Origin of the sequence: Bacillus sp. F56, from assembly GCF_001748205.1 — a bacterium.
Lineage (GTDB): Bacteria > Bacillota > Bacilli > Bacillales > Bacillaceae > Bacillus > Bacillus stercoris.
Genome location: NZ_BDFC01000005.1, coordinates 628,954 through 686,624, shown reverse-complemented (window position 1 = coordinate 686,624; position 57,671 = coordinate 628,954). Strand labels below are relative to the sequence as shown.

Genomic DNA, 57,671 nt, shown 5'->3' with positions numbered 1-57,671 from the left:
CTGTCGGAATTCGAGAAAACAGAAGATTTGGAGTACGCTGAAGGATCAGGGATATAGAAAGGGCGGAAGCGGAAATGAAAAAAAGGCTCATTGTATTAGTTGCCGTTATTTTTCTGCTCGCAGGCTGCGGAGCAAACGGAGCCAATGGTGATCACAAACAATTGAAGGAAATTCGTATTGGTATTCAGCAAAGTTTAAGCCCGCTTTTGATCGCGAAGGAGAAAGGCTGGTTCGAAGATGCATTTGAAAAAGAAGGCATCAAAGTGAAATGGGTGGAGTTTCAAAGCGGTCCGCCCCAATTTGAAGGCCTTGCGGCGAACAAACTTGATTTTTCTCAGGTCGGCAATTCTCCTGTGATTGCTGGACAGGCGGCAGGCATTGACTTTAAAGAAATCGGTTTGTCTCAGGACGGATTGAAAGCAAACGGCATCCTTGTGAATCAAGGCAGCGGCATTCAGGAAGTCAAGGACTTAAAGGGGAAGAAAATTGCAGTCGCTAAAGGCAGCAGCGGGTTTGATTTTTTGTATAAAGCGCTTGATCAAGTCGGGTTGTCAGCTAATGATGTGACAATTATTCAGCTTCAGCCTGATGAAGCGGCTTCGGCGTTTGAAAACGGATCTGTTGATGCCTGGTCCATTTGGGAGCCGTACTTGTCATTAGAAACTATGAAACACGGAGCAAAAATCCTTGTGAATGGAGAAAGCACAGATTTATATTCACCGGGCTTTACTTTAGTAAGAACCAAGTTTTCAGAAGAGCATCCAGACGAAGTGGTCCGTTTTCTGAAGGTGTTTAATAAGGCTGTTGTATGGCAAAAGGAACATTTGGATGAAGCAGCAGAACTGTATGCAGACATTAAAGATCTCGATAAAAAGGTCGTCGAAAATGTGCTGAAGAATACTGAGCCCCTGAATGAGGTCATTAGTGACGATATTGTGAAAGCACAGCAGGAAACAGCAGATTTTCAATTTCGAACGCAGGCAATAGATAAGAAGATTGATGTGAAGGATGTTGTGGATAACACTTTTATCAAAAAAGCATTAAATGAACATTCCTCAGGAGGTGATCAATGATGAAAGCAGAGGCTGCGGGCTCGCTGCCCAAAACGAATGCGGAAGCAGTGCGAAAAAAGCCCGGAAGGAAGAAGTATGGCTGGACGAAGGGGCTTTTACTGCCAGCTGTCATCATTGCCACCTGGCAGATTATCGGCGCGCTGGGGCTTGTGTCCGCTACAGTGCTGCCTACGCCTGTGACGATTGTCCTGACCTTTAAGGAGCTTATTTTGTCCGGTGAGCTGTTCGGCCATCTGCAAATCAGCATTTATCGGGCGGCGCTTGGTTTTTTGCTTGGCGCGGGACTTGGATTGATAATCGGGATTTTGGCCGGATTCTCAAAACGAACGGAGCTGTATCTTGATCCATCGTTGCAAATGCTTAGAACGGTACCTCATTTGGCCGTCACGCCGCTGTTTATTTTATGGTTCGGATTTGACGAAGTATCTAAAATTTTGCTGATTGCGCTCGGTGCCTTCTTTCCCGTCTATATCAATACGTTTAACGGTATCCGCGGAGTTGATGCGAAGCTGTTTGAAGTCGCTCGGGTCCTTGAATTTAAATGGCATCAGCAGATAACCAAAGTGATATTGCCGGCAGCCCTGCCCAATATATTGCTAGGCATTCGCTTATCGCTCGGCATTGCATGGCTCGGGCTCGTTGTAGCAGAGCTGATGGGCTCAAGCTCGGGAGTCGGCTATATGATTATGGATGCGAGACAATTTTCACAAACGAACAAAGTCTTTGCAGGGATTATCATTTTTGCAGTGGTTGGAAAGCTGACGGATTCCTTCGTCAGGCTGCTTGAACGAAAGCTGTTAAAGTGGAGAAACAGCTACGAAGGATAGAGTATCTAAGGGGGATGAATATGGAAATTCTTTGGTTTATACCGACTCATGGAGACGCGAGATATTTAGGATCTCAAAGTGATGGACGGACTGCGGATCATCTTTACTTTAAACAAATCGCGCAGGCGGCAGACAGGCTGGGATATACAGGGGTTCTTCTGCCGACGGGAAGATCGTGCGAGGACCCGTGGCTTACAGCGTCGGCGCTGGCAGGAGAAACAAAGGACTTGAAATTTTTAGTCGCGGTAAGACCTGGTTTAATGCAGCCTTCTTTAGCAGCCAGAATGACATCCACCTTAGACCGCATTTCAGACGGCCGGCTGCTGATCAACGTTGTGGCAGGGGGCGATCCGTATGAGCTGGCAGGTGATGGCCTGTTTATCAGTCATGATGAGCGCTATGAAGCAACAGACGAATTTTTAACCGTTTGGCGAAAACTTTTGCAGGGAGAAACGGTTTCCTATGAAGGAAAGCATATAAAAGTGGAAAACAGCAATCTGCTTTTCCCGCCGCAGCAAGCGCCGCATCCGCCTATCTATTTCGGTGGATCGTCGCAGGCAGGGATTGAAGCTGCCGCAAAGCATACAGACGTGTACTTGACATGGGGGGAGCCGCCTGAACAAGTAAAAGAAAAGATTGAGAGAGTCAAAAAGCAGGCGGAAAAAGAAGGGAGATCTGTCCGGTTTGGCATTAGGCTGCATGTCATTGCCCGTGAAACTGAACAAGAGGCGTGGGAAGCGGCTGAGCGCTTGATCAGCCATTTGGATGATGACACCATTGCCAAAGCGCAGGCTGCTTTAAGCCGTTACGACTCTTCAGGCCAGCAGCGGATGGCCGTTCTTCATCAAGGCGATCGGACGAAGCTTGAAATCAGCCCGAATCTGTGGGCGGGGATCGGCCTGGTCAGAGGAGGGGCAGGAACAGCCCTTGTCGGTGATCCGCAGACTATTGCCGACCGGATAGCGGAGTACCAGGCACTCGGCATAGAATCATTTATATTCTCCGGCTATCCGCATCTAGAAGAAGCGTATTATTTTGCAGAGCTTGTATTTCCACTTTTGCCGTTTGAAAACGATCGGACGAGAAAGCTTCAGAACAAAAGGGGAGAAGCAGTAGGAAACACTTATTTTGTCAAAGAGAAAAATGCATGAGTTTAATTAAAATACAGCCCCCGAATATGGTATGATTTTCAAAAAGGGGGCTGTTTTTCTGAAAACATTGAGAAGCGCAGCAGTCATTTGCCTGATAGCTATGCTGTCGGCATGCGGACATTCAAAACAGATGGAAATCAAAGCAGCGGACATGTCAGATCTTGAAAAAAACAGAATGGATGTTGCAGCTTCACAGGCATTCACTGCTGAAGCCGTCAATATCGGTGAAGGTATTTCCTCAGCTGACATGTACATCGAACATTACCAAAAGGGAAAGCTTGTTGAGACGGTTGGACCAGTTCGTGCAGATTATTCAGAGGAAAAACCTGATACCATACAATTTGTTTATTTTGTGAATGAAGAGGGGGAAGGAAAGGATAAACACACCACCATTCATTTTGGCATTGTGGACAAACAGGGAAATATAGCAGCTGATTCATCGGTGAAACGTGACGATAGCGCAACACAGGAAATGACTCAGAATATTTCATCGCCGGAACCGATTTCTTTCGAGAAGCCTGTTTTGATCGGCAGCAGTATTAGAGGGACTGACGAGACAATGCATACCTCTGAACATAAAAAAGAGCTCATTAAGCATCAAGATGCGTTACTGTATTATGTGAAATTGCATCATTAGAAACGGGCGGCTTCAGGCCGTCTGTTTTACAAAGCGGTATGCTTGATTTTTTAAAGGGAGCATGATACATTTTAAATCGTAATAATTTCGATTTGACAAGGGGGCTATGTGACTTGGCTAAAAAATCAAAAGTGGCAAAAGAGTTAAAACGACAACAGCTTGTTGAACAATACGCTGATATTAGACGCCAGTTGAAGGAAAAAGGAGATTACGAGGCACTCAGCAAGCTGCCAAGAGATTCAGCGCCGGGAAGGCTCCACAATCGCTGCATGGTAACGGGGCGCCCGAGAGGATATATGAGAAAGTTTAAAATGTCCAGAATCGCTTTTAGGGAGCTGGCCTATAAAGGCCAGATTCCCGGTGTGAAAAAAGCAAGCTGGTAAGAAAAAACTCCGGCCGATTACAGTGCGCCGGAGTTTTTTTCGTTTTTCTTGAAAGAGATGACGTAGGAAAGGTGCTGGATGATCATGATGACAAACACAATAATAATAGGGAAAAACGGCATGCGCGATTGAAAAAGCGGATAAAAAATGAGAAGCACCGCAGCGGCAGGCAGCGAGAAGTAGACAGCGATATATGAAGCGCGGCATGCTTTTGCCGTCATCATCTGCTCTCTTTCATCCTGCTCTTCAAATTCATCAGGCAGAAGAAGCTGCTTTCTGGCAGGGCGGCTTTTTTTCTGTAAGTACAAATAAACCGCAGTCGCCGCAATAAACAGAACAAAGGGGGTGAGGTTTAATTCAAACACCGTCCCGCCGCTCTTTGTGCGGAAAAAAGATGCTATGCCTTCCGAGGCTTCAAAGTATGAAATCAGCGTCCAGCATGCAAGGCCAAATAACACCAGTTGAAAAGCTGCTTTTGTTTTCATGCTCATCTTAGTTTTCCTCCTCTAACCAAAAGACATCCTCCATTTTCATGGAGAAGGCTTTGCAAATTTTCAATGCTAACAGCAGTGAGGGAACATAATCGCCTTTTTCAATGGCTGCCACAGTCTGTCTTGTGACGCCGACCGTTTCTCCGAGTTTTTCCTGAGAATAGCCGAAGCGTGCCCTCAGCTCTTTTACTTTATTTTTCATCATGACGTCTGTCCCCTTCACTTTCTTGTTTCATTATATTGTATAGTATACTTAACATTATGTAAATGATACTTAACAACTTTACAAAAAGATAACTTTTTTCGACAAAATTTTTATATTCCCTTGACGAAAAATAAATAAACCTGTAATATAAGAACAGTCAAAGCGGTACTGTTACTGACATTCACAAATGCGGGTGTAGTTTAGTGGTAAAACCTCAGCCTTCCAAGCTGATGTCGTGAGTTCGATTCTCATCACCCGCTCCATACATACGTATTAACGCAGTGTTTCGTTTCTCAGATAAACGAAGTATTGCGTTTTTTTATGTAAAAAAGAACACGTTATTCGTGTTCTTTTACGTAAGCCAATGTACTGTATGGGTGCCGCCGTGAATTTGTTCAAACATTTTCGTTAATGATGATAAGAGTTTAACAGCGCTGCTTTTCTCAATGGATGGCGGAAAAAAAATGATTTGCAGCATATTTTTGGTCTCGTTTGAAACGGGATGTTGATTGAAGCTGTTTTTAAAATCGCCAAAAATGCCGTTTTCATCAGAGAAAAGCAGGATGTTTTCTTTTTCTCCCAATGAGATCCGGACAGACTCATGAAGCTTTCCGGCATCATAAATCATAATGGGCAGAGAATATTTTAAAGCGAAAAAATCGATTGTGTCATGGGCCGAGTCCTTACTTTCCATGAATTGTTCTTTGGATATGGGGATCAGCATGTCCTCCATTGGGGTTGTTTCTCCCTCAAATGAAGGGTTAAGCTGTTTAAAGAGTTCCCGCCATTCCTTGACGAAGGGTTCATCGGGTATACCGCCGTCTGCATAGTCGAAAAACAGGGACTCCTGGAATAGGCGGAGTCTGCCTTTCAGCATTTGCGGTGAGGAGCCGACTTCGATATTCTCATAAATGACAGCTGCTGCATGTAAGCCAGCCGCACGTTCAGTAATAACAGAATCAAGTTTGATATTCACTAGCATTCACTCCAGTTACGTGATATCAACCTATTATAAACGCTGTATCGTTTTATCACAAAGAAAGGAGGCTGTGCAAAACATGAACGTTTATCAGCTCAAAGAAGAATTAATTGAATACGCGAAAAGCATTGGCGTGGACAAGATTGGTTTTACGACCGCTGATACTTTTGACAGTTTAAAAGACCGTTTGATTCTTCAAGAATCACTCGGCTATCTCTCCGGCTTTGAAGAGCCGGATATTGAGAAAAGGGTGACGCCAAAGCTTCTGTTGCCGAAAGCGAAATCAATAGTGGCGATTGCTCTCGCATATCCTTCCAGAATGAAGGATGCGCCAAGAAGCACGAGAACTGAGCGCAGGGGCATTTTTTGCAGAGCCTCCTGGGGCAAAGACTATCATGATGTGCTGAGGGAAAAGCTCGATCTGCTGGAGGAATTTCTAAAAAGCAAGCATGAGGATATCAGAACGAAGTCAATGGTTGATACAGGTGAATTGTCTGATCGCGCCGTTGCAGAACGTGCCGGCATCGGATTCAGCGCGAAAAACTGTATGATCACAACGCCAGAGTATGGCTCTTATGTGTATTTGGCGGAAATGATCACAAATATCCCTTTCGAGCCTGATGTGCCGATTGAAGATATGTGCGGCTCCTGCACGAAATGTTTGGACGCCTGTCCGACGGGAGCACTGGTTAATCCGGGGCAGCTTAATGCGCAGCGCTGCATCTCTTTTCTGACCCAGACAAAAGGATTTTTGCCTGATGAATTCCGGACAAAGATCGGAAACCGCCTGTATGGGTGCGATACGTGCCAAACGGTATGTCCTCTCAATAAAGGGAAGGACTTTCATCTTCATCCGGAAATGGAGCCTGATCCTGAGATTGCCAAACCGTTATTGAAGCCGCTCTTGACCATCAGCAATCGGGAATTTAAGGAGAAATTCGGACATGTCTCAGGTTCTTGGCGCGGGAAAAAACCGATTCAGCGAAACGCCATTCTCGCGCTTGCGCATTTTAAGGATACCTCCGCACTGCCTGAATTGGCGGATCTGATGCACAAGGACCCGCGTCCTGTCATCAGGGGGACAGCCGCATGGGCAATCGGTAAAATCGGAGACACCGTATACATGGAAGAGCTTGAAAAAGCGCTGGAAAAAGAGAAGGATGAAGAGGCAAAGCTGGAAATTGAAAAAGGAATTGAGTTGCTAAAAGCTTCAGGCATGACTAAACAAGGCCTGTCCTGACATACGTATAGAGCAGAAGGAAAAAACACTTGAGATCATCCAAGTGTTTTTTCTCTATAAAAAAGTATGGCGGGTGGGGTGAGCTTGAAGCACATTTTAGAACAATTAGCGGAGGAGCGGCTGGGCTTTCTGGTTAACGGGCATGATATGAGACAGGAGTCTCAAGTCGGAGATCTTAAAGTCATGGAGCGTAAGAAAAAGCTTCTGGAAAAACGTAAAGTTGACATCATAAAAGCGAAAGCAAAGGCCGTAATTAATCATGTGCGGGTTGAGGATGACGGAACGACCTGCCTTTCGTATACCATCCATTACGAATACGTGTGTAAGGAACAGGACGACAGCTTGTATATAGAAGAGCACATAGAGGAGCGAAGGGCTTTCCTTTATGATCACATTTTGATTAGTGATCAGGAAATTGCGAAAAAGCCGGCTGGATTTCATGAAGGGACCAGCATTATTGACTATTCTGAAGAGGAAAGAGAAGCGTTTGGCAGGGCTTTTCAATACGATCGTCTCGGCGCTGTGCAATATGCCGAGAAATTTTGGAACAAGCGCAATCCTGCTTATAAAAATTTCAGCGATAACTGTACCAATTTTATTTCTCAGTGTCTTCATGCGGGAGGCGCGCCAATGCGCGGCCATCCGAACAGAGGATCAGGCTGGTGGATGAAACAAAGCTCATGGAGCTACAGCTGGACGGTGGCTCATTCGATGAAAATGTATTTGTCGAATTCAAAAGCTGGACTGCGTGCGGTGCGGGTGAAATCAGCGGAAGAGCTGATGCCGGGCGATGTGATTTGCTATGACTTCGAAGGAGACGGCCGGTTTAATCATACAACGATTGTCGTGGCAAAGGACAAAGGCAATATGCCGCTTGTTAACGCCCAGACCTATGACAGCCGGATGAGGTATTGGTCATATGAGGATTCAACGGCATACACGCCGTCAATACGATATGCTTTTTTTCATATCGTTGATGATACGACAAAAGAGTAATTAATGTTATAATGATGGGCGGATAAGAAAAACAGAGGTGAACATTGTGGCATTACATGTCGTTTTATATCAACCAGAAATTCCCGCTAACACAGGGAATATTGCGCGTACTTGTGCAGCAACCAATACTACGCTCCACCTGATTCGTCCGCTCGGCTTTTCAACGGATGATAAAATGCTGAAGCGTGCCGGACTCGATTATTGGGAGTTTGTTAATGTTGTGTATCATGATTCGTTAGAGGAATTGTTTGAAGCATATGAAAAAGGCCAATTTTTCTTTATTACGAAATTTGGCCAGCAGCCTCATACATCATTTGATTACACTGATCTTGACGAGGATTATTTCTTTGTGTTCGGAAGAGAAACAAGCGGTTTGCCAAAGGATTTAATTCAAAATAATATGGACCGCTGCCTGCGTCTTCCAATGACAGAGCACGTCAGATCGTTAAACCTGTCCAACACTGCCGCGATTCTCGTTTATGAAGCGCTGCGCCAGCAAAATTACCGTGACTTGAAGTAGTAGTAAATCCGCTCATGATGATGGGCGGATTTTTTTTGGCTGCAAGAAATGCTTAAGAAACAGCTAATTATCAATTCTATTGTGACTACTGTTTAACTGTTTCACTATATTTTCACAGGAGAGATGTCAAGATAACCCCAAAAAGTGTTTTCTAGAAACGTTCGGATAAGTCAAAATATTGTCACATTAATTCCGTTGAAAAAATTGTAATAAATGTATAATATATTTAAATGTATAATATATTTATGTGATTTATTTTTAAGGGGGTAGTGGAAATGCTTGAGGAAGTGTTAACTACAGACCTGCACCTTAGAGAAGCTAAAAAGAAAATTGAATCTTTATGGGCAAACGGGATTGATTTTTCTAAACAAGAGGTAGAGGAAGCGAAAAAAAACAACCGTTTATTACTTTTGGACATGGATTTTACAAGTGAATGCCAATTGCATTGTTACTACTGTGACAGAACACCAGACCGTTTTCAGCAGGAGGGGCGCACAAAATTAACAACTGAAGATCGAAAAAATCTGATTCTGCAAGCAAAAGCTCTTGGAGCACGGACTGTCGAATTCCCTGGATCTGGTGAGCCAATGATAGATGAAGGATTCTGGGAGGTAATGGAATTTGTGTATGAGAACGGTATGACGCCGGTTATCTTTACTAGCGGATGGCATCTTGATGATGCCTCTATAGACAGATTATATAACTTAGGTGCAACTATTTTTCTAAAATACAACTCGACAAGCCATGAAGTTAACGACAAAATTGTGAAAGTTAAAGGATATGGAGCATATGTAGAAACAATACTAAATAAACTTGTAAAAAAAGGATTTACCGAAAGTATACCTACAAGACTTGCTATAGATATTGTAATTGCGCCTCAAAACGAAGATATAGATGATTTAAGCCATATTTATCGATGGTGCAGAAGAAATAATGTTCATCATTATATTTCTACTTTAATACCAGAAGGGCTAGCAGATCGAAAATCCAAGCTTTATGAAAAAAACAGAGCAAAAAAATTTATTGAACATTTTTATCAGATTGATAGGGAGGAGTTTGGGTTAGATTATACTCCTTCGCTGCCAATGGCAGGCGGATATAAATGCAGACAAGTGAATGTGGGATTGTTTGTGAATTTGTATGGAGAAGTTTACGATTGTAATGGCTTAGGTCGTTTTTTAGGACACATAAGAGTGAATACACTTGAAGAAATTTGGAATGCGAAATATGCAAAGCATGTTCGAGAGGAAGAGCAAGAGGGGCACTGTGAAGTTCGCAGCAGGGTTTGGGATGAAACTGAGCTGAAAGGTTTTGACCGTAAATTAGAAGAATATAAAGAGTGGGAAATAAAAAACAATGCTGTGGATGAAGTGCTCTTAAAGGGGCTATATCATAGGGAAAATAAAAACGAACTTGTGAACAGTTCACAAGATAAGTAAATTATAGTGGGAGAAGTTTCTTACAGCTTCTCTCTCCATAGTATATTTTGGTGGTGAAGCTGTGAAATCTAACCGAGCTGCTTGGATTTTAATATGCAGTCAAAGTATATCTATAGCAGGAGACAGTTTACTACTAATTGTTTTGCCTTTATTAGTTTTTGATTTGACTGGATCTGCTTTTGAAGTAAGCGTGGTGTTTATTCTAACGGAATTGCCAAACTTCTTTGGTTTTTTCTCAGGGGTGTTACGTCGATATTTCAGTCCTAAACAATTGGTTATACTTTATGATGCAGGTCGTTTTTTTATCTTGCTATTTCTTACCTTCATGGAGATATATGGATATAATTCCACGTATCTTATCTATTGTATGTTTTTCTTAATCAATATCTTTTCTGCGTTTTTTAGGCCTACAAGAATAGAGTTAATCACTCAATTAGTTGACAAAAGTCAATTGAAGAAATTTAATTCACTTGATCAGACCTTTGAAGCCACAGCGATGGCGATTGGGTTAGGTTTAGGGGGATATGCGTACCACTACCTTTCTCTTGAGTGGATCTTTTTTTGCAACGCTTTGACTTTCTTTGTATCAGGTTTTGTAATGTTAATGATCAAATCAATAAAGTCTACTAAGGATGTATCAGAAAATAATAGTAAGTTCACTCTGTCGTATTTTTGGAAGATGAGTATTCAAGTATCCAAGCAAAAACAAACTTCCTTTTTAGTATTTGGAGAAGCATTAGCAGGAGGCGCTGTTGGGATATTTATTGCTATATTTGTAGTTTATGCTAAGCAATATCTCCAAGTCGATAGTATTACAATCGGTCATATGGAGATGATTCAGTCTATATTTGCAATATGTACAGGCATGTTAATTGCATTGAACTTTATACGTATTTCTGAACGATCGTTAGGAGTATGTGGTTATCTAGGAATGGGAATATGTATGATAGTCATCGGAATAACAACTTCCATTCCTTTAGTGTATCTCTTAATGGCAATATTAGGTTTATTCAACATGATGTATAGCATTGCGGTGCGAACTCTATTGCAAACAAGTGTTCAAAAAGAGGAAGTGATTCATGTGTTTGCTCTAGAATCAATCTTATCAAGATCTGCTTCTATTGTTGGAGCATTGGTCGCTGGAAGCTTAATTAGTCTTTTCTCAATTACTGCAAACTGGGTTATTTTCTATTCGGGTCTAATTCTACTAATTGTCTCTTTATGGGGGTATAGGAACTTATTCTCAAAACAAAATGTATATCATATTGATGGGAACAGAGGTGAAAAAAATGTCTAAACATATCTTATTTATTGAAGCCAGTACGACCGGAGCAGGGGCAAAAGCAAATGATTACGCAAAAAGCCAAGGGTATACAGTAAGTTTGGCTGTTAGAAATCCCAATCAATATTCAGATGATATTTTGAACACAGCTGATAATATTATTGTCTGCAATACTAATAATTATGAAGAACTGATAAACAATGTTCTTTCCCTGAATCAAGAAAAGCAAATTGATGGAATTACCACTACTGCAGATTTCTATGTTCCTCAAGCAGCTCTTGCAGCTGAGACTTTAAAATTGCCCGGAATATCGTTTCAAGCAGCATTAAATGTTCGAAATAAATATAAAATGAGAAAAAAATTAAGTGAATGTTATCCCCACCTGAACCCTGCTTTTCAATTGGTTAAAACAAAACATGAGGCATTGAAAATAGCTAATGAATGGGGATATCCCATTATAGCCAAACCCCAGGATTTAAATGATTCTTTACATGTAAAACTAATTGGCTCAGAAAAAGAACTGCTAAATTATATGGAACATTCGACTTCTTGGATGGTGAATGAATCGGGACAGCCAATTGCGGCAGGAGTATTGTTAGAGGGATACATTACTGGAGGGGAGTACAGTGTCGAAACAATGCAGCATAAAGGAGGGGAGATTCAGTTAATAGGTATTACTAAAAATGTACTTGAAGGAGTGGAAAGAGGGCACTTTGCAGAAGTTGCTGCTTCTTTTCCATCAGATGATGAAGAAACGAAGCCTCTTTTGGATGAAGTGAAAAAAGCTCTGCAATGTCTTGAAATTGACTGTGGAGTTATCCATACGGAGTGTCGCATTGAAAATGGTAATGTGAAAATAATAGAGATAAATCCGAGGCTGATAGGTGATAAAGTAGGGAGTCATGTTATTGAATTGGCTTATGGTATCAGTCCTTTAAAATATGTTGTGGAGATAGCCCTTGGCAGTAATGTTGAATGGCGTCCAAACTTTAAAAAAGCAGGGGCTCTTTATGGATTGTGGGTGAAAGAGAGAGGGGTTTTTGGCGGCATTGAAAATCCTGAAGAAATTCTAAGAAGGAAAGGAGTCGCATTTCTTGAAATAACGGGTGAAATTGGAAGTGTTTATTCGCCTCCAACATCGAATGGAGATATCGTAGGCCATATTATCACACAAGCGAATTCTCCTGAAGAAGCATTAAAGCAGGCTTATGACGCTGCGCAGGTTGCCAAACTAATTGTTAATCACGAATAGGGGACAATACTGATGCGCCATTTTATTTTGATTACTAACGAAATCGAATACTATGCACTTTACCTTAAATCTCTTATCGAACAAAATGAATCAGAATTTTTTCCTGTGCTCACAACTCACCCTGATACAATGGGCTCCTTATTAACGATGCACGGATTCTCTTGGGATATTTATAGAGGTAAAGTTGGTCATGCATACATGGATCTATCCTTAGAACTTTATCAATATATCAAAACGAAGAAGTTCAAAGAGCTTGAATCACTTATATATAAGCTATTCAAACAATTAAAGAAATACCAACTGCCAAAGTCATATGTAGTGGGAGTAGGGAGCGGATCAGTTTTAGCTGGATTAAGGGCCCTGGCTTACGGAAGACAGTTTTTTGCTGTAGATTGTATTCATGATATATCTAATACTTCATTCCCTGAAGGTGCAGAGAGTTTTTATATTGTTTCAGAAGAAGTGGATGATAATGATATTGCTGTGTTACATGATAATTTTGAAAAGTTTCAAGGGAAAAAAAGTATTTTTCTTGATTTAGAAACAGTAAGTTTTGGTTTTTTACATGCAAGAAACTTAGAGATCATGACATTCTTGGATGCTAAACAAAGATATTATCATGCTGAAGCTGAGATATCTCCTCAAGCTCTGTTATGTGACGCTTTTTTAAATGAGCCGCTGACTGTTCCGAAGGATCTTATTGTACCGCCATATAAAGAGTTATCAAAAGAGTTTGTGGAACGCCGTAATCAAGTAGGGATACTAGCGATTACTTCCCATGGAATGAGTGATCTGGTTCATCTTAATAATGACTATATATGTGGCAAAAGTTATTTTTTAAATCATGAGCATCACTTGATAAAAGGACCACTTCCTTCCTGTATGGAAGAAGACGAAGCTTGTTTTTTTAAAAGAGACGGAATCGCATTATCGGCGTACTCCATAAAGGCTCGTCATATATTTATGAATTCGTGCGGCTCACTTAGATTTAAAAATGGTGATTTTGACTCAATTTTTAATATAGCGTATTCGATTTTGGAGGGAAAAGCCGAAAGCTTTATCGGGGCAGTAAGATGGAAAGATGGACACGGAGTAGAGAATCTCTTGTACTTGCGGTTAATAAAAGCAGGATTTTCGCTTGGAGAAATAATCTACCTGTTGAATAAATCTTTATTTTTCAACCAATATGAACCATCCGAAGGGGTTTTTCAATTAATTGGAGATCCTGAAACACGGCCTTATTCAAAACCAGATATTTCACCAATCGAAGAACTAAATTTTGGAAGTAATATGGTGGAGATAAGATCAGGCTTTGGTGTTTTTCAATCTACTTCAGAGGAAGTTATTGAGGCTTATAAAAAGTCTTTGCTTATTGTTAAGGTGAGTGTAAAGAACTTTTTTGTTTCTGTTGTTCTTTCAGATAACTCCAAGATTCTTTATATTTTTATTTATGGATATGAAGAACAGAAAGTTGAAGCCAAGGTTCAAATTATTAATTTCAATGATATTTTTGAATTTATCTCGAGAGCTTATAGGCGAATTGAACAAAATTTATCTCCTTCTCTAGGCCTTGCTAAACTATATCCGAATAAAGTATTGCAAGGACGAAAAAAAAATTTAGATAATCGGCTATTAAATATTTCACGCCTATTTAAAGTTTCGTTTACGGATAACTCTAGTATTCACAAACTATACAAGTCTTGTCATAAGTTTTTAAAAGAAGTTGATCAAATAGACTTTGAAATAGCCGAAGAAATGAAGAACGCACTTGTAAATCATTCTTTTAGATTTTCAGAACATTATCAAAAAAGTTTTCTTCTCCGCCCTGCAGAAACAACCGGTATGTGTTATATATGCGGAGAAGTGTTAGTTGATCGATATTTAGAACATATCATAAAACCATCACTTTATCGGATTGAACGAATATGTACAAACTGTGGCGGAATAGAAGACAAGCCCAGTTCTTTATTAACTTTGCACATTTTATTGAAAGATAAGGTATGCAAAAAAAGTATTGTGAAAGTGAAAATCAAGATTGTCAATGACTCTGAATATGGATACAAGGGATATACATTATTGGCTGTACGTAGAAGTGCAAAATATAATTTCAAAATAGATCATTCTATTCAAAAAATTGATATAAAAGCACGTCAGCATATAGAAAGAGAATTTACAATGGAAATTGGAGACGTTTCTATTCATCAATACAACCTGCAGGCGGCGTTCATCTCAAATACTGATATATTTTTAGCAGCCCGATCTTTTTGGATTCAACATCAGACACTAAATAGGAGTGAATAATAAAATGGAGATTCATAAAACTCGTGTTGTCAACGATCAGACTGTAAAATGGATTTCAGATCATTGGAATTTAGAGAATAAGAAAGGCAATGCTGAGTTTCAATTTTTGAGTATTCCTTTTGATTACGCTGTCAGCCATAGACCAGGTACGAGAATTGGGCCTCAGATGATTATGGATACTTTAAATAGTTACAGTTTATATTGTTCAGATAAACGAGTGTCAATTGAAAATACAAGATTTGTCGATTTAGGTTTTGTAGATATTGTTCATGACATTAAACAATCTTATCAGAATATTGAGCGGGCTGTAAGTGGCATATCAGAAATTGTGACACCGATTTTTTTGGGTGGTGATCATTCGATTACAGATCCGATTATTAGAGGAATGAAAACCAGACTGATAGATCAGAGATTTGGTGTCATTATGTTTGACACTCATTTTGATTTTCGGGAACCGGTTATAGGGAAAGAACATTCAGGACATTGGCTCAAAACCCTTGAAAATTCAATAGATTATGAATCATTAGTGTTGATCGGAATTGGAGCCCCTATTTATTCAGATTATTATATGCGTGAATTAGAAGAAAGAGGTGCTTTGATTAAAACCGTATACGATTTGCGGAGAGAAGGAAGAAGAGCGGTAATAGAGCAGGCTGTCAATCATGTTCTCAAGAAATCTGACGCGATTTATTTTACGATTGATATAGATGTTTTTGATCAAGCTTACGCTCCTGGATGCAGTGTACCTAATCCTAATGGTCTCTTTCCTTATGAGGTCATAGATAGTGTATTTGAGATTTGTTCATCTGTACCAACAGTAGGTATGGATATTGTGGAAGTAAGTCCTTGGCTTGAGGGATCTCAACAATTCACCTCACATATAGCTGCAAACATCATTATAAACTATATAGCTGGGTGTGTGAAAAAAAGTTTTTAAAAAGTTAATTGGTGTCTAATTTCGTATGCACAAAATTCTTAAACTCAGTTGTTTTGGTTAATAGGGATAAACTAGTTACAATTATGAGTGTTATACTGCTGCAGAATTTAATTTCTATGAAGCTTGTTAACTGAGATGCCATAACAGATAAAATGCTTTTAGGGAATTTTCGAAAATTGTATGATGATTATCACAGAGAAGCAGGATAGCGAAAACATTAGATGCAACAACAACTTCTAAACTCAGGAGTGGGGTGGTGTTTAATATAAGCGTTAAAAGTGAAGGAGATGGACGGCTAAAGATCGTCCGCTGTGAGATTTAGGTGAAATTTAGTACTAACTACTTGTCATCAGGCCGCTATATCAATACAAAAAAATGTTATCAGGATGCACTTCCAGCTTGTAGAAAAAATATTTTTCTACAAGCTTTTTTGTTATATAAATTTTGATACATCAATTCACCATCTTCATATTGCGGCATGCTGCTTTGGGGAGAATTTGCTTGTTCACATTCAGTTATCCCCTCAACCCGCAATATCGAAGCCGTTGCAGTTGTTTTGAATCCGCAAAGTTTTTGTGCTTTTTTATTATTATATAGGGATTTTCCTAAATCGGCAGACAAGTGATTTTGTCTGACCTTTTCTTTACGGTCTTCCCATACATGTTGAGTAATGATGTTCTCGTTTTTTTTGAGTCTATGCAGTTCTTAAGCGGGCGGGCATGAGGAACATATTTGGGGATTGATTTATTATGAACGATAGCCCTTTGCGATCAGTTGTTTTTAGTGCGTAAGTGTTAGCTAGTTTGACAAATGTATTGTCTTTTTTCACTGTTCATCTAAGGGCTATGACGCCAAAAATATAGCTTTATAGATATCCACTTTCTGGATCAGTTGTACTGTGGTGGATCTCTTTTTCTTGAGTCTTTATGCTCGATGGCAGTGGCTTTAGGCGAGTGAATCGGTAAATAGGGGGCGCGTTCCTGCCACTATGGCATGATCGAAGGCCTGAAAAGCGGTCAAGTGGGGGGCTACTTTTGTTTTTACTGTAGCCAGTTTTAACTTATTCAAATGACAAAAGGAGTTTAAGTGCTAAATAATTTGTCGAAGCAGATGATTCTCTTCGACAAGTGGGGCGAGGGGAACAAATTTGGCTGCGTTTTGATAAGTATTGCTTGTATGGGTCATGAGAAATACAGTCCTTTTGCAGTCTATCTTTATTTTAATACAGAATGGATTATAAGGTAAAGGCTGTCTAGGCTTTCTGGACAGCCTGAGGATGCTCTTATGAGGAGCACCCTTTTTTATTCTTTTCCAGGCTTGCTATCGTATCCTGCAGTAAAAATTGATACTAAAAAAGTGACAATGACCCCCATCATGATGATTGTTTTCACCGTCTCTCCCCCTCCTCAATTTTTCCGTGCTGTCCGAGTCTGGATGATTCTGTATTTTCTTTATTATGAACGGTCGCAGTCGGCCTTGTCAACGATGTATAAGTATCTTTATTTTTAAGAAACCAAAGCATGTATCACGAGTTGGCGGCATAGATTGTAACAAAGTACCTTATTTGCATAGTGTATCAAACATGATAGAGGAGGTCCTTATGGATATATTAAAGAAAATTGAACAGTACAGAGAGGAAGAGCAGCGGCTGAAATGGGAAGGAACTTTCGCCGATTATTTGGAGATTATTAAAGAAAATCCGATGGTCGCGCAATCTGCTCATTCTCGAGTTTTTAATATGATAAAAGACAGCGGGATAGAGGAGATTGACGGACGCAAGAAGTACAGTTTTTTTGACCGTGAGCTGTTTGGGCTTGAAGAATCTCTGGAGCGTCTTGTGGAAGAGTATTTTCATCCGGCTGCCAAACGTCTAGATGTCAGAAAGCGGATTCTATTGTTGATGGGACCTGTGAGCGGCGGTAAATCCACGTTGGTCACGATGCTTAAAAAAGGTCTCGAAGCATACACGCTGACAGATAATGGCGCTGTATATGCGATTAAAGGCTGCCCGATGCACGAGGACCCTCTACATTTAATCCCCCACCATTTACGTGATGACTTTTACAGAGAATACGGTATTAGAATAGAGGGGAGTCTTTCTCCTTTAAATGTCATGAGGCTGGAGGAAGAGTACGGAGGAAGAATTGAGGATGTGAAGGTGGAGCGCATCTTCTTTTCAGAAGATAAGCGTACGGGAATTGGAACATTCAGTCCATCTGACCCAAAATCTCAGGATATTGCCGATTTGACCGGGAGTATTGATTTCTCAACAATCGCCGAGTACGGTTCGGAATCAGATCCGCGCGCTTACCGGTTTGACGGAGAGCTGAATAAAGCGAACCGCGGGATGATGGAGTTTCAGGAGATGCTGAAATGTGATGAGAAATTTCTCTGGCATTTGCTTTCATTGACACAGGAAGGGAATTTTAAAGCGGGGCGGTTTGCGTTAATTTCTGCTGATGAGCTGATCGTGGCGCACACGAATGAAACGGAGTATCGCTCATTCATTTCTAATAAGAAGAATGAAGCCCTGCACTCGAGAATCATCGTGATGCCGGTTCCTTATAATTTAAAAGTGTCTGAGGAAGAGAGAATTTATGAAAAAATGATCGCAGAGAGCGATGTGTCGGATGTTCATATTGCCCCTCATACTTTGAAGGTCGCCGCGATGTTCTCAATCCTTACCCGGTTAAAAGAGCCAAAGCGGTCGGATATTGATCTGGTCAAGAAAATGAGACTGTATGATGGAGAAAGTGTGGAAGGATATAATTCCGTCGACGTTGAGGATATGAAAAAAGAATATAATGATGAAGGAATGAGCGGCATTGATCCGCGGTACGTGATCAACCGGATTTCTTCAACGATTATCAGAAAAAATATGGAGTCAATTAATTCTCTCGATGTCCTTCGTTCCTTAAAAGAAGGCCTTGATCAGCATCCATCAATTTCAAGCGAGGACAGGGAGCGGTATTTGAATTTTATTTCTGCCGCCCGCAAGGAATATGACGACATTGCGAAAAAGGAAGTCCAAAAAGCGTTTGTGTATTCGTATGAAGAATCAGCAAAAACACTTATGGACAATTACCTCGATAACGTAGAGGCCTATTGCAATAAAAATAAGCTTCGTGATCCTTTGACAGGAGAAGAAATGAACCCTGACGAAAAGCTAATGAGATCCATCGAGGAGCAGATCGGCATTTCGGAAAACGCCAAAAAAGCGTTCCGCGAAGAAATTTTAATCCGCATCTCGGCCTATGCGAGAAAAGGCAAGCGGTTTGATTACAATTCCCATGAAAGACTGCGTGAAGCAATTCAGAAAAAGCTGTTTGCTGATCTGAAGGATGTCGTTAAAATTACGACTTCAACAAAAACGCCGGATGAGCAGCAGCTGAAAAAGGTAAATGAAGTCGTGGCCCGTTTAATTGATGAGCACGGCTACAACTCGACGAGCGCCAATGAGCTGCTGAAATATGTCGGCAGCCTGCTGAACCGATAAGCAACGTGACCCGTCCGAATAGGGCGGGTTATTTTGTCCCATTTTCTAAATAGTTTGTCAATTAAACGTGCTTTTGTGCATATGATGAATATAAATCTTTTCGAAAGACTTGTTTCATAATCTGGCACAAGCCGGAATACGTATGTATCACGACCACAAATGGTTAAGGAGGGGAATTCATGTCCCAAAATGACAGCGGCCATTTTTTGATTTCTGAGGAAAACTGGTCCCTCCATCGCAAAGGCTTCGATGACCAGCAGCGTCACCAGAAAAAGGTGCAGGAAGCGATCAAAAACAATCTTCCGGACCTCGTAACTGAGGAAAGCATTATTATGTCTAATGGAAAAGATGTAGTGAAAATCCCAATCCGTTCACTTGATGAGTATAAAATCCGTTACAACTATGATAAGAATAAACATGTAGGGCAAGGAGACGGCGACAGCCAGGTTGGTGATGTTGTGGCCCGGGATGGATCAGACAAAAAACAAGGACCAGGAAAAGGGCAGGGTGCCGGTGATCAGGCAGGCGAGGATTATTATGAAGCGGAAGTTTCATTAATGGATTTAGAAGAAGCGCTTTTTAAAGAATTAGAGCTTCCGAATCTCCAGCAAAAAGAGCGGGACAATATCATTCATACAGATATTGAGTTTAATGATATTCGTAAAACAGGGTTAACCGGTAACATTGATAAGAAAAGAACAATGATGTCAGCCTTTAAACGAAACGCAATGTCAGGAAAGCCGTCGTTCTATCCAATTTATCCGGAGGACCTAAAGTATAAGACGTGGAATGACATCACAAAGCCTGAATCAAAAGCTGTCGTTTTAGCAATGATGGATACAAGCGGCAGTATGGGGGTTTGGGAAAAATACATGGCCAGAAGCTTCTTTTTCTGGATGACCCGTTTTTTGCGGACGAAATACGAGACTGTGGAAATTGAATTTATTGCCCATCATACAGAAGCAAGAGTTGTCTCGGAGGAGGATTTTTTCTCAAAGGGAGAAAGCGGCGGAACCATTTGTTCTTCCGTATATCGGAAGTCGCTTGAGCTTATTGATGAAAAGTACAATCCCGCTCGCTATAACATTTACCCGTTTCATTTTTCTGACGGTGACAACCTGACATCTGACAACGCGCGCTGTGTGAAATTGGTTAATGATATTATGAAGAAGGCCAATCTATTCTGCTACGGCGAGGTCAATCAGTACAACAGGCATTCAACGTTAATGTCTGCATATAAAAATGTGAAAGATGAGAAATTTAAGTACTATATTTTAAAACAGAAATCTGATGTTTTTCAGGCGCTGAAGAGCTTTTTCAGAAATGAAGAGTCTGGTGTAAGCCATCAATTTTCGTAATGAAAAGCCCATTTCAGGGCTTTTTTTTATTTAATAAAAGTAAGAAAACGCTTGCGAAAAAAATACGTGGGAAAAAGAAATTTTTCCTTTGACAAATCTTCTTTCATTTATTAATATTTTATCTTGTGAACTATTATTGAGGAATGAGGTGAAAAGGAGTTGACTGAATCAGAACGTGCTTTGCTCACTTTTGAACAGCTCTTCGATACGTCTCGGGCGATTTATAAAAAACAGAAGAAGATATTGGAGATTGTGCTTGAGCCTTTTGATATTACAGTCCTTCAATATTTGCTGATGTTTAAAATTCATCAAAGCGGAAGCACCCCGCTAAGCAAGCTGGCAATGTCGCTTGATCTTAAGCCTGCTTCTGTGACGCGGATGACAGATATTCTGTATAAGCGCCAATTGATGAATCGATATGACAGTCCGGATGACCGCCGTATCGTCATGATTCAGTTAACCGAAGAGGGGGAAGAACTGATAGAAAAAGCCGCTGTGCAATATGCAAAAATGGGTGCGGGCTTGTACCAAAAGCTTGATACCTCCCAGCTGCAGTATTTGCGCAAACTTGCCGGAAGCTTAACGAAGCTTGCTGAAGGCTGTTCAGAAAAAAGCGGTAATTAAAAACTTCTCACATATTTTCACCAGCTTTCCGCAAAATGATAGAGGATGAAACGAAAGGAGAAAACAAAATGAACAGAGGACGTTTAATTCTGACCAACATTATCGGTTTGATTGTTGTTCTTGCAATTATAGCTGGAGGTGCTTACTACTATTATCAAAGCACTAACTACGTAAAAACAGATGAAGCAAAAGTAGCCGGCGATATGGCTGCTATTACTGCTCCAGCAGCAGGTAAAGTATCTGACTGGGATCTGGACGAAGGAAAAACAGTGAAAAAAGGCGACACAGTTGCAAAAATCAAAGGTGAACAAACTGTTGACGTAAAATCCATTATGGATGGAACAATTGTGAAAAACGAAGTGAAAAACGGACAAACCGTACAAGCTGGTACAACAATTGCACAAACGATTGACATGGACAACCTATACATCACAGCAAATATTAAAGAAACAGATATTGCGGATATTGAAGTAGGAAATAGTGTAGACGTAGTAGTTGACGGAGACCCTGATACAACATTTGACGGTACTGTAGAAGAAATTGGATATGCGACTAACTCAACTTTTGATATGCTTCCTTCTACAAATTCAAGCGGAAACTACACAAAAGTAACACAAAAAATTCCAGTGAAAATTTCAATCAAAAACCCATCTGATAAGGTGCTTCCTGGTATGAATGCATCTGTTAAAATTTCTGAGTAAAACAGATCAGTCATCAAACCATGAAAGGAGGTTGTCTTAGATGGCTACAGGCAAAGAAAAAAATGCAAAAAGCCCTATGTCATTGCTGATTGTGCTAATGGCGGGTTTATTTTTGGCAATTCTCAACCAAACATTGCTTAACGTTGCAATGCCGCATTTAATGACTGAATTTGGCGTAAGTGCAACGACGATTCAGTGGCTGACAACAGGTTACATGCTTGTTAACGGCGTATTGATTCCGTTATCTGCCTTCCTGATTACACGGTTTGGCCAACGGAGTCTCTTTCTCGTCGCGATGTTCTGTTTTACGCTCGGTACGTTAGTCTGCGGTATCGCACCTAACTTCTCTACAATGCTGATCGGCCGTTTGATTCAGGCCGTGGGCGGAGGTATCTTGCAGCCGCTCGTTATGACAACCATTCTGTTAATTTTCCCGCCTGAAAGCAGGGGGAAAGGAATGGGGATTTTCGGGCTTGCGATGATGTTTGCTCCAGCGGTCGGCCCGACTCTTTCCGGGTGGATTATTGAGCATTATACATGGCGCATTATGTTTTACGGACTTGTGCCAGTCGGCGCAATTGTTATCATTGTGGCTTTCTTCATCTTTAAAAATATGGTGGAGCCGCAAAAAATCAAACTCGATACTCTGGGAGCCATTCTCTCGATTGTCGGATTCGCCTCCTTATTATACGGAGTCAGTGAAGCCGGATCTGACGGCTGGACCGACCCGATTGTACTGTCTACAGTTATTATCGGCGTCATTGCAATTGTTGCTTTTGTTGTTCAGCAATTGCGCCATGATGATCCAATGCTTGATTTCAGAGTGTTTAAATATGACATTTTCTCACTTTCGAGTGTCATTAATATCATTATTACAGTGGCACTTTACACAGGTATGTTTCTTTTACCGATCTATCTGCAAAACCTGGTCGGCTTTACGGCACTTCAATCCGGTCTGCTTCTGCTTCCGGGTGCGATTGTCATGCTGATTATGTCACCGATCTCAGGTATTTTGTTCGATAAATTCGGACCGAGACCGCTTGCGATTATCGGGCTTCTTGTGACAGTGGTAACAACTTATCAATACACGCAATTGACAATTGATACACCATATACGCACATCATGCTGATCTATTCAATTCGTGCATTTGGTATGTCTCTCTTAATGATGCCAGTCATGACTGCCGGGATGAACCAGCTTCCTGCCCGTCTGAACAGCCACGGAACGGCGATGAGCAACACGCTTCGCCAAATCAGCGGATCAATCGGTACAAGTTTAATTACGACGATTTATACAAACCGGACGACATTCCATTATTCACAAATTGCAGATAAAACGAGCACGGCGGACCCGAACTTCCTCCATGCGTTCCAAAATGCAGTTTCGAATTTAATGGTGAATATGAATGTGTCTTATGATACAGCGAAAACGTATGTGTACTCACATATTTATAAACACGCGTCACTCGATTCCAATGTCATGGGGATAAATGATGCCTTTATGTGGGCAACCTTATTCTGTGTAGCAGGTTTGATTTTAAGTATCTTCCTGCGTGACGTCAGAAAAGATAAATTGCGTAAGAAGAAAAAAGAGGAGCTTTCATTACTTCCTGCTCCTAAAGAAGCTAAGGAATCTTAATCTGTACAGGGAGGTTTCCTGAATGAAAATTTATGTAGTGTATGATAGTGAAGGCGAACATACTAAAGTGCTTGCAGAAGCGATTGCTGAAGGCGCGAGAGAAAACGACGCGGCTGAAGTATTCATCGACCATGTAGATCAGGCAGATATCCGCAAGCTTAAAGATATGGATGCGATTATTTGGGGATGCCCTGGGCATTTCGGAACAATCAGCTCCGGTCTTAAAGCTTGGATCGACAGACTTGGTTACTTGTGGGCTGAAGGCGAACTGATCAACAAAGTCGGTGCTGTTTTCTGCACAACGGCAACAACACACGGCGGCTTGGAAATGACAATGCACAATTTAATCACGCCGATGTTCCACCAAGGCATGATCGTTGTCGGACTGCCTGGCAACGTGCCTGAAAACGCACTTTATGGCTCTTATTACGGAGCAGGCGTCACTTGTCCGGTTGATAGTGATGAGTTAATGTCTGAGGAAGGTATTCAGCTTGGACGCGCGTTGGGAAGACGTGTCAGCCAAGTCACAGGAAACCTAACAGCAGGACAGTAAGGAGAGGTTGAAATGGCCATTATTATAGCAATTATTGCTGCTGTCATTGTCATTGCGGCCCTTATTACATTTAATGTCCGCAGCGCCTCACCTGGACCTGAGAAGCAAGAAGCAACTGATAGAATCGCACCTCCAGAAGAGGAAAAAAACGAAGCGCAATACCCTGCTGAAGCAAGGGCTGCCGAGCATACGCCATCTGTTGTCGAAAATGATTCTCAAAAAGAGAAACGTAACACAATGGGTGATGATATTTACAGGCAGGCGCTGCAAAAGTTTAAGCATTCTGACGAAGATCAGGCAGAAGAAGAGGTCACTGAGGAAAGTGACAAAATGCAGGACCGCAGCTATCGTGATGCGCTGCTCTCTATGAAAAACAAGAAAAAATAATGAAAAAGGCAAATCCGTTTACTCATGGCGGGTTTGCCTTTTTTGCTGTTTACATCAATTATGTTTTTTATCAAATAAATCCATGGAATATGTTGTATTTCATTTTGAACTAGTGTACTATGTTACTCATACACCGAGGATTCTTCCGGGAGGTAAAGACATGAATTCTTTTTTAGGTTTATTAAAGAAAGATATCAAGCTTTCAAGAATGTGGCTGCTAGTATGGATATGCGGAATCATTTTCTTATTGGGAACAGGCCATATTATAGCTTCTCGCACGAAAGAACCTCTAGTCGTTTTTGGGTTTTTTGTTGCAGTTGCTTTTTTTCTGCTTTTCTTATCTCCTGTTTTTGTGTTTTATCACCTTCGCAAGGAAGGGAAATCACAGCTTTGGCTGTACAATCCAAATGGCGGCTTATGGCTGTTTTCTTCTAAATTGGCAGCATCTTTGCTCTATCAATTTGTGATTCAGTTGGCATTAACAGCCTATGGAATATGGATGTATCATATGCTCTCTGTAAAAAATCTGCTGGAGCATCAAGTTGATATAACGAGTACAGTGGCTTTGCTGAATATGTATGGGCTTATTTCTTCGTTAGATATGTCAGTAACAGTCATCGTGTTTTGGACTGTTTTTCACGCTCTCAGGAATTGGCGCGGAATGCGATGGGCTGCGATGGTTCTGTTGGTCGCAGTGTGGTTATTCTACGATGAATACATCATAAGCCCTTTGGTTGAATCTCAAAAGCATTTCTGGCCGGTAACAGTCTATTGCAATTTTGATTTCCACTTCCATAACGTTTGGAAATTGGAATTAAAACCTATCCATCTGTCTGTGCTAGGGTTTCCTATTACCTTAGTCATCACGTTCTTGCTGCTCATCATGGCTTCAAAACTGCTTGATCGTAAAGTAGAGGTGTAAATATGGATAATCAATTTCAATCCTCGAAACCGATTTATCTGCAGATCGCTGATCAGATCTTTTATAGGCTGGTCAGGAAGGAGCTGCTCCCAGGAGACAAGCTTCCTTCAGTAAGAGAAATGGCGATTCAAACTAAGGTAAATCCCAATACAATTCAAAGAACTTACAGTGAAATGGAAAGGCTGGGTATTGTGGAGACAAGAAGAGGTCAAGGGACGTTTATTGCGGAAAAAGCAGAAATCGTAGACGAGCTGAAAGACAAGTTGACACGAGAAGTGCTGGAAGGATTTGTCAAGCAAATGAAAGAGCTGGGGCTCACGAAAGAGGAAATGTTAGAAGGGATTAAAACATTCACAGAGGGAGGCTAAAATGGAAATCAAGCTAGAACACGTATCAAAAAAATATGGCCGCCATACGGCCGTCAATGATGTGTCATTTACCCTATCATCTGGACGGATTTATGGCCTGATCGGACCGAACGGCAGCGGCAAGTCAACGACCCTGAAAATGATGGCTGGCCTTTTGTTTCCGACTTCAGGGTTTGTGAAAGCAGATGGAAAACAGGCTACGAGAGATATGGTGCGTCAAACGGCTTATCTTACTGAGCTTGATATGTTTTATCCGGATTTCACTGTCAAAGATATGGTGAATTTTTATCAGTCGCAGTTTCCTGATTTTCAAACAGAACAAGCTTATAGACTATTGAATGAGATGCAGCTGGATCCGGAAAAAAAGATCAAAAAGCTATCAAAAGGAAATCGGGGCAGGCTGAAAATCGTTCTTGCTTTAGCGAGACAGGCAGACGTCATCTTGCTTGATGAACCTTTTTCGGGGCTTGATCCGATGGTGAGGGACTCCATCGTAAACAGCCTTGTGTCGTACATTGATTTTGAGCAGCAGATCGTCGTGATCGCGACACATGAAATTGATGAAATTGAGACGTTGTTAGACGAAGTCATCATACTCGCAAATGGAGAAAAAGTGGCGCAGCGTGAAGTAGAAGATATTCGTGAACAGGAAGGTATGTCTGTTTTGCAATGGTTTAAATCAAAAATGGAAGTTTGCTAGAAAGAGGAGGAATATGATGAAAACAGTGTTGGAATTGAGAAATGTGACAAAAAACATCAGAGGCCGAACGATCATTGATGATCTCAGTTTTACGATTCGTGAAGGTGAAGTATTCGGTTTTTTGGGACCAAACGGAGCTGGGAAAACGACAACCATCCGGATGATGGTAGGCTTAATGAAGCTGTCGAAAGGTGATGTCCTCATTTGCGGTCAATCCATTACGAAAGAATATGCCAAGGCGATTAAGCATATTGGGGCGATCGTAGAGAATCCAGAGCTGTATAAATTTTTGAGCGGATATAAAAATCTCCAGCAATACGCAAGGATGGTCAAGGGTGTTACGAAGGAAAAAATTGATGAAGTTGTTGAGCTGGTTGGTTTAACAGACAGAATCCACGACAAGGTGAAAACATATTCTCTAGGAATGAGACAGCGTCTTGGCTTGGCACAATGCCTTCTGCATGATCCGAAAGTGCTGATCTTGGATGAACCGACAAATGGCCTTGATCCGGCGGGAATCAGGGAAATCAGAGATCATTTAAAGAAGCTGACCCGAGAAAGAGGAATGGCTGTCATCGTTTCAAGCCACCTGCTGTCAGAGATGGAACTGATGTGTGATCGCATTGCGATTCTGCAAAAAGGAAAGCTGATCGATATTCAAAATGTAAAAGATGAAAACATTGATGAGAACGATACATATTTCTTCCAGGTTGAGCAGCCGAATGAAGCAGCTTCCGTGCTAAAACAGTACGATTTAGTGAGTAAGACAAATGGTGTAGAACTCAAACTGGCTAAAGACGAAGTCCCTGCGGTTATTGAATTGCTGGTGATGCAGCAAATCCGCATTTACGAGGTCAAGATTATAACAAAATCATTAGAGGACCGTTTCTTAGAAATGACAGGTGAAACAAAAGAGGAGGTTCAGCATGCTTAATTTGATTTATAATGAGTGGATCAAAATTTTCAGCCGTGCCGGAACATGGGTGATGATCGGAATTCTGGGGCTAACAATGGTTGGATTTGCATTTTTGGCGAATCATTTTTCTGCCGGTGAAGCAAATTCTCATTGGAAACAAGAACTTCAAGCACAAAACGCCGAATTAAAGAAAGAAATCAAAGACGATCCTTCACTGAAAGATGGATATAAAGAAATAATCACACTCAACAACTATCGCATTGAACATAACATCCCAAATGACACGGGCTATACTGTATGGTCTTATGTAACGGATTCAGCAGGTTTTACCATCCTTACCGGACTGTTTACCATTATTATCGCAGCCGGAATTGTCGCGAACGAATTTAATTGGGGAACGATTAAGCTGTTAATGATTCGGCCGCTCAGCCGTTTTCAGATTTTGATGTCCAAGTATATTACAGTTCTCCTGTTTGGGTTCCTATTGCTGTTGATTTTATTTATCGGTTCTACTTTGTTAGGGTTGATTTTCTTCGGGACGGGTGGTGAAACCGCCGCGAATATTCATTTAATCTATAAGGATGGCCATGTCAGTGAGCAAAACATGATGAGTCATTTGGCCACAACGTATCTTTCTGAATCCGTCTCGGCCTTAATGGTGGCGACGATGGCGTTTATGCTGTCTGCAGTATTCAGAAACAGCTCTCTTGCAGTAGGGTTTTCCATCTTTTTATTGGTTGCCGGTACGACAGCCACTGCATTTATTGCAGCGAAATTTGACTGGGCAAAGTATATATTGTTTGCTAATGTCGATTTAACTCAGTATGTGGATGGCACACCGTTAATAGAAGGGATGACTATGACGTTTTCTATCGTCATGCTTGCGATCTACTTTATCATTTTCCTGCTGCTTGCTTTTGGAATCTTCATAAAACGGGATATTGCAAACTAATGAAAAAGCTGTTTTGCTTATGCAAAACAGCTTTTTTGTCAAAATAAAAACTGCAGGTGCGAACCTGCAGTTTTTCATATCAATTTACGCTTACGCTTCTTTAGTAACGTTAGCAGCTTGTGGTCCGCGGTTTCCTTCAACGATTTCAAAAGAAACAGCTTGGCCTTCTTCTAAAGTTTTGAAGCCTTCGCCTTGAATAGCAGAGAAATGAACGAATACATCGTCTTGACCTTCTACTTCGATGAATCCGAAACCTTTTTCAGAGTTGAACCATTTTACTTTACCTTCTAACATGAAATTTCCTCCTAAAGCGATCATAACGCTTAAATTCACTATTCTTGCTCTTAACAAACTTTCAAGACGAAAACTCTTACAAAACTTTCTTCTTAAAGATAGTTCGAACAAAAATAATTACCTTTACTCTACCAGTAATCTTCAGAAAAAACAACTGCTTATTGAAACTTTTTTGGGAAAATACCATATTTATTTTTCAATTTGATATTTATTTACGGAAATTCATCTGCTTTCTCGATATGTGATCATACGTTTGCCTTCGTATGCCTTCATTTTGGGAAGATAATGTCATAGGAATTGACAACCTGATTGGATATGAGTAAGGTAAAAGTTAATCAATATTACAAATGACAACGTTTATCAACTAAGAGAGCGTATGATTTTTTTGTCTGATATTGCTTGCATGCTCTAATACATAGATAGGAGTATGGTCACAATGAAAAAGTGGCTTATATGCAGTTTCGTCCTTGTTCTTCTCGTTTCATTTACTGCATGTTCACCGTCTGCAGAACATGAATCGATAAAAATCGGGATTGCTGAGTCTGACGGGGCAATATGGAACTATATTGCCCAAAAGGCTGAAGAGGCAGGGCTTGATATTCAGCTGATCCCTTTTTCTGATTATGCGGAGTCTGATATCGCACTTGCTAACAAAGAAATTGATGCCAACGCCTTTCAAACCATTTCATATTTTCAATCGTTCACTCAAAAACATAAACTTAAGCTTGCACCGCTCGGTACGACATACATAACGCCTATGGGCATTTATTCAAAACAATATGACAGGATCCAAGATATACCGAGGGGAGCTGTTGTTTCTGTTCCCGATAAAGCGTTCGATTTTGGCAGGGCGCTTACTGTGCTTCAGGAGGCGGGATTGCTAACGTTGAAAAACGGATTTAACGGAACAGGTTCAGTTGATATGATTAAAGATAATCCGAGACATCTGAAATTGAAAGCTGTCCGGCAACAGGATGCAGTGAGCGGTGGGGACGTGTTTGTCATGAAACCATCTGAAGCAAAAAAAGCGGGCCTGAACCCGAAAAAGCATACCATAAAGAGCGGCGGTCTCATGTCTGGGGAAGAGATGAATTTGATTGTTGTCAGAGCGGAGGATCAAGATCGGGAAGCGCTGCAAACCATTCTTGAGCTTTATCAAGCTGATGATACAGCGGCATTTATAGAAAAAGAATATCAGGGAGATCTTGTCCCGGCTTTTCTGCCTTTGAAACGTCTTTCAGATTGGAAGAATGAATTCGAACATTGAATTCATTCTTTTTTTTCTGAAAAACACACTTTGTTCCGTCCCGTCTCTTTCGCTTTGTAAAGCATTTGATCGGCAAGAATGGGCAAGGATCTTGGCCGTTCCGTATTATTGGGGTAATGAGCGGCCCCCAGTGATATCGTAACTGAAAGCTTTTCGCCGTTTTTTAATATAATCGGTTCATGACTGACAGCGCTCCTGATCCGTTCTGCGATCTGAGCTGCTTTATCTAGAGAACAGTTCGGCAGAAGCACGGCAAATTCTTCACCACCGATCCGAGCGGCTGGATCACTATTTCGGATGCTCTGCTTCAGACGTAAGCCCAGCTCTTTGAGCACCTGATCTCCTTCATGATGGCCATATTGGTCATTGATGGTTTTAAAATGATCGATATCCATATAAATCAGTGCAAATTGAAAATGCGGGGTATCGGCCGCCTGTCGATACAGAGCTTTTGTGATTTCTTCAAACTTTCTTCGGTTATACACGCCTGTTAAAAAGTCAAAGTGCGCTTGAAACTTATATTGTTTATAAAGAAGATGTGCATTTGTTTCATGATCAATAATATATAAACTGAGCATACCGCCCGCTATTGAGATGATCCAAAAATATAAATGAAGTTCATATGAATGTAAGTCTATAAGAAAATAAAAGGCAAAGGAGATCAAGCTATTTGTGATTATTATAAGATAGAAAGCATGTTTTAGTTGAACTTTTTTTCTTCTAGAAACAATGAGTGACGGGATGGCAGCGATACAAATGATAATAACCGAGTAAAGTGCAGATGTGTTCATTGTGATCAGCATGCGGCCAGCAGCGATCATAGCCAGGGCCGTTGCCGTTGAAACCCAGCCTCCATAAAGAGCGGCAATCATAATAGGGATATTTCGAAGATCAATAATTGAATGCTGATAGGTAAATCCAAACACCATCAGAATAACCCCGAGCAAACCGCAGGCCAGTCCTTTAACAGCTTGAAAGGATATGCTGTCTTTTTTATGTACTAACCTTTCTTTAAACAGGTGGGTGAAGAGATAATTAAATGTGATTAAAATCGTCAAGTTTACAAACAGTTCTTTCAGCAAATATTATCACCCTTATATAAGGTACTAAAGATGGAAGGGAAAGAAAAGAAAAAAAAGGCATTATATAAGGTTTTTTTGCTTGAATTGATAAGTTAAAATAATTCGCACTTGACCCATCGGAATTAGTGTAATATAGTAAATGAGAAAATTTGAAGGGAGAGTTTACCTGCTTTGGAGACTTTACTAGTTGTATTACATGTATTTATTTTATTTTTACTTATCTTAGGGCTCTTTGTTATGCAGAAAAAACATGTTTCCTTCTCTAAACGTGTATTTACTGCGCTGGGACTGGGGATTGTATTTGGATTTGCGCTTCAGCTGATTTACGGCCCGACTTCAAATATAGTTATTCAAACAGCCGACTGGTTTAATATTGCCGGGGGCGGATATGTCAAATTGCTTCAAATGGTTGTCATGCCTCTTGTCTTTATTTCGATTCTCGGTGCATTTACAAAGCTGAAACTGACAAAAAATCTCGGGAAAATCAGCGGTTTGATTATCGGGATTTTAGTAGCAACAACAGCTGTTGCAGCAGCTGTCGGTATCGTGTCCGCACTTTCATTTGATTTGCAGGCGATTCAGGTTGACCAAGGAAGTACAGAGCTTTCACGGGGGCAGGAGCTTCAGCAGAAATCAGAGGATATGACAGCGAAAACGCTGCCGCAGCAGATTGTTGAACTGCTGCCTGGAAACCCGTTTTTAGATTTTACGGGAGCTAGACCGACTTCAACGATCGCTGTCGTTATTTTTGCCGCTTTCCTTGGAGTGGCATTCCTCGGCGTAAAAAACAAACAGCCGGAACAGGCAGAAACATTTAAAAAACTGGTTGATGCCGTTTATGCCATTGTCATGCGTGTTGTCACGCTCATTTTGAGACTGACGCCTTATGGGGTGCTGGCTATCATGACAAAAACGATTGCAACGAGTGATCTTGACAGCATTCTAAAACTGGGCATGTTCGTGATTGCTTCATATGCCGCTTTAATCACTATGTTTATCATTCATTTGCTGCTGCTGACGTTCAGCGGCTTGAATCCTGTGATTTATTTGAAAAAAGCGCTGCCTGTACTTGTATTTGCATTTACGTCAAGGTCAAGCGCAGGTGCTTTGCCGCTGAATATTAAAACACAGAGAAGCATGGGTGTGCCTGAAGGGATCGCAAACTTTGCCGGTTCGTTCGGCCTTTCGATCGGCCAAAATGGATGTGCGGGCATTTATCCTGCAATGCTGGCGATGATGATTGCCCCGACTGTCGGTCAAAATCCATTCGACCCGGTGTTTATTATCACTGTTATCGCAGTCGTTGCCATCAGCTCCTTCGGTGTTGCCGGAGTCGGCGGCGGAGCGACTTTCGCAGCGCTTCTTGTATTATCATCATTAAACATGCCTGTAGCGCTCGCCGGTTTATTAATCTCAATTGAACCGTTAATTGATATGGGGCGTACTGCTTTGAATGTCAGCGGAAGTATGACATCCGGCCTTATTACAAGTAAGGTCACGAAGGAAATTGATCGAGGTACATTTCATGATCAATCCAGAGTGATTGAAGCTGAAGAAGCGTAACATATGAAAAACGTGTAATCGTCAGGAAGTACACATTAATAAAACCCATGAACCTTGTAATATAAAGGTTTCATGGGTTTCTTTTTTTGTTTTTTTGGGAAGATCAAGCCGGCATTACTGACAATGGATTGATCTAATTGAAATGAAAATTGTTTTTTTAACGAGTATTCATGGTATATTGAAAACGCTAACTTATCTGAGGCACACATAAAAGATTCCTTCTTAGAAGGTGAGTTGGCTAATAATCTAATTCAATCGTGCCTTAACATAAAAAGGCGATTAAAGACATCCTTTGTTATAATTATTAGGGAACGTTGGATAAAAGTTATAGATGTAAAGTGATTTTTGAATATCATTTTACACCTGTCAATAAGCGAAATACATGTGTAGCAACGCAAGTATATATATGCTTTGATTTCTAAATTTCGCAAACGAATAAAAGAAAAGCGCCCGCCTGTGGTAGATGCATTCCCCAATTCCTTCATTGAATTAAAAAAGTTCATAATGAACCTCTTCGCATTATTTTTCTATTAACATTGAATACTTTCGATACACTTTATAAAAACTGGCAGCAAAGAAAACAACCATAAGGGCGGGAAGCGACCTCAAAAGAACAAATGGAGTTTCAAATAAAAATGCTTTCCAAAACCATTCACCTTTCATACTCCAAAGACCTTCAGTTAAATATAAACCTGAATCCTTATAGATCATATAAGAAAAAAACAAACACATGAAACCTAAACCAGAAGAATAATTCATCAATCTTTTATAATAATTACTCTTTGATTGGCGATCCGAGAAGATTTCATTTTGACCATCATCTTCTTTTTGCCAATATCGAATTCCACTAAGCCAGGGGCCATTTATATAAATCCAACCGAAGTCTTCATATATCCCTTTGTAATCTTTGAACTTTTTCTTTGGTAAAATATCTTGGTAATCCAGTCGGATCACATATCTCTTGTCGGTTTTTTCAAAAGTGTATATTCCTAATCCACTAATATTTGTACACCGATAGCCTTTTTGTAATTGCTCGTTCAGCCATTGTTCCTCTTTTTCAATATCAAAAAACATCTTAAATTTCTTCATTCGATTCACTTCCTTCATATAAGGATAAAATATGCAATAACCTGTTTTGTTCCATTTTTAAAATGGCGCTTCCTTCTTCAGTTATCATGTAAACTTTTCTCCGGCCTGACTCTCCAACAGGTTCAATCCAACCATGCTTATTCAAGTTTTCAATCGCACCGTATAATGTACCCGCTGCTAAAATAACAGTACCGTTACTTATCTTTTCTATCTTCTGCATTACGGCATAGCCATGGAGCGGCTCACGCAGAGCTAATAAAATATAATGCATGGTTTCAGACAACGGTAATAATTTGTGTTTCATATCCGCACCCTCTATTCAGTTTGACTATATAGTTCAACTTAATAATAATGTAATACAGTTCAACTGAATAGTCAACAGCATTTTCCAACGCTCGAGTAAATTCTAAATGTTGAGTGTTGAAGCAAGAAACAAAATGAATAGTGTTCTGTCCATTTCAGCCTTTTGATGAGGGAGCTAATAATGAATCGATAAAGATTGCTTTGGATAGAGCGGCAGCATAAACAAAAAATCCTTCAAACGTTCTTATTGAACGAAAGAAGGATTTTTTTAGCTCGCCAATTGTACTCCAAAATAGGCGAAAAAATATAGAAAACAAGAAGTTTAAAAGAAAAAAACACCTAGAGGCCAATGTTGAGCCAGGTTACACGTTTTTTAACGGCCGGGTTCTAAGTCCTCCAGCATTTCCATCATCGTGTTGTCGTCCATGACATTCATTGCGCTTTGCTCAAAATGAATGGGTTCAGCATAATGAGGCTGTCTTTTTTTCGGGGCTGTTTCAGTTTGCCGCGATTGTGTCTGTGTATGCTGATGCTGTGTTTGCTGTTGTCCGGCATTCTGGTGCTGACGGCCGTTTTGCCGCTGGCTTTGATGTTGTGAACGGTCATGGTTATCACCGCTACCGCCGCCTAATGCTTGTTTGACCATGTTTCCTACATTAGAAGCATCAAATGTGTTATTTTCTGAATGTCGTCTGTTCATTTGTCCTGTGATAAACCCGCTGATTCTTTGGCGGATCTGAGGTGATAATGCAGCAATAAGCATAGTTGATCCGATGATCAATGCTGCGGGGCTGATTCCTCTTCGCTGGTTGAACAACATGATCCCTCCTTTGCAATGTACTCATATTTTCCCCCTCATTAGACAAATTAACCGTTATATTTCCCGGGAAAGCATTTCCTTCAGATTTTCATGCATAATTAAAGCCAGTTAGAAAAACCTATAAGTAAAGTGATAAAGGAGGAATTCACATGCTTGGAAAAAAACAAGTCCTTGCGTCTGTGCTTCTTATCCCTTTGCTTATGACTGGCTGCAGTATGGCCGACCAAGGTGAGGGCAGACGTGACAATAATGATGTAAGAAATGTAAATTATCGAAATCCGGCCAATGACGATATGCGCAATGTGAACAACCGGGATAACGTTGACAACAATGTTACTGATAATGTCAATAACAATAACAATCGTGTAAATGACGATAATAACAACGACCGGAAACTCGAGGTTGCTGATGAAGCAGCTGATAAAGTAACAGATCTAAAAGAAGTAAAGCATGCCGATGTCATTGTTGCTGGAAATCAAGCTTACGTTGCAGTCGTTTTAACCAATGGAAATAAAGGTGCAGTAGAAAACAATCTGAAGAAAAAAATAGCCAAAAAGGTAAGATCTACTGACAAAAACATTGATAATGTTTACGTTTCAGCTAACCCTGATTTTGTAGAGCGTATGCAAGGATATGGAAAGCGTATTCAAAATGGTGATCCAATCGCCGGGTTATTTGATGAATTTACACAAACTGTACAGCGCGTATTCCCTAACGCTGAATAAATGAAAAAAGCCGCACAAATTGTGCGGCTTTTTCTATGCGTTGATGACACACTGTGAACTCAGGCTGCATAGAGTAAAAATAAAAGGTACAAGACGGACCGGCTCAGGGAGGGAGACGTTTGCGGGGTGGCATAGGAAAGCGTGCGGCATCCGCTCTATTCCTGTGCGGAGTCCTTGTGATGCTGGCTGTAAGCTCAGCCATCGTATCAAGCACGATGTATATCCTGTCTTTTCCAGGGCAGGCATCTGGAATCACAAAAGAACAAGTGACGAAGCACATGAAGAAAGAGTCATTTAAACAGGCCGATATTTATTACACTTCTAAGGAAAAGTCCTTACTGCCATTGACGAAAGAAACGCTTGAATATGCGGTCAGTATTAATCAATTTATGATTGGATATTCGAATCAAAAGCCTATTGATATTATTTTTTTTTCTAATGAAAAACAGATGGAGGATTACTCCGGTTTATTGGATGTCGTTGGTTTTTATTCTGAGCGGGAGCAGCTGATCGGATTGTTGCCTGAAGAGAAAAAGAAACTTTTAGAAGGGGACGAGGTAGCGGTTTATTTGTACCAGAGATTGTTGATTCATGAATACACACATCATGCGTTTCACCAGAAACTGAAGGAGCTTGAGGCGGACCCCGATGAGTTTCCGTTATGGTTTCATGAAGGGTTAAGCGAGTGGATTGCGAACTATGAATTGCTTATCGATCCGATCACGTTTTCTGTTGTCCCTTTTGACCGTTTGCAGTCAGACCGAGACTGGCAGGAAGCCAGAGCCGAATATGAAACTGATGTCTATTTGCAAAGCTTTTATATGATCGATGAGCTGACGGGTAAATACGGGAAAGACATTATATCTGAACTGATAAAGGAAACGGCAAAAAAAGGGGACTTTAAAAAAGGGTTTAAATCAGCAACAAAGGAAAGTCTTGATCAATTTGAAAAAGACTTTAAGAAAAAATTTGAAAAAAGTGAGGCATTGGATAGTAACTATCCAATGCCTTTGTATTAATGAAGCCCTTGCTGGCCCATACCGCCTTGTGTCGGAGGCATTTGTCCTTGTGCAGGGACGAATGAATTTCTCAGCTGTTCCATGTCCTGCGCATCAAGCTGAGGAACTTGGTAATAGCCGTGTTTGTTTTGATATAGGAAAATTTCAAATGCCATTTCAACATACTCCTGAATTTGCGCAGACAGTACGCGTCTTACGGCCGGATTTGTCATTTCCAGAGAAGCCATCGTCAGCATAGAAGCTTGTGCTTTAACCGCGCAAAGCATTTGTCTGCTGATGATGCTGTCATCAATATCATTCATGGATTGAACAGGCTTTTTAGGCTGTGACGGCTGCATGCCATAAACAGTCTGGTTGTCTTCCTTCATCATATAAGTTGCTGTTTTTTGTGAAGGTTCGCTTCCTGTTTTGAAACATTCTGCAGTTATATTGTATTGAGAAGAAATGAATTGATATTGACGATCAAGGATATTTAATAATTCTTGATCCTTACAGAATTGTCTCAGCATCATAAACTGATCAAGTACAGTAAGTGTTCCGGACAGCACCTCGTGCATATCAAACATTTCATGTCCGCCGTGGTTTTTATGCGGTTTTCCAGGAATGCCTTTGTTCATTTGGGATTGCTGCTGCTGATTTAACTGATCCAAACCGATTCCTCCTTGTTTTTCAGATCAGCTGTATTTTGTGCCAGTCCGCCGCGTATTATGCAGAAGCCTGAAAGGAATTATATGCTGGCTGTCGAAATGGTAAGCAGACAAAGTCATTGTCATTATGTGTATATTAAGGGAGGAAATATGATGAGGCGAATGATGCATATGGTATTGATCATGGCATTGATATTCTTAAATGTCATGTACACGTGCGAAGCGGTAACTGCAGCTGAACCGCAGCAGGCTATATCAGTTGAGAAGGCAAAACAGCAAAAAGAAGGACAGGCGCTTGTCGAAGGATATGCAGTCGGCCAGGCTGTTTCCCCGCAGCATTACAAGCTGACAAGCCCATTTTCAAATGATTATAATGTCGCGCTGGCAGACCGCAAAAATGAGATATCGCCCGATCATATCCTTCCTGTGCAAATCCCTTCAGCTTTCAGAAACCAGTTTGGGCTGCAAACCAATCCGCTTCTTCTTGGAAAAAAGATAACGGTTCAGGGCAAGCTTGAAAATTACTTTAACACGACGGGACTTAAAAACGTTCAGTCGATGAACCTAACCGATGACACGAAAACTCCGCCGGCTGAACACCCAATGACCATAAATGAAGCGCGGGGAAGGCTGAATGAAGAAGTAACGATAAAAGGGATCGTCACAGCTGATCAAAACGCAATCGGAGGCGGGAAGCTGTCGACCTTTTTGCAAGATGAAACCGGAGGCATTAACATGTATTCGCCTTCCCCTGAACAATTTCCTGAATTAAAAGAGGGCATGGATGTCACGGTGACAGGTAGAATCACGACTTACCAGGGACTGAAAGAAATCGTTCCAATCTTATCAGGCATCAAAATCAATCAGTCAAACCAGCCTCTCCCCGCCCCTAAACAATTAACAATCAATGAACTCATTAATGGCAGCCTGGGTGATCAGTATGAAGGCCGCCTTGTGACACTAACTGCATTTGTCTCCTCAATTCCAAGTTCTCCTTCAGGCGGCGGTTACAATGTAACGATGATTGATAACGATCATCATGCAATGACGCTCCGGGTTATGAATGAAACAGGGGTGATAGACGAACTTAATGAGGGCAAGTGGTATGAATTTACTGGGGTGTTAAGCAGATACCAATCCTTTCAGCTGCTTCCGCGAAAATCGTCTGACCTGAAGCTGCTTGAAGAGCAGCCCGCACCTCCGTCTGCTGAGGGAGAATATGAAGGGATTGTTGACCGGGTTGTTGACGGCGATACCATTCATCTCAAATCTCCGGTTCTTGGAACGACAAAAATTCGGTTTGTAAATGTAGATACACCTGAAACATATCACACACCAAAAAATGACGCAGACGAAAATCAATTAAGATTTGGCAAAAAGGCATCTGACTATCTAAAAACGGTTCTGTCCCCAGGGGATAAAATCACTGTTAAGGTCGGAAGTGAAGCCAAGGACAGCTATGGCAGGCTGCTCGGACAAGTCATAACTGAATCAGGTTCAAACGTGAACTTAGAACTTGTGAAAAAAGGCTATGCGCCGACATATTTTATTTGGCCGGTTGACAATGAAGAGGATTATCAGCAGTTTCAGTCCGCAGTAGCTGCTGCGAAAAAAGAACAAAAAGGAATTTGGAATGAAAACGATCCGCTCATGGAAATGCCGTTTGAATTCAGAGCCAGAGAGCAAGGGAAAGGCTTGACAAGATATGTAGGGGATTCGTCAAATCAAACATATGTGCAGCCGGCTGACTGGAAGAGGGTAGCGGTGGAACACAGAATTTTCTTCGCATCAGCAAATGAAGCGGAGAAAGCAGGATATAAAAAGAGGCAAACGGCACCTGAAAAAAATGTGCCGCTAAGAATTCTCAGCATGAATGATTTGCATGGCAAGATCGATCAGCAATATGAGCTTGATCTTGATGGGAACGGAACTGCAGACGGCACATTTGGACGCATGGACTATGCCGCCGCATATTTAAAAGAAAAAAAGGCTGAAAAGAAAAACACGCTAATGGTGCACGCGGGAGATATGATCGGAGGCAGCTCTCCAGTTTCATCTCTTCTTCAGGATGAGCCCACTGTAGAATTAATGGAGGACATCGGATTTGATGTCGGAACTGTGGGAAACCACGAATTCGATGAAGGCACCGATGAACTGCTGAGAATTTTAAATGGCGGTGATCACCCGAAAGGCACAAGCGGATATGATGGACAGAACTTTCCCCTTGTATGTGCCAATTGTAAAGTGAAATCAACTGGAGAGCCCTTTTTGCCGGCTTACGACATCATAAATGTGGAGGGCGTACCCGTGGCTTTTATCGGAGTTGTCACACAGTCGGCAGCTGGTATGGTTATGCCTGAAGGAATAAAAAATATCGAGTTTACAGATGAAGCGACAGCGGTGAATGAGGCGGCCAAAGAGCTGAAGAAAAAAGGCGTAAAGGCCATCGCAGTTCTCGCACATATGTCAGCTGAACAAAACGGCAACGCCATTACCGGAGAGTCTGCTGATCTTGCAAACAAAACAGATTCTGAAATTGACGTGATTTTTGCCGCGCATAATCATAAGGTTGTTAACGGCGAAGTGAATGGAAAACTGATTGTTCAAGCGTATGAATATGGAAAAGCGATAGGTGTCGTTGATGTAGAGATCGATAAAACGACAAAAGACATTGTCAAAAAGTCAGCGGAAATCGTATATGTGGATCAAAGTAAAATCGAACCGGATGCCAGCGCTTCAGCCATTTTAAAGAAATACGAAACTATTGCTGAACCGATTATCAGCGAAGTAGTCGGCGAAGCAGCTGTTGATATGGAAGGAGGGTATTCAAATGACGGCGATACACCACTTGGAAACCTGATTGCGGATGGAATGAGAACTGCCATGAAAACGGATTTCGCTCTTATGAATGGCGGAGGCATACGTGAAACGCTGAAAAAGGGCCCGATTACGTGGGGAGACCTTTACAATATTCAGCCGTTTGGAAATGTGTTAACGAAGCTTGAGATTAAAGGAAAAGATTTAAGAGAGATTATCAATGCGCAAATCTCGCCGGTTTTTGGGCCTGACTACAGCATCAGCGGGTTTACGTACACGTGGGATAAAGAAACTGGAAAAGCAGTCGATATGAAAATGGCAGATGGCACCGAGATCCAGCCTGATGCCACATATACATTAACCGTCAACAACTTTATGGCGACGGCGACAGGCACCAAATACCAGCCGATCGGATTGCTCGGGAAAAATCCGGTGACAGGGCCAGAGGATTTGGAAGCGACAGTTGAGTACGTGAAGAGTTTTGATGAGCCAATTGCGTATACAAAAGAGGGAAGGATTAAGCTCGCTGCAGCCAGTGATATTGAAGACCCTGTAACAGAAGACCCGGTTACGGAAGAGCCTGGAGATGACCCGGGGACGGAGCACCCAATGAAAGAGGTCCCAGAGCCTGATGTGGATTTGCCTGATATAAAAGAGACTTCGGGCACAGCACCGGTTCATCAGCTGCCGCCTTCAGCCATTTTGAGATTCGATGAAATCCCTATCAACAACACAAAAAACGCCGCCAATAGCATCAGCACATTGCCTTTACGAAACGAGGGCGGGGAAAGCGGGTCAGAGCATCCGCTTCCGGATACATCAGCAAACTACTATAACTTTATGGTGATCGGTGCGGCGGTGACATTATCCGGAACTTATTTATATGTCAGAAGAAAAAGGAGCGCCTCCAGAACGTGAAAAAAGTTATTCCACTACTTATCATTGCGGCCGGCCTAGTGATCGCAGGCTATGGAGGCTTTAAATTGATCGATACGAATATGAAAACGGAACAGACATTAAAAGAAGCAAAACTGGCGGCGGAAAAACCGCAGGAATCTTCGAGAACGAAAAATAGCGCAAAGCAGGCAAAGAACAAAGCATCATTTAAGCCAGAAACCGGCCAAGCGAGCGGCATTTTGGAAATACCGAAAATCAATGCAGAGCTTCCGATTGTGGAGGGCACTGATGCTGATGATTTAGAAAAAGGTGTCGGGCATTATAAGGATAGCTATTATCCTGATGAAAACGGACAAATTGTGCTGTCAGGGCATCGAGATACCGTGTTTCGCCGGACGGGAGAGCTGGAAAAGGGAGATCGGCTCCGCATTCTCCTGTCTTATGGAGAATTCACATTTGAAATTGTAAAAACAAAAATTGTTGATAAGGATGACACATCTATTATCACGCTCCAGCATGAAAGGGAAGAGCTGATTCTGACGACCTGTTATCCGTTTTCATACGTGGGAAATGCCCCGAAGCGCTATATTATATATGGAAAGCGAGTCATTTGAAAAGCCGCAGGAAATACCTGCGGCTTTTCTTCATGAAAAATATGTAGAGCACAGGATTTCTATATCAGCCGGGAAAGGCGCTTCGGCAACAATCAGCTCGCCGGTTATCGGGTGAACGGCCTGTACCTTTTTGGCATGCAGCGCCTGCCTGTTTAACAGCTTGTTCCCGCCTCCGTAAAGCGAGTCTCCTATCAGTGGATGGCCGATGCTCGCCATATGAACACGAATTTGGTGTGTTCTTCCTGTTTCTAGCTCTAATTCAACGAGCGACAGACCCTCTTTCACATTGCTGGCCATTACCTTGAAATGAGTAACGGCTGTTTGCCCGCCTGATGAAACCCGGCGCCTTGTCGGGTGTGATCGGTCTCTGCCGATCGGTGAATCAATTGTTCCTTTTTTCGTCCGTAGCTTTCCTTCAGCGATGGCGGTATACGTACGCTTCAGCATCTTTTTCTCTAGCTGCTGGTCTAAGATGGCGTGTGCCAGACGATGCTTGGCAAAGACGATAGCGCCAGATGTATCCTGATCCAGACGGTGGACGTGGCGCACCTTACATGTTTCGCCATTTATCTGATAATGATACGCGATCAAATTAGCCAGTGTGCCTGTTTGCCCATCCTCATTCGGGTGCGTCGCTATGCCAGCTGGTTTATTGACGATGAGCATGTGATTGTCCTCAAATAAAATATCAAGCTCGCCATACTCCGGAATGACCGAAGATTCTTCACTTTCCTGAAGATCAATGAACACGCGGTCTCCCTTTTTTACAATCATATTGTTTAAGACGGATTCGTGGTTGACCTTTATCTGATGATGGGTCATCCAGTCTTGTATCACAGGTTTAGAAGCTTTGAGCCCTGTTTTGAGTATGGAAAACAGCCATTGGCTGTCCTGTTTTTCATTGATGAGGACCTCAAGCCCTCTGCCTTTTTGTTTCATGTCAAATGGCTCCTTTTCGAAGCGGAAGGCTGCTGTTTCTCATAGGAAACACTTACCTTAGCTTTCGCGTTTTTTTCTGTGCTATTCTTGAGTAAGACTTAGGATATTCGATGGCAAGAAAGGTGATTGACGTGAGAATTGTGAACGCAGCAACTGCAGAACAGGAGAGCTTTATCAAGGAGCTGTCTATGGAGCTGATCCATGATGTATTTCCTCTTTATTTCTCCGAACTGGACATTCAGCGCTTTAAAAAGAAAGGCGTTCTATCTTTAAATAACCATTATTACCAAGGAACATTAAAAGAAGCATTTCAAATTATGGCTTGTCTGCAAATGATACATATTATCCTGACAAAGCCTTCGCCGCACTCTGATGTGAGTGATCAGGCGATTTTTGAAAAAAACAGCAAGATGCTGAATGATTTTGGGATTTATTTTCCGTTTGCTTTTTCTGACTTTCAAAAGAAGGCAAACAAAGCCTTTTTCGGTCACAGAAGGCTGATATAATCAGGTGGCAAGAGCTTTTCTATTTTCAGAAAAGCTCTTTTTTGTATCAGAGAAATCATATCATAAAACCTTTCCTCTAACTCCCTTTTTAAACGGCTCGTGTCTGAACATACTAATGATTGAAAGGGGTGCTGACAATGAGTTCAGTTAAAGATACAATGACAACGCAGGTGGCAACCGTTTCTCCGAATCAAACGATTCAGGAAGCGGCTTCTCTAATGAAACAGCATAACGTCGGGGCGATTCCCGTTGCAGAGCAAGGTGTTTTAAAAGGAATGCTGACTGACCGTGACATTGCATTAAGAACTACAGCTCAGGGCCGTGATGGCCAGACACCCGTTTCAGAAGTGATGTCAACAGAACTCGTATCAGGAAACCCTAATATGAGTCTGGAAGACGCGTCGCAGCTGATGGCCCAGCACCAAATCCGCCGCCTTCCTATTGTAGATCAAAACAATCTAGTCGGGATCGTTGCGCTTGGAGACCTGGCAGTCAATCAGATGTCGAACGAGTCTGCGGGAGCAGCGCTGACAAACATTTCTCACCAAAACATTCATTAAATAGAAAGAGCTTGCAGTGTGCAGGCTCTTTCTTCACATAAACCTTACTTTTTGAAAGCAGACTTGTTTCGGGGTATAGTAAATGTATACATATGTCTCAATTCGGACTAAAGGAGTTGTACCGAGTGATTAAAGCGTTAATTTTTGATTTTGACGGACTTATTCTAGATACAGAAACACACGAATATGAGGTCCTTCAGGAAATATTTGAAGAGCACGGCTCAGTGCTACCGCTATCTGTCTGGGGGAAGGTCATCGGAACTGCAGCGGGATTCCGGCCTTTTGAATATTTAGAAGAGCAGATCGGGAAAAAGCTGAATCATGAAGAGCTCACAAAATTGAGAAGAGAGCGGTTTGCCAAACGCATGGAAACAGAAAAAGCGAGACCTGGTGTCGAAGCGTATTTGAATGCGGCAAAGGATTTAGGCTTAAAAGTAGGCCTTGCTTCCAGCTCCGATTATAAATGGGTGTCGGGCCATTTGAAGCAAATCGGCCTGTTTGATGATTTTGAGGTTATTCAAACAGCGGATGATGTGGAAGAGGTAAAGCCGAATCCTGAGCTCTATTTATTGGCGGCAAAGAACCTCGGGGTATCGCCAGCGGAATGTCTCGCGTTTGAGGATTCTGTCAATGGTTCGATTGCTGCGAAACGCGCAGGCATGAAGTGTGTCATTGTCCCGAATAAAGTAACGGGCACCTTGATGTTTGAAGACTATGATCACAGGCTTGAATCAATGGCGGAAATGGAGCTCGCCCTATTGCTTGATCATCTGAACTCACAAAACTAGAAAGGAGCGAGTAGGTTGTCTGAGAAATTAGATTTGACCCGGTTTGAAAAGAAAATGGTTATCCGCAATATCGAAGAGAAAGACATCGACAAGATTATCGATCTTCAAAAGGACTGCTTTCCGGGGATGGAACCTTGGAAGAGAGAGCATTTAATCAGCCATTTGGAGCATTTTCCAGACGGGCAGTTTTGTGCAGAATTCGAAGGTGAAATTATCGGTTCTTGCTCAAGTCTCCTGATTAACTTTGATGAATATGATGACCGCCATACGTGGCAGGACATTACCGATGACGGTTATATCACCAACCATAATCCAGACGGCTTGAATATGTACGGAATTGAGGTCATGGTGCATCCGAAATACAGACGGATGAAGATCGGCCATCGTTTATACGAGGCGAGAAAGGATTTAGCGAGACGCTTAAACCTAAAAAGCATCATCATAGGCGGACGGATTCCGAACTATCACAAATATGCAGAGGAAATGACGGCCAGAGAGTATGTTGAACAGGTGACACGCCACCAAATTTACGATCCGGTCCTTTCTTTTCAGCTGATGAACGGCTTTACCCTTATGCGAATTAACCCGAATTATCTCCCGGATGATACAGCTTCGATCAAGTATGCGACGCTGATGGAATGGAATAATGTCGATTATCTTCCGCAGCAGACAAAGCGTTATTATAAGTCAGCGTTCCCTGTGAGAATTTGTGTAATCCAATATGAAATGAAGAAAATTTATTCCTTTGAGGAATTTGCGAATCAAGTAGAATACTATGTCGATGTTGCTTCTGACGCGAGATCTGATTTTGCGGTGTTCCCGGAAATTTTCACAACCCAGCTCATGTCTTTCCTTGAAGAAAGGTCGCCGAGTTTGGCGGTACAGAGAATTACCGAGTATACAGAAGATTACATCAGCCTTTTTACTGATTTGGCTGTAAAGTATAACGTCAACATTATCGGCGGGTCTCATTTCGTCGAAGAGGAAGGGAAAATTTATAATATCGCTTACCTGTTCAGACGGGACGGAACGATCGAGAAGCAATATAAACTCCATATTACACCGAATGAACGCAAATGGTGGGGAATCAGCGCCGGAGACCAGGTTCGTGTGTTTGATACAGACTGCGGAAAAATTGCGATCCAGATCTGTTATGACATTGAATTTCCTGAGCTTGCCCGGATTGCGGCTGACAAAGGCGCCAAAATCATCTTTACGCCATTTTGTACAGAAGACCGTCAAGGCTATTTGCGTGTCAGATACTGTTCGCAGGCTAGGGCGGTTGAAAATCAAATTTATACCGTTATCTCGGGAACGGTTGGAAACCTGCCGCAAACGGAAAACATGGATATCCAATACGCCCAGTCAGGCATCTTTGCCCCGTCTGATTTTGAATTCGCCCGAGACGGTATTGTCGGCGAAACAAACCCGAATATTGAAATGGTCGTCATCGGTGATGTTGACTTGGAAATTCTCAGAAGACAGCGCCAAAACGGCACAGTGCGCCAGCTAAAAGACAGACGGCGTGATATTTATCATATTCACTATAAGAAATAATCCGGAAACCCGCCTGAATTGGCGGGTTTTTTTAAACCAAAAGCGGAATTGATACGTTTACTTTAAATTATATATTGTCTTATAAAGTTTCTGTATTTTCGTCAGAAAACGGCTAGGCTTCACATTGCTATTGCAAGGGCTGTCCAAGTCGTTTCGTGTGAGACCTTTATCAGTCCGATGCTGAGATTGTCACTTTGCCTGTTCTGGCTGCATCTTCTTTCTTCTTGAGGAAAGAGGACGTTTTATGATTGACACGGTTTATTGACTCTGGCCCCGTCTGGCTTTATATTGAAGGCAGGGAAATCATCACCAAGACATCACATAAAGAGAAGGTCTGTTTCAATGAATTGGCATTTTAGGGTACGCTAATGAAATGGAGATGATGGGGATGGAAAACATTCAGCAAAATCAGGGATTAAAGCAAAAAGATGAGCAATTTGTGTGGCATGCCATGAAGGGAGCGCATCAAGCGGAAAGCCTGATTGCCCAGAAGGCTGAAGGGGCCTGGGTGACCGACATAGACGGACGACGCTATTTGGATGCGATGTCCGGTTTGTGGTGCGTCAATATTGGTTACGGCAGAAAGGAGCTTGCGGAGGCTGCCTATGAGCAATTAAAGGAGCTGCCTTATTACCCGTTAACGCAAAGTCACGCACCCGCAATTCAACTGGCGGAAAAGCTGAATGAATGGCTTGGCGGCGATTATGTGATCTTTTTTTCCAACAGCGGATCGGAAGCAAACGAAACTGCTTTTAAAATTGCCCGCCAGTACCATCTGCAAAATGGCGATCACAGCCGTTATAAATTCATCTCAAGATATCGGGCATACCACGGCAATACATTGGGAGCGCTCTCAGCTACCGGACAGGCGCAGCGGAAATATAAATACGAGCCTTTAAGCCAAGGGTTCCTGCATGCAGCTCCGCCAGATATATACCGGAATCCTGATGATGCTGATACGCTTGAAAGCGCAAATGAAATCGACCGCATCATGACATGGGAATTAAGCGAAACCATTGCCGGGGTCATTATGGAGCCCATTATTACAGGCGGAGGCATCCTAATGCCACCGGACGGATATATGAAGAAGGTGGAGGACATTTGCCGGCGCCACGGAGCTCTTTTGATTTGCGATGAAGTGATCTGCGGATTTGGACGGACAGGCGAGCCGTTCGGGTTTATGCACTACGGCGTGAAGCCTGATATCATTACGATGGCGAAGGGAATCACAAGCGCGTACCTGCCATTGTCAGCTACTGCTGTGAAACGGGACATTTTTGACGCGTATCAGGGAAAAGCTCCTTATGACCGTTTCCGCCACGTGAACACGTTCGGCGGAAGCCCGGCTGCCTGTGCCTTGGCATTGAAAAACCTGCAAATTATGGAGGACGAACAGCTGATTCAGCGCTCACGCGATCTTGGAGCAAAGCTTTTAGGTGAGCTTCAAGCTCTGAGAGAACACCCGGCAGTCGGAGACGTCAGAGGAAAAGGGCTGCTGATCGGAATCGAACTCGTCAAAGATAAATTAACCAAAGAGCCGGCTGATGCTGACAAAGTAAATCAAGTGGTTGCGGCATGCAAAGAAAAAGGGCTGATTATCGGCAAAAACGGAGATACAGTTGCCGGCTACAACAACGTCATCCAGCTCGCACCGCCATTTTGCCTGACAGAAGAGGACCTTTCCTTTATCGTGAAAACGGTGAAAGAAAGCTTTCAAACGATATAATATAAAAGTGATTGATTAAAGGAGCACATGATGAGTTTTCACAACCAGCCGATCTTACCGGCTATTCGCAATATGAAGCAATTTGATGAGTTTTTGAACAGTTCATTCTCTTACGGTGTTATTCTTGATATCCATCTCGGCCAGCTGAAGGGCGTGATCAGAGAAGCGCAAAAGCATGGAAAGAACATGATGGTGCACGTCGATCTCATTCAAGGGATTAAGCATGACGAATACGGAGCGGAATTTATATGTCAGGATATCAAGCCCGCTGGGATTATTTCAACAAGATCGAACGTGATTGCCAAAGCGAAGCAGAAGAAAATTTATGCCATTCAGCGCCTGTTTTTGCTTGATACAAGCGCGATGGAGAAAAGCATGGAGTTTATCGGCAAACATAAGCCTGACTTCATCGAAGTGCTTCCCGGCATCGTTCCGTCACTCATTCAGGAAATAAAGGAGAAAACGGGGATTCCCATCTTTGCCGGCGGCTTCATCCGTACGGAAGAGGATGTAGAGCAGGCATTGAAAGCGGGGGCTGTAGCTGTCACAACGTCTAATACCAAATTGTGGAAAAAATATGAAAACTTTTTGACAGAAAGTGATTGACACCGCTTTCATACACTGATACAATTGCACTAGGTTAATACATTGTGATGGAGAACTCGGAGACCACAGCAGCTCTTTACGGCAAATGTTTATGCACCCGTAAAGCGGTTTGTTGTGGTTTTTTTATTCTCTTCTTCTCTATCATGCTTTTTAATCGTGACTTTAGGAGGAATGTGCTATGACAGCATTTTGGGGAGAAGTCATCGGTACGATGCTGCTTATTATTTTTGGTGCAGGTGTTTGTGCAGGTGTCAATTTAAAGAAATCGCTTTCATTCCAGTCTGGCTGGATTGTTGTTGTATTTGGATGGGGATTGGGTGTTGCCATGGCGGCTTACGCGGTAGGCGGTATCAGCGGCGCCCATTTGAACCCGGCGCTAACGATAGCGCTTGCATTTGTTGGGGATTTTCCATGGAAAGAGGTTCCGGTTTATATTGCGGCGCAAATGATCGGAGCGATCATCGGTGCGGTGATTATTTATCTGCATTACCTGCCGCATTGGAAGTCAACAGATGATCCCGCTGCCAAGCTGGGTGTTTTCTCAACAGGACCAAGCATTCCGCATACATTTGCAAACGTTTTAAGCGAAGTGATTGGGACATTTGTCCTTGTGCTTGGAATCTTGGCCATTGGGGCAAATCAATTTACAGAAGGACTTAATCCTTTAATCGTTGGTTTCCTCATTGTAGCGATCGGTATTTCTCTAGGGGGCACCACCGGCTATGCCATTAATCCTGCGCGTGACTTAGGTCCGCGGATCGCCCACGCATTTCTTCCGATTCCGGGAAAGGGCTCATCAAACTGGAAATACGCATGGGTTCCGGTAGTCGGCCCGATTTTAGGCGGATCGTTCGGGGGCGTATTTTACAACGCTGCATTTAAAGGGCACATCACGAGCAGTTTCTGGATTGTAAGCGTTATATTGGTTGTGGTATTGTTAGGACTCTATGTCTATACGAAATCACATTCTGCTAAAACATTATCAAATTCAAAATATATTTAATCAAAGGGGAGACATCTTATGGAAACGTACATTTTATCCTTAGATCAGGGGACAACAAGTTCAAGAGCGATTCTGTTTAATAAAGAAGGCAAAATCGTTCACTCCGCTCAAAAGGAATTTACACAATACTTCCCGAATCCTGGCTGGGTTGAGCATAATGCCAATGAAATTTGGGGCTCTGTGCTCGCGGTTATCGCGTCAGTCATCTCTGAATCAGGAATCAGCGCTTCTCAAATTGCCGGCATCGGCATCACGAACCAGCGCGAGACGACGGTTGTGTGGGATAAAGATACAGGAAGTCCTGTCTATAATGCAATTGTTTGGCAGTCCAGACAGACGTCCGGCATTTGTGAGGAACTTCGTGAAAAAGGATATAATGATAAATTCAGAGAAAAAACTGGGCTTTTAATCGATCCATACTTCTCTGGCACGAAGGTGAAGTGGATTTTAGATAATGTGGAAGGCGCAAGAGAAAAAGCGGAAAAAGGCGAGCTGCTGTTCGGAACGATTGATACATGGCTCATTTGGAAAATGTCAGGCGGAAAAGCGCATGTGACCGATTACTCCAATGCCTCCAGAACGCTGATGTTTAATATTTACGATTTAAAATGGGACGATGAACTGCTCGACATTTTAGGCATACCGAAATCCATGCTCCCTGAAGTGAAGCCGTCTTCCCATGTGTATGCGGAGACTGTTGATTATCATTTCTTCGGAAAAAATATCCCGATTGCGGGAGCGGCAGGCGACCAGCAGTCCGCATTGTTCGGCCAAGCGTGCTTTGAAGAAGGCATGGGAAAAAACACATACGGCACTGGATGTTTCATGCTGATGAATACCGGGGAAAAAGCAATTAAGTCCGAACACGGGCTTTTGACGACAATCGCTTGGGGCATTGACGGAAAAGTGAACTATGCGTTAGAAGGAAGCATTTTTGTCGCAGGCTCTGCCATCCAGTGGCTTAGAGACGGATTGAGAATGTTCCAGGATTCATCGCTAAGCGAATCTTATGCAGAAAAAGTAGATTCAACTGACGGCGTGTATGTTGTTCCGGCATTTGTCGGATTGGGAACGCCTTACTGGGACAGCGATGTGCGCGGTTCGGTTTTCGGCCTGACAAGAGGGACAACAAAAGAGCACTTTATCCGTGCGACACTGGAGTCATTGGCTTATCAGACAAAAGATGTGCTTGACGCAATGGAAGCAGATTCAAACATTTCATTAAAGACGCTTCGTGTAGACGGAGGAGCTGTGAAAAACAATTTCCTGATGCAGTTCCAGGGTGATCTGCTGAATGTTCCTGTGGAGCGTCCGGAAATTAATGAAACGACTGCACTTGGCGCGGCTTATTTGGCAGGTATCGCTGTGGGATTCTGGAAGGACCGTTCTGAAATCGCGAACCAGTGGAATCTGGATAAACGGTTTGAACCTGAATTAGAAGAAGAAAAACGAAATGAGCTGTATAAAGGCTGGCAAAAAGCCGTGAAAGCAGCTATGGCTTTTAAATAATGCAATACTATGGTATAATGGTTACAAGTTAATAAGAACGGTCCTGAGACGAGGAGAGACCACAGCACCAAAGTGTAAGCATGCACTTTGGCTGTTGTGGTCTCTTTTTCTATTTACCGTGACAACAAGGAGGAAACGTAATGATGAAACATCAATTTTCAAGTCTTGAAAGAGATCGCATGCTGACAGACATGACGAAAAAAACATATGATCTATTTATTATCGGGGGAGGAATTACAGGAGCGGGAACAGCTCTTGACGCGGCATCAAGGGGAATGAAGGTCGCACTAAGCGAAATGCAGGACTTTGCGGCAGGGACATCAAGCCGATCAACGAAGCTGGTACATGGCGGCTTGCGCTATTTAAAACAATTTGAAGTGAAAATGGTCGCTGAGGTAGGGAAAGAGCGGGCGATTGTGTATGAAAACGGTCCGCATGTCACAACACCGGAATGGATGCTGCTTCCGTTTCATAAAGGCGGCACATTCGGTTCATTTACAACATCCATCGGGTTACGAGTGTATGACTTCCTTGCAGGGGTGAAAAAGTCAGAACGAAGAAGCATGCTTTCAGCAAAAGAAACGCTGCAAAAAGAGCCTTTGGTGAAAAAAGACGGCTTAAAAGGCGGCGGGTACTATGTGGAATACCGCACTGACGACGCGAGACTGACAATCGAAGTCATGAAGGAAGCGGTGAAATTCGGGGCAGAGCCTGTGAATTACTCCAAAGTGAAGGAGCTTCTTTACGAAAAAGGCAAAGCCGTCGGCGTATTAATTGAAGATGTGCTGACAAAGAAAGAATATAAAGTGTATGCGAATAAAATTGTCAATGCGACAGGTCCTTGGGTCGATCAGCTCAGAGAAAAAGACCATTCGAAAAACGGAAAGCATTTGCAGCATACAAAAGGCATTCACCTTGTATTTGACCAGTCTGTCTTTCCGCTCAAACAGGCTGTATATTTTGATACACCTGATGGCCGGATGGTATTTGCGATTCCTCGTGAAGGCAAAACATACGTGGGAACAACAGACACTGTTTACAAAGAGGCGCTGGAGCATCCGCGGATGACAACGGAGGATCGTGATTATGTCATCAATTCAATCAATTATATGTTCCCGGAACTGAATATCACTGCGAATGACATCGAATCCAGCTGGGCAGGGCTGCGTCCGCTGATTCATGAAGAAGGCAAAGATCCTTCTGAAATTTCACGGAAAGACGAGATTTGGACATCTGACTCAGGCTTGATCACCATTGCCGGCGGAAAACTGACTGGATACAGAAAAATGGCGGAGCACATCGTTGATCTTGTGCGTGATCGCTTAAAAGAAGAAGGCGCAAAGGATTTTGGCCCGTGTAAAACGAAAAACATGCCAATCTCAGGCGGGCACGTCGGAGGTTCGAAAAATCTCATGTCCTTCGTTACCGCGAAAACAAAAGAAGGAATTGCAGCAGGTTTATCAGAAAAAGACGCAAAACAGCTGGCGATCAGATACGGCTCTAACGTAGATCGCGTCTTTGACCGGATAGAAGCGCTGAAAGATGAGGCCGCGAAACGCAACATTCCGGTTCATATTCTTGCTGAGGCAGAATACAGTATAGAAGAAGAGATGACTGCAACCCCTGCAGACTTCTTTGTCCGCAGAACGGGACGTTTATTCTTTGATATCAATTGGGTAAGAACATATAAAGATGCCGTTATTGATTTTATGAGCGAGCGATTCCAATGGGATGAGCAGACGAAAAACAAACATACAGAAAACCTCAACATGCTTTTACACGATGCGGTTGTGCCGCTTGAACAATAAATCATAACGGGCTGTCTGCAGCCCGTTATTTCTTTTTACGTGCCGAAAGTGCCAGATCTCAGGTTATCAAGTGACAGAGGCACCCGCTTCATATAAAATAATGGCATAAGCTGATACATAGGAGGACGAACATGACTTGGAGAAAGAGCTATGAACGCTGGAAACAAACAGAACATTTAGATCCGGAATTAAAAGAGCGCCTCACTGAATTAGAGGGGAATGAACAGGCTCTTGAGGACTGTTTCTATAAAGACCTTGAATTCGGTACCGGCGGAATGCGCGGAGAAATCGGCGCTGGGACGAATCGGATGAATATTTACACTGTGCGCAAAGCATCAGCCGGGTTTGCGGCATACATCTCGAAGCAAGGTGAGGAAGCAAAAAAACGGGGCGTTGTCATTGCTTATGATTCTCGCCATAAATCGCCGGAATTTGCGATGGAAGCGGCAAAAACACTTGCGACACAAGGCATCCAAACATACGTGTTTGATGAGCTTCGCCCGACGCCAGAGCTGTCATTCGCTGTCAGACAGCTAAACGCTTATGGAGGGATTGTGGTAACAGCAAGCCATAACCCGCCTGAATATAACGGCTACAAAGTATACGGTGATGATGGCGGCCAGCTGCCTCCGAAGGAAGCGGACATCGTCATTGAACAGGTAAACGCGATTGAAAATGAGCTGACAATCACAGTGGACGAAGAAAATGCGTTAAAAGAAAAAGGCTTAATCAAGATCATCGGTGAAGACATTGATAAAGTTTATACAGAAAAACTGACGTCCATTTCTGTCCATCCTGAATTATCGAAAGAAGTAGATGTAAAGGTTGTTTTCACACCGCTGCATGGAACTGCGAATAAACCGGTCAGACGCGGCCTTGAAGCGCTTGGCTACAAAAATGTAACGGTTGTCAAAGAACAGGAACTGCCGGATTCAAACTTTTCCACTGTTACATCGCCAAACCCAGAAGAGCATGCGGCATTCGAATATGCCATTAAGCTTGGGGAGGAGCAGCATGCAGATATTCTCATCGCGACAGACCCTGATGCTGACCGCCTCGGCATCGCGGTGAAAGACGATCAAGGCAAATATACAGTGCTGACAGGAAACCAAACCGGAGCGCTGCTGCTTCATTACCTGCTTTCTGAAAAGAAAAAACAAGGCATCCTGCCAAATAACGGTGTTGTTCTCAAAACGATCGTCACAAGCGAAATCGGCCGTGCCGTAGCTTCATCATTCGGCCTTGATACGATTGATACGCTGACCGGCTTCAAGTTTATCGGTGAAAAGATCAAGGAATACGAGGCATCAGGCCAGTATACCTTCCAATTCGGTTATGAAGAGAGCTACGGTTATTTAATCGGGGATTTTGCCCGCGATAAGGACGCCATTCAGGCCGCGCTTTTGGCTGTTGAAGTTTGCGCGTTTTATAAAAAGCAAGGAATGTCATTATATGAAGCCCTTATCAATCTCTTTAACGAGTATGGTTTTTATCGTGAAGGGCTGAAATCTCTGACACTGAAAGGAAAACAAGGAGCAGAGCAAATTGAAGCGATTCTTGCATCCTTCAGAAAAAATCCGCCGCAGAAAATGGCCGGCAAACAGGTTGTTACAGCAGAAGATTACGCTGTGAGCAAACGGACGCTTCTGACTGAAAACAAAGAAGAATCCATCGATTTGCCAAAATCAAATGTACTGAAATACTTCCTGGAAGACGGGTCTTGGTTCTGTCTTCGTCCTTCTGGAACAGAGCCGAAAGTGAAATTCTATTTCGCCGTAAAAGGGTCATCTTTGGAAGACAGTGAAAAGCGTCTTGCAGCCCTTTCTGAGGATGTAATGAAAACGGTAGATGAAATTGTTGAGTCAACGAAAAAATAATTCAAGTATCAGCCGGATCATTGTAAATGATCCGGTTTTTTCTTTTTCTCATCCAAAAGTCTGAAAGAAAATCATTCCACATACGAAGTACTGAAATACAAAAAACTGGTATAATCTTAAATACAAGATTAATGCCGGAGTGAGAAACGTGAGCAAAACGAGGATGGAAAAATTAAAAACGCTGAAAACGATTGCGGAAACCTTAAATCAAGGACACGATATCTATGCAACACTGGATGAGGTTTTAAAAGAATTGCTGAGTCTGACAAATCTTCAATCCGGATGGATTTTTCTGATCGAAGAAGATGGATCCTATACGTTAGCGGCCGACGCTTTTCTGCCTCCCGCTTTAAGCCGCAAGGAAAAAGTGCTGATGTGCGAAGGGGAGTGTTACTGCCTGACAAAATTCAATAACGGAGGGCTTAGAAGGGCTGCTAATATCATGAACTGCAAACGCATTGAATCAGCCGAAGAACTGCATTGTTTTGACACAGAAGGGATTACGCATCATGCAACTGTGCCTTTAGAAGACGGGGACAGGAGATTCGGATTGTTAAATGTAGCGGCGGCCGGAAAAACCATGTTTGATGAGGAAGAGCTGCATTTACTCGAGTCTGTCGCCTTTCAGATCGGAACGGCAATCCAGCGTATGAGGCTTTCCGAATATAAACAAAAAAATGCTCTTTTAATGGAGCGTAACCGCCTCGCTCAGGAGCTTCACGATTCTGTCAATCAAATGCTGTTTTCCGTCAGTTTAACTGCCAAAGCTGCAAAGACACTAACAAAAGACGAGCAATTGCAGCAGATGATTGATTTCATTCAAAACCTATCACAGGACGCCCTCGCGGAAATGAAAGCGTTAATTTGGCAGCTTCGCCCCGGAGGGTTGGAGAAAGGGCTGGCTGAAGCCATCAAAAGCTATGGCGCGCTTATTGGATTGAAGGTCATGTTTACCCAAAAAGGCTGTCCTGTTCTGACTGATGAACAGGAGCATATGCTATGGCGTGTCGTACAGGAAGCATTAAATAACTGCAAAAAGCATGCCGGAACAGATACGGCGTATGTCAGTCTGACTGCTGCTTTGGGCCATGCGGAGCTGGATATTATCGATCATGGGGCGGGGTTTTGTTATGAAGCGCATGCCGGCCTGCCTTCACTTGGCATCAAGGGCATGAAAGAACGAGCGGAAAAAGCCAGCGCGAAGTTTCGGATTGAGTCAGCGCTTGGAGCGGGAACAAAGCTGTCCATCAGGCTTCCGCTAAAAAGCCAAAAAGGAGGGGCGGAATGAAAATTGTCATTGCTGATGACCACCATGTTGTCAGAAAGGGTCTGCGTTTTTTCTTTGCCACCCAGGATGATATTGAAGTGGCCGGGGAAGCCGCAACTGGAATAGAAGCTCTCCGAGTCATCGAAGAGACAAAGCCGGATCTTGTTCTAATGGATCTGTCCATGCCCGAGCTGGATGGCATTCAAGCCATTAAAAAAGCAATACAGCAATTTCCTGAGATTAAAATTATTGTGCTAACGAGCTACTCTGATCAGGAGCACGTGATCCCCGCTCTTCAGGCAGGTGCGAAGGCGTATCAATTAAAGGATACGGAGCCCGAGGAATTGGTGAAAACATTAAGACAAGTGCATGCTGGCGAATACAAGCTTTCTTCAGCTATTATGCCCCATGTGCTGACACATATGAAAAATCAGCACGACCCGGAAAAAGAAAAATATTATCAATTAACAAGAAGGGAAAAAGACGTTCTGACTGAAATCGCGAACGGGAAAAGCAATAAAGAAATCGCAGCAGCCTTGTTTATTTCAGAAAAAACAGTGAAAACCCATGTATCGAATCTGTTAGCAAAACTTGAAGTGGCCGATCGCACGCAAGCAGCGCTTTTCGCAGTGAAATATAACTTGAATGGAGAGATCTCGAAATGAACATGTTAGTCATAAATGGCACGCCAAGAAAACATGGCAGAACAAGAATTGCCGCATCTTATCTTTCAGCACTGTATCACACGGATTTGATTGATCTTAGCGAGTTTGTATTGCCGATTTTTAATGGTGAAGCGGATCAGTCTGAGCTGTTGCAGGTACAGGAGCTTAAGCAACGCGTTACTAAAGCGGATGCGATTGTATTATTATCGCCTGAATATCACAGCGGCATGAGCGGCGCTTTAAAAAATGCCTTGGATTTTCTTAGCAGCGAACAATTCAAATATAAGCCCGTTGCATTATTGGCAGTAGCGGGAGGCGGAAAAGGCGGCATCAATGCGCTGAACAATATGAGAACTGTGATGCGGGGACTCTACGCCAATGTCATTCCGAAGCAGCTGGTGCTTGATCCGGTGCATATTGATGTTGAACATGCTACAGTGGCTGAAAACATTAAGGAAAGCTTAAAAGAGCTTGTCGAAGAACTTAGCGTGTTCGCAAAAGCAGGAAATCCCGGCGTCTAAACGCCGGGATTTGTTTATGTGAGTAGGGCTAGTTGATCTTCATAAGTCAGCTCTGTGGCATGATCAATATAACGGAGAAGGGAATACAGCATCTTTTCTAAAACGGCGTAATCCTGTTCAAAATGATACGCATGCAGAAAATGCTCGATTCGTTTTGACAACAAATCATCCTCTGTACGCACCATTAAAATTAATAAATTATCCCATTGAGAACGATGGGTGTAATAAAGCGCTTTATCATAATCGGCATAATCCATGAATCGCTTCTCCTTTCTTGGATGAGAAGTTCATGATTAGTTTATGCCGCATCCTCTGTTATTGACGGGGCAAAACTTGGCGTCTGCGGCAGTAAAGGGGTAGCAATATGAGGGAGACATAAAATCAAAATGCCTGAATGAAGATAGCGCTTTTGGTAAACCTATGAGGGAACATATTCTTGGTACAGGAGACTGTAAATATGAAATCTCTGCCGTATACCATCGCGCTTCTTTTTTGCGGATTGATCATCGTGTCAATGGCTGCAAAAGGTCATTCAACGGACACAAACGAGTCCGTTCAAAAGTGGGAACAGCTTGCCTGGAGCAAAATTCAGGATGAATACAAGGGGGCTTCATTTTCTGACTATGCTTATATGGGGCGGACCGAGGTGAATGATCAGCAGACGAAAGATGTCTTTCGGGTGACAGTCAGACAGAAAGATGACACTTTTTCTGTTCGGGCCGAAGTCTATTTTCACCCGGTGACAAATCATATGATCAGCATCAACGTCTTTAGGCTCTAATAAAAAACTGTACAGCCGTTAAGGCCGCACAGTTTCTGTTTTTAGAAATATCGTTTTGCACCGAGATAGCGCTGTTTCCAGTAAGAGTTGTT

58 protein-coding genes, 1 tRNA gene and 3 pseudogenes (2 of these 62 only partly in view) are annotated in these 57,671 nt (G+C 42.3%); 49 read left to right on the top strand and 13 right to left on the bottom strand.

The features are described from left to right. From BFW96_RS08165 to rpsN, 6 genes are all read left to right on the top strand, one after another. Positions 1-57, top strand: the 3' end of a protein-coding gene (locus tag BFW96_RS08165; protein WP_069839153.1) for an ABC transporter ATP-binding protein. Its footprint begins 711 nt before the window's first position; 57 of the gene's 768 nt are visible here — the last part of the coding sequence; its start codon lies off the left edge, out of view; its stop codon occupies positions 55-57. Positions 58-74: 17 nt separating this feature from the next. Then, positions 75-1,073 carry an aliphatic sulfonate ABC transporter substrate-binding protein gene (locus BFW96_RS08160; RefSeq protein WP_069839152.1) on the top strand — a complete coding sequence of 333 codons (999 nt, stop codon included), beginning with the start codon at positions 75-77 and terminating at the stop codon, positions 1,071-1,073. Next, the gene (locus BFW96_RS08155) at positions 1,070-1,900 is read left to right on the top strand and encodes an ABC transporter permease (protein ID WP_080488008.1); all 831 of its coding nucleotides are present in this window, start codon (positions 1,070-1,072) and stop codon (positions 1,898-1,900) included. The genes BFW96_RS08160 and BFW96_RS08155 overlap by 4 nt, the downstream gene beginning before the upstream one ends. A 20-nt stretch (positions 1,901-1,920) precedes the next feature. Continuing rightward, entirely contained in the window at positions 1,921-3,051 is a 1,131-nt protein-coding gene (gene ssuD, locus BFW96_RS08150) for an FMNH2-dependent alkanesulfonate monooxygenase (RefSeq protein ID WP_069839151.1), read from the top strand. Positions 3,052-3,151: 100 nt separating this feature from the next. Continuing rightward, complete coding sequence (locus BFW96_RS08145; protein ID WP_069839168.1) at positions 3,152-3,688, top strand: hypothetical protein; 537 nt, start codon at positions 3,152-3,154, stop codon at positions 3,686-3,688. Between the two features lie 113 nt (positions 3,689-3,801). After that, entirely contained in the window at positions 3,802-4,071 is a 270-nt protein-coding gene (gene rpsN, locus BFW96_RS08140) for a 30S ribosomal protein S14 (RefSeq protein ID WP_069839150.1), read from the top strand. Between the two features lie 17 nt (positions 4,072-4,088). On the opposite strand, the gene BFW96_RS08135 is transcribed toward rpsN, so the two are convergent. Together BFW96_RS08135 and BFW96_RS08130 are read right to left on the bottom strand one after the other, a co-directional pair. Next, entirely contained in the window at positions 4,089-4,562 is a 474-nt protein-coding gene (locus BFW96_RS08135) for a hypothetical protein (protein ID WP_069839149.1), read from the bottom strand. Between the two features lies 1 nt (position 4,563). Continuing rightward, positions 4,564-4,764 carry a helix-turn-helix transcriptional regulator gene (locus BFW96_RS08130; protein ID WP_009966860.1) on the bottom strand — a complete coding sequence of 67 codons (201 nt, stop codon included), beginning with the start codon at positions 4,762-4,764 and terminating at the stop codon, positions 4,564-4,566. A 192-nt stretch (positions 4,765-4,956) separates the two neighbouring features. On the opposite strand from BFW96_RS08130, the gene BFW96_RS08125 reads away from it, so the two are divergent. Further along, positions 4,957-5,030 (top strand) — tRNA-Gly (locus tag BFW96_RS08125). Positions 5,031-5,119: 89 nt separating this feature from the next. Here BFW96_RS08125 and BFW96_RS08120 read toward each other — a convergent pair. Then, positions 5,120-5,743 (bottom strand): B3/B4 domain-containing protein, encoded by a 624-nt coding sequence (locus BFW96_RS08120; RefSeq protein ID WP_040083647.1) that lies wholly within the window; start codon positions 5,741-5,743, stop codon positions 5,120-5,122. 82 nt (positions 5,744-5,825) lie between these two features. On the opposite strand from BFW96_RS08120, the gene queG reads away from it, so the two are divergent. The 8 genes from queG (at position 5,826) to BFW96_RS08080 (ending at position 15,713) form a co-directional block, all read left to right on the top strand. Beyond that, positions 5,826-6,986 (top strand): tRNA epoxyqueuosine(34) reductase QueG, encoded by a 1,161-nt coding sequence (gene queG, locus BFW96_RS08115; RefSeq protein WP_040083646.1) that lies wholly within the window; start codon positions 5,826-5,828, stop codon positions 6,984-6,986. A gap of 66 nt (positions 6,987-7,052) precedes the next feature. Beyond that, on the top strand, positions 7,053-7,982 hold the full coding sequence (locus BFW96_RS08110; RefSeq protein ID WP_083252829.1) for an amidase domain-containing protein: 930 nt from the start codon (positions 7,053-7,055) through the stop codon (positions 7,980-7,982). Between the two features lie 37 nt (positions 7,983-8,019). Then, complete coding sequence (gene trmL, locus BFW96_RS08105) at positions 8,020-8,502, top strand: tRNA (uridine(34)/cytosine(34)/5-carboxymethylaminomethyluridine(34)-2'-O)-methyltransferase TrmL (protein ID WP_003233442.1); 483 nt, start codon at positions 8,020-8,022, stop codon at positions 8,500-8,502. A 275-nt stretch (positions 8,503-8,777) separates the two neighbouring features. Beyond that, positions 8,778-9,941: a radical SAM protein gene (locus BFW96_RS08100; protein ID WP_052245544.1), complete on the top strand. Its 1,164-nt coding sequence runs from the start codon at positions 8,778-8,780 to the stop codon at positions 9,939-9,941. A 61-nt stretch (positions 9,942-10,002) separates the two neighbouring features. Then, a complete protein-coding gene (locus tag BFW96_RS08095) occupies positions 10,003-11,238 on the top strand; it encodes an MFS transporter (protein ID WP_069839147.1) in 1,236 nt (411 codons plus the stop codon). Further along, positions 11,231-12,475: an ATP-grasp domain-containing protein gene (locus BFW96_RS08090; protein ID WP_069839146.1), complete on the top strand. Its 1,245-nt coding sequence runs from the start codon at positions 11,231-11,233 to the stop codon at positions 12,473-12,475. The genes BFW96_RS08095 and BFW96_RS08090 overlap by 8 nt, the downstream gene beginning before the upstream one ends. Positions 12,476-12,487: 12 nt before the next feature. Beyond that, positions 12,488-14,776, top strand: coding sequence for a hypothetical protein (locus tag BFW96_RS08085; RefSeq protein WP_069839145.1), 2,289 nt, complete (start codon positions 12,488-12,490; stop codon positions 14,774-14,776). A 4-nt stretch (positions 14,777-14,780) separates the two neighbouring features. After that, a complete protein-coding gene (locus BFW96_RS08080) occupies positions 14,781-15,713 on the top strand; it encodes an agmatinase family protein (RefSeq protein WP_069839144.1) in 933 nt (310 codons plus the stop codon). A 381-nt stretch (positions 15,714-16,094) separates the two neighbouring features. On the opposite strand, the gene BFW96_RS21435 is transcribed toward BFW96_RS08080, so the two are convergent. Beyond that, positions 16,095-16,334 carry a hypothetical protein gene (locus tag BFW96_RS21435; protein ID WP_139123528.1) on the bottom strand — a complete coding sequence of 80 codons (240 nt, stop codon included), beginning with the start codon at positions 16,332-16,334 and terminating at the stop codon, positions 16,095-16,097. A 979-nt stretch (positions 16,335-17,313) separates the two neighbouring features. On the opposite strand from BFW96_RS21435, the gene prkA reads away from it, so the two are divergent. From prkA to BFW96_RS08015, 13 genes and pseudogenes are all read left to right on the top strand, one after another. Beyond that, positions 17,314-19,209 (top strand): serine/threonine protein kinase PrkA, encoded by a 1,896-nt coding sequence (prkA, locus tag BFW96_RS08075; protein WP_003224051.1) that lies wholly within the window; start codon positions 17,314-17,316, stop codon positions 19,207-19,209. A gap of 179 nt (positions 19,210-19,388) precedes the next feature. Continuing rightward, entirely contained in the window at positions 19,389-20,567 is a 1,179-nt protein-coding gene (gene yhbH, locus BFW96_RS08070; protein WP_069839143.1) for a sporulation protein YhbH, read from the top strand. A 159-nt stretch (positions 20,568-20,726) separates the two neighbouring features. Beyond that, entirely contained in the window at positions 20,727-21,191 is a 465-nt protein-coding gene (locus tag BFW96_RS08060; protein ID WP_003233431.1) for a MarR family transcriptional regulator, read from the top strand. Positions 21,192-21,226: 35 nt separating this feature from the next. Then, positions 21,227-21,892, top strand: a complete 666-nt coding sequence (locus tag BFW96_RS08055; protein WP_014476241.1) for a biotin/lipoyl-containing protein — start codon at positions 21,227-21,229, stop codon at positions 21,890-21,892. 40 nt (positions 21,893-21,932) lie between these two features. Next, a complete protein-coding gene (locus BFW96_RS08050) occupies positions 21,933-23,531 on the top strand; it encodes an MFS transporter (RefSeq protein WP_069839141.1) in 1,599 nt (532 codons plus the stop codon). A 22-nt stretch (positions 23,532-23,553) separates the two neighbouring features. After that, entirely contained in the window at positions 23,554-24,084 is a 531-nt protein-coding gene (locus BFW96_RS08045) for an NAD(P)H-dependent oxidoreductase (protein WP_069839140.1), read from the top strand. Between the two features lie 12 nt (positions 24,085-24,096). Beyond that, positions 24,097-24,471, top strand: a complete 375-nt coding sequence (locus BFW96_RS08040; protein WP_069149250.1) for a hypothetical protein — start codon at positions 24,097-24,099, stop codon at positions 24,469-24,471. Then, a pseudogene (locus BFW96_RS20990) lies at positions 24,471-24,622 on the top strand (hypothetical protein); the annotation flags it as partial. The gene BFW96_RS08040 and the pseudogene BFW96_RS20990, both read left to right, overlap by 1 nt. A gap of 9 nt (positions 24,623-24,631) precedes the next feature. Next, positions 24,632-25,393 carry a hypothetical protein gene (locus tag BFW96_RS08035; protein WP_069839139.1) on the top strand — a complete coding sequence of 254 codons (762 nt, stop codon included), beginning with the start codon at positions 24,632-24,634 and terminating at the stop codon, positions 25,391-25,393. A gap of 2 nt (positions 25,394-25,395) precedes the next feature. Then, complete coding sequence (locus tag BFW96_RS08030; protein WP_003233424.1) at positions 25,396-25,761, top strand: GntR family transcriptional regulator; 366 nt, start codon at positions 25,396-25,398, stop codon at positions 25,759-25,761. A gap of 1 nt (position 25,762) precedes the next feature. Beyond that, positions 25,763-26,461 carry an ABC transporter ATP-binding protein gene (locus BFW96_RS08025; RefSeq protein ID WP_069839138.1) on the top strand — a complete coding sequence of 233 codons (699 nt, stop codon included), beginning with the start codon at positions 25,763-25,765 and terminating at the stop codon, positions 26,459-26,461. 16 nt (positions 26,462-26,477) lie between these two features. Beyond that, on the top strand, positions 26,478-27,395 hold the full coding sequence (locus tag BFW96_RS08020; RefSeq protein ID WP_014663312.1) for an ABC transporter ATP-binding protein: 918 nt from the start codon (positions 26,478-26,480) through the stop codon (positions 27,393-27,395). After that, on the top strand, positions 27,388-28,329 hold the full coding sequence (locus tag BFW96_RS08015; RefSeq protein ID WP_069839137.1) for an ABC transporter permease: 942 nt from the start codon (positions 27,388-27,390) through the stop codon (positions 28,327-28,329). Before BFW96_RS08020 ends, BFW96_RS08015 begins: the two co-directional genes overlap by 8 nt. Positions 28,330-28,419: 90 nt before the next feature. On the opposite strand, the gene cspB is transcribed toward BFW96_RS08015, so the two are convergent. Continuing rightward, positions 28,420-28,623 carry a cold shock-like protein CspB gene (gene cspB, locus BFW96_RS08010; protein WP_003224086.1) on the bottom strand — a complete coding sequence of 68 codons (204 nt, stop codon included), beginning with the start codon at positions 28,621-28,623 and terminating at the stop codon, positions 28,420-28,422. Between the two features lie 436 nt (positions 28,624-29,059). Between cspB and BFW96_RS08005 the strand changes: the two genes are divergently transcribed. Continuing rightward, positions 29,060-29,890 carry a MetQ/NlpA family ABC transporter substrate-binding protein gene (locus tag BFW96_RS08005; protein WP_069839136.1) on the top strand — a complete coding sequence of 277 codons (831 nt, stop codon included), beginning with the start codon at positions 29,060-29,062 and terminating at the stop codon, positions 29,888-29,890. A gap of 2 nt (positions 29,891-29,892) precedes the next feature. On the opposite strand, the gene dgcK is transcribed toward BFW96_RS08005, so the two are convergent. Further along, entirely contained in the window at positions 29,893-30,972 is a 1,080-nt protein-coding gene (gene dgcK, locus BFW96_RS08000) for a diguanylate cyclase DgcK (RefSeq protein WP_014663316.1), read from the bottom strand. A gap of 171 nt (positions 30,973-31,143) precedes the next feature. On the opposite strand from dgcK, the gene tcyP reads away from it, so the two are divergent. Together tcyP and BFW96_RS22080 are read left to right on the top strand one after the other, a co-directional pair. Next, positions 31,144-32,535: an L-cystine transporter TcyP gene (gene tcyP, locus BFW96_RS07995; RefSeq protein ID WP_040083629.1), complete on the top strand. Its 1,392-nt coding sequence runs from the start codon at positions 31,144-31,146 to the stop codon at positions 32,533-32,535. Positions 32,536-32,627: 92 nt separating this feature from the next. Continuing rightward, positions 32,628-32,778, top strand: a pseudogene (locus BFW96_RS22080) (hypothetical protein); the annotation flags it as partial. A 276-nt stretch (positions 32,779-33,054) separates the two neighbouring features. On the opposite strand, the gene BFW96_RS07990 reads toward BFW96_RS22080, so the two are convergent. From BFW96_RS07990 to BFW96_RS07980, 3 genes are all read right to left on the bottom strand, one after another. Next, positions 33,055-33,624: a DUF2812 domain-containing protein gene (locus BFW96_RS07990; protein WP_069839135.1), complete on the bottom strand. Its 570-nt coding sequence runs from the start codon at positions 33,622-33,624 to the stop codon at positions 33,055-33,057. Beyond that, the gene (locus BFW96_RS07985; protein WP_014663320.1) at positions 33,611-33,928 is read right to left on the bottom strand and encodes a PadR family transcriptional regulator; all 318 of its coding nucleotides are present in this window, start codon (positions 33,926-33,928) and stop codon (positions 33,611-33,613) included. The genes BFW96_RS07990 and BFW96_RS07985 overlap by 14 nt, the downstream gene beginning before the upstream one ends. A 372-nt stretch (positions 33,929-34,300) precedes the next feature. Then, positions 34,301-34,747 (bottom strand): hypothetical protein, encoded by a 447-nt coding sequence (locus tag BFW96_RS07980; RefSeq protein ID WP_069839134.1) that lies wholly within the window; start codon positions 34,745-34,747, stop codon positions 34,301-34,303. A 149-nt stretch (positions 34,748-34,896) separates the two neighbouring features. Between BFW96_RS07980 and BFW96_RS07975 the strand changes: the two genes are divergently transcribed. Together BFW96_RS07975 and BFW96_RS07970 are read left to right on the top strand one after the other, a co-directional pair. Next, on the top strand, positions 34,897-35,472 hold the full coding sequence (locus tag BFW96_RS07975) for a YhcN/YlaJ family sporulation lipoprotein (RefSeq protein ID WP_014663322.1): 576 nt from the start codon (positions 34,897-34,899) through the stop codon (positions 35,470-35,472). A 119-nt stretch (positions 35,473-35,591) separates the two neighbouring features. Beyond that, positions 35,592-36,556, top strand: a pseudogene (locus BFW96_RS07970) (gluzincin family metallopeptidase). Here the strand turns inward: BFW96_RS07970 and BFW96_RS07965 are convergent. Further along, positions 36,488-37,141, bottom strand: coding sequence for a spore coat protein (locus BFW96_RS07965; RefSeq protein ID WP_069839133.1), 654 nt, complete (start codon positions 37,139-37,141; stop codon positions 36,488-36,490). The pseudogene BFW96_RS07970 and the gene BFW96_RS07965 sit on opposite strands and share 69 nt — an antisense overlap. Positions 37,142-37,291: 150 nt before the next feature. On the opposite strand from BFW96_RS07965, the gene yhcR reads away from it, so the two are divergent. Next, positions 37,292-40,873 (top strand): sortase-dependent nonspecific endonuclease YhcR, encoded by a 3,582-nt coding sequence (gene yhcR / locus BFW96_RS07960; protein WP_069839132.1) that lies wholly within the window; start codon positions 37,292-37,294, stop codon positions 40,871-40,873. Beyond that, entirely contained in the window at positions 40,870-41,466 is a 597-nt protein-coding gene (srtA, locus tag BFW96_RS07955; RefSeq protein ID WP_069839131.1) for a sortase SrtA, read from the top strand. Before yhcR ends, srtA begins: the two co-directional genes overlap by 4 nt. Before the next feature lie 30 nt (positions 41,467-41,496). On the opposite strand, the gene BFW96_RS07950 is transcribed toward srtA, so the two are convergent. Continuing rightward, entirely contained in the window at positions 41,497-42,405 is a 909-nt protein-coding gene (locus tag BFW96_RS07950) for an RluA family pseudouridine synthase (RefSeq protein WP_069839130.1), read from the bottom strand. A 110-nt stretch (positions 42,406-42,515) separates the two neighbouring features. Here BFW96_RS07950 and BFW96_RS07945 point away from each other — a divergent pair, with 110 nt between their 5' ends. The 13 genes from BFW96_RS07945 to yhdA all read left to right on the top strand — a co-directional run bounded on the left by BFW96_RS07945 (position 42,516) and on the right by yhdA (position 56,798). Further along, complete coding sequence (locus tag BFW96_RS07945; protein WP_014663328.1) at positions 42,516-42,911, top strand: YhcU family protein; 396 nt, start codon at positions 42,516-42,518, stop codon at positions 42,909-42,911. Positions 42,912-43,048: 137 nt separating this feature from the next. Then, complete coding sequence (locus BFW96_RS07940) at positions 43,049-43,471, top strand: CBS domain-containing protein (RefSeq protein ID WP_014663329.1); 423 nt, start codon at positions 43,049-43,051, stop codon at positions 43,469-43,471. A gap of 125 nt (positions 43,472-43,596) precedes the next feature. Then, entirely contained in the window at positions 43,597-44,259 is a 663-nt protein-coding gene (locus BFW96_RS07935) for an HAD family hydrolase (protein ID WP_014663330.1), read from the top strand. Positions 44,260-44,274: 15 nt separating this feature from the next. Beyond that, positions 44,275-45,816 (top strand): bifunctional GNAT family N-acetyltransferase/carbon-nitrogen hydrolase family protein, encoded by a 1,542-nt coding sequence (locus BFW96_RS07930; RefSeq protein ID WP_014663331.1) that lies wholly within the window; start codon positions 44,275-44,277, stop codon positions 45,814-45,816. A 373-nt stretch (positions 45,817-46,189) separates the two neighbouring features. Next, on the top strand, positions 46,190-47,542 hold the full coding sequence (locus BFW96_RS07925) for an aspartate aminotransferase family protein (RefSeq protein WP_083252825.1): 1,353 nt from the start codon (positions 46,190-46,192) through the stop codon (positions 47,540-47,542). 27 nt (positions 47,543-47,569) lie between these two features. After that, the gene (gene glpP, locus BFW96_RS07920) at positions 47,570-48,148 is read left to right on the top strand and encodes a glycerol uptake operon antiterminator GlpP (protein WP_014663334.1); all 579 of its coding nucleotides are present in this window, start codon (positions 47,570-47,572) and stop codon (positions 48,146-48,148) included. A gap of 178 nt (positions 48,149-48,326) precedes the next feature. Then, positions 48,327-49,151, top strand: coding sequence for a glycerol uptake facilitator protein GlpF (glpF, locus tag BFW96_RS07915; protein WP_003233386.1), 825 nt, complete (start codon positions 48,327-48,329; stop codon positions 49,149-49,151). Between the two features lie 18 nt (positions 49,152-49,169). Then, a complete protein-coding gene (gene glpK, locus BFW96_RS07910; RefSeq protein WP_069149265.1) occupies positions 49,170-50,660 on the top strand; it encodes a glycerol kinase GlpK in 1,491 nt (496 codons plus the stop codon). Between the two features lie 140 nt (positions 50,661-50,800). Then, positions 50,801-52,468 (top strand): glycerol-3-phosphate dehydrogenase, encoded by a 1,668-nt coding sequence (gene glpD / locus BFW96_RS07905; RefSeq protein WP_069839128.1) that lies wholly within the window; start codon positions 50,801-50,803, stop codon positions 52,466-52,468. Positions 52,469-52,599: 131 nt separating this feature from the next. Further along, on the top strand, positions 52,600-54,345 hold the full coding sequence (locus BFW96_RS07900) for a phospho-sugar mutase (protein WP_069149267.1): 1,746 nt from the start codon (positions 52,600-52,602) through the stop codon (positions 54,343-54,345). A gap of 148 nt (positions 54,346-54,493) precedes the next feature. Then, positions 54,494-55,633: a two-component system sensor histidine kinase YhcY gene (gene yhcY / locus BFW96_RS07895; RefSeq protein WP_069839127.1), complete on the top strand. Its 1,140-nt coding sequence runs from the start codon at positions 54,494-54,496 to the stop codon at positions 55,631-55,633. After that, the gene (yhcZ, locus tag BFW96_RS07890; protein WP_069839126.1) at positions 55,630-56,277 is read left to right on the top strand and encodes a two-component system response regulator YhcZ; all 648 of its coding nucleotides are present in this window, start codon (positions 55,630-55,632) and stop codon (positions 56,275-56,277) included. The genes yhcY and yhcZ overlap by 4 nt, the downstream gene beginning before the upstream one ends. Continuing rightward, positions 56,274-56,798 (top strand): FMN-dependent NADPH-azoreductase, encoded by a 525-nt coding sequence (gene yhdA, locus BFW96_RS07885; protein WP_069839125.1) that lies wholly within the window; start codon positions 56,274-56,276, stop codon positions 56,796-56,798. Before yhcZ ends, yhdA begins: the two co-directional genes overlap by 4 nt. Before the next feature lie 14 nt (positions 56,799-56,812). Here yhdA and BFW96_RS07880 read toward each other — a convergent pair whose 3' ends face one another. Then, positions 56,813-57,055: a YhdB family protein gene (locus tag BFW96_RS07880; RefSeq protein ID WP_003224139.1), complete on the bottom strand. Its 243-nt coding sequence runs from the start codon at positions 57,053-57,055 to the stop codon at positions 56,813-56,815. A 200-nt stretch (positions 57,056-57,255) separates the two neighbouring features. Between BFW96_RS07880 and BFW96_RS07875 the strand changes: the two genes are divergently transcribed. Then, positions 57,256-57,579: a YqzG/YhdC family protein gene (locus tag BFW96_RS07875; RefSeq protein WP_014476269.1), complete on the top strand. Its 324-nt coding sequence runs from the start codon at positions 57,256-57,258 to the stop codon at positions 57,577-57,579. 41 nt (positions 57,580-57,620) lie between these two features. On the opposite strand, the gene lytF is transcribed toward BFW96_RS07875, so the two are convergent. After that, on the bottom strand, positions 57,621-57,671 hold the 3' end of the coding sequence (lytF, locus tag BFW96_RS07870) for a peptidoglycan endopeptidase LytF (RefSeq protein ID WP_014663342.1). It continues 1,416 nt past the right edge of the window; 51 of the gene's 1,467 nt are visible here — the last part of the coding sequence; its start codon lies off the right edge, out of view; the stop codon is at positions 57,621-57,623.

Excerpts from the sequence above, each read along its gene's own strand:
- glpP (WP_014663334.1), top strand. The coding sequence starts at position 47,570 with ATGATGAGTTTTCACAACCAGCCGATCTTACCGGCTATTCGCAATATG.
- glpD (WP_069839128.1), top strand. The coding sequence starts at position 50,801 with ATGATGAAACATCAATTTTCAAGTCTTGAAAGAGATCGCATGCTGACA.
- BFW96_RS08080 (WP_069839144.1), top strand. The coding sequence starts at position 14,781 with ATGGAGATTCATAAAACTCGTGTTGTCAACGATCAGACTGTAAAATGG.
- BFW96_RS08030 (WP_003233424.1), top strand. The coding sequence starts at position 25,396 with ATGGATAATCAATTTCAATCCTCGAAACCGATTTATCTGCAGATCGCT.
- yhcZ (WP_069839126.1), top strand. The coding sequence starts at position 55,630 with ATGAAAATTGTCATTGCTGATGACCACCATGTTGTCAGAAAGGGTCTG.
- BFW96_RS08130 (WP_009966860.1), bottom strand. The coding sequence starts at position 4,764 with ATGAAAAATAAAGTAAAAGAGCTGAGGGCACGCTTCGGCTATTCTCAG.
- BFW96_RS08020 (WP_014663312.1), top strand. The coding sequence starts at position 26,478 with ATGAAAACAGTGTTGGAATTGAGAAATGTGACAAAAAACATCAGAGGC.
- BFW96_RS08135 (WP_069839149.1), bottom strand. The coding sequence starts at position 4,562 with ATGAGCATGAAAACAAAAGCAGCTTTTCAACTGGTGTTATTTGGCCTT.
- BFW96_RS08090 (WP_069839146.1), top strand. The coding sequence starts at position 11,231 with ATGTCTAAACATATCTTATTTATTGAAGCCAGTACGACCGGAGCAGGG.
- BFW96_RS08040 (WP_069149250.1), top strand. The coding sequence starts at position 24,097 with ATGGCCATTATTATAGCAATTATTGCTGCTGTCATTGTCATTGCGGCC.
- BFW96_RS08110 (WP_083252829.1), top strand. The coding sequence starts at position 7,053 with ATGGCGGGTGGGGTGAGCTTGAAGCACATTTTAGAACAATTAGCGGAG.
- BFW96_RS08100 (WP_052245544.1), top strand. The coding sequence starts at position 8,778 with ATGCTTGAGGAAGTGTTAACTACAGACCTGCACCTTAGAGAAGCTAAA.
- BFW96_RS07875 (WP_014476269.1), top strand. The coding sequence starts at position 57,256 with ATGAAATCTCTGCCGTATACCATCGCGCTTCTTTTTTGCGGATTGATC.
- cspB (WP_003224086.1), bottom strand. The coding sequence starts at position 28,623 with ATGTTAGAAGGTAAAGTAAAATGGTTCAACTCTGAAAAAGGTTTCGGA.
- ssuD (WP_069839151.1), top strand. The coding sequence starts at position 1,921 with ATGGAAATTCTTTGGTTTATACCGACTCATGGAGACGCGAGATATTTA.
- BFW96_RS07985 (WP_014663320.1), bottom strand. The coding sequence starts at position 33,928 with ATGAAACACAAATTATTACCGTTGTCTGAAACCATGCATTATATTTTA.
- BFW96_RS08145 (WP_069839168.1), top strand. The coding sequence starts at position 3,152 with ATGCTGTCGGCATGCGGACATTCAAAACAGATGGAAATCAAAGCAGCG.
- BFW96_RS07880 (WP_003224139.1), bottom strand. The coding sequence starts at position 57,055 with ATGGATTATGCCGATTATGATAAAGCGCTTTATTACACCCATCGTTCT.
- BFW96_RS07975 (WP_014663322.1), top strand. The coding sequence starts at position 34,897 with ATGCTTGGAAAAAAACAAGTCCTTGCGTCTGTGCTTCTTATCCCTTTG.
- yhbH (WP_069839143.1), top strand. The coding sequence starts at position 19,389 with ATGTCCCAAAATGACAGCGGCCATTTTTTGATTTCTGAGGAAAACTGG.
- BFW96_RS07950 (WP_069839130.1), bottom strand. The coding sequence starts at position 42,405 with ATGAAACAAAAAGGCAGAGGGCTTGAGGTCCTCATCAATGAAAAACAG.
- BFW96_RS07940 (WP_014663329.1), top strand. The coding sequence starts at position 43,049 with ATGAGTTCAGTTAAAGATACAATGACAACGCAGGTGGCAACCGTTTCT.
- BFW96_RS08055 (WP_014476241.1), top strand. The coding sequence starts at position 21,227 with ATGATAGAGGATGAAACGAAAGGAGAAAACAAAATGAACAGAGGACGT.
- prkA (WP_003224051.1), top strand. The coding sequence starts at position 17,314 with ATGGATATATTAAAGAAAATTGAACAGTACAGAGAGGAAGAGCAGCGG.
- BFW96_RS08005 (WP_069839136.1), top strand. The coding sequence starts at position 29,060 with ATGAAAAAGTGGCTTATATGCAGTTTCGTCCTTGTTCTTCTCGTTTCA.
- BFW96_RS07990 (WP_069839135.1), bottom strand. The coding sequence starts at position 33,624 with ATGAAGAAATTTAAGATGTTTTTTGATATTGAAAAAGAGGAACAATGG.
- BFW96_RS08050 (WP_069839141.1), top strand. The coding sequence starts at position 21,933 with ATGGCTACAGGCAAAGAAAAAAATGCAAAAAGCCCTATGTCATTGCTG.
- BFW96_RS08015 (WP_069839137.1), top strand. The coding sequence starts at position 27,388 with ATGCTTAATTTGATTTATAATGAGTGGATCAAAATTTTCAGCCGTGCC.
- BFW96_RS08035 (WP_069839139.1), top strand. The coding sequence starts at position 24,632 with ATGAATTCTTTTTTAGGTTTATTAAAGAAAGATATCAAGCTTTCAAGA.
- BFW96_RS08025 (WP_069839138.1), top strand. The coding sequence starts at position 25,763 with ATGGAAATCAAGCTAGAACACGTATCAAAAAAATATGGCCGCCATACG.
- glpF (WP_003233386.1), top strand. The coding sequence starts at position 48,327 with ATGACAGCATTTTGGGGAGAAGTCATCGGTACGATGCTGCTTATTATT.
- yhcR (WP_069839132.1), top strand. The coding sequence starts at position 37,292 with ATGAGGCGAATGATGCATATGGTATTGATCATGGCATTGATATTCTTA.
- BFW96_RS08085 (WP_069839145.1), top strand. The coding sequence starts at position 12,488 with ATGCGCCATTTTATTTTGATTACTAACGAAATCGAATACTATGCACTT.
- BFW96_RS07900 (WP_069149267.1), top strand. The coding sequence starts at position 52,600 with ATGACTTGGAGAAAGAGCTATGAACGCTGGAAACAAACAGAACATTTA.
- BFW96_RS07945 (WP_014663328.1), top strand. The coding sequence starts at position 42,516 with ATGGCAAGAAAGGTGATTGACGTGAGAATTGTGAACGCAGCAACTGCA.
- BFW96_RS07980 (WP_069839134.1), bottom strand. The coding sequence starts at position 34,747 with ATGTTGTTCAACCAGCGAAGAGGAATCAGCCCCGCAGCATTGATCATC.
- BFW96_RS08155 (WP_080488008.1), top strand. The coding sequence starts at position 1,070 with ATGATGAAAGCAGAGGCTGCGGGCTCGCTGCCCAAAACGAATGCGGAA.
- BFW96_RS08045 (WP_069839140.1), top strand. The coding sequence starts at position 23,554 with ATGAAAATTTATGTAGTGTATGATAGTGAAGGCGAACATACTAAAGTG.
- BFW96_RS07925 (WP_083252825.1), top strand. The coding sequence starts at position 46,190 with ATGGAGATGATGGGGATGGAAAACATTCAGCAAAATCAGGGATTAAAG.
- yhdA (WP_069839125.1), top strand. The coding sequence starts at position 56,274 with ATGAACATGTTAGTCATAAATGGCACGCCAAGAAAACATGGCAGAACA.
- glpK (WP_069149265.1), top strand. The coding sequence starts at position 49,170 with ATGGAAACGTACATTTTATCCTTAGATCAGGGGACAACAAGTTCAAGA.
- queG (WP_040083646.1), top strand. The coding sequence starts at position 5,826 with ATGAACGTTTATCAGCTCAAAGAAGAATTAATTGAATACGCGAAAAGC.
- BFW96_RS08160 (WP_069839152.1), top strand. The coding sequence starts at position 75 with ATGAAAAAAAGGCTCATTGTATTAGTTGCCGTTATTTTTCTGCTCGCA.